This is a genomic window from Cupriavidus sp. FW305-26 (genome assembly GCF_058787975.1).
This window is the reverse complement of the sequence record NZ_JBYTAH010000028.1, coordinates 1-55,979: the sequence shown is the minus strand read 5'-3', so window position 1 is coordinate 55,979 and position 55,979 is coordinate 1. Positions and strand designations below refer to the sequence as shown.

Below are 55,979 nucleotides of genomic sequence, written 5' to 3'. Positions count from 1 at the left end.
TCACGGACCGCCGGCCCGGACGACGATCCGGGCGCTTTCCGCGGCGCTCCCCAGGGGGAGCGGGCGGAAGACCCGCGGCGGACCGGTACGGCCTCAGGCCTGCCGGCGGAACGGGCAGCGACGGCTGCAAACCTGCGGAAGGGAACGCCCGGTGGCGCTGCCTGACGCCGTTTTACTGCAATGACCATGCTATCAGCAGAAGCTCTCAAGGAAATCGATCGCGCGATCGCGAAGTATCCGGCCGACCAGAAGCAGTCGGCCGTGATGGCGGCGCTTGCCGTGGCGCAGGGCGAGGTGGGCTGGGTTTCCCCCGAAGTCATGCAGTTCGTCGCCAGCTATCTCGAGATGCCGCCCGTGTGGGTGGAAGAGGTGGCGACCTTCTACAACATGTATGACACCAAGCCGGTGGGCAAATTCAAGCTCGCCGTCTGCACCAACCTGCCGTGCGCCCTGTCGGGCGGCGAGCGGGCCGGCGAGTACCTGAAGCGCAAGCTCGGGATCGACTACAACGAGACCACCGCTGACGGCTGCTTCACCCTGAAAGAGGGCGAGTGCATGGGCGCTTGCGGCGACGCGCCGGTGATGATCGTCAACAACACCCGCATGTGCAGCTTCATGAGCGACGACAAGCTCGACGCGCTCGTCGACGAGCTGAAAGCCGAAGCTGCCAAGGGGGGCAAGTAACATGACCAGTCTGCACGACCGCCATATCCAGCCGCTGATCCTGGCCGGCCTGGACGGCAAGAATTGGCACCTGGAAGACTACGTCAAGCGTGGCGGCTACCAGCAACTGAAGCGCATTCTGACCGAGAAGATCCCGCCCGAGCAGGTGATCGCCGACGTCAAGGCCTCGGGCCTGCGGGGCCGCGGCGGTGCGGGCTTCCCGACCGGCCTGAAGTGGAGCTTCATGCCGCGCACGTTCCCGGGGCAGAAATACCTGGTCTGCAACACCGATGAAGGCGAGCCCGGCACGTTCAAGGACCGCGACATCATCCGCTACAACCCGCACTCGCTGATCGAAGGCATGGCCATCGGCGCATATGCGATGGGCATCACCGTGGGCTACAACTACATCCACGGCGAGATCTGGAACGAGTACAAGATCTTCGAGGAAGCGCTCGAAGAGGCGCGCGCTGCCGGCTTTCTGGGCGACAACATCCTGGGTTCGGGCTTCGATTTCCAGCTGCACGCGCACCACGGCTACGGCGCCTATATCTGCGGCGAGGAAACCGCGCTGCTCGAATCGCTGGAAGGCAAGAAGGGCCAGCCGCGTTTCAAGCCGCCTTTCCCGGCCAGCTTTGGCCTGTACGGCAAGCCGACCACCATCAACAACACGGAAACGTTTGCCGCGGTGCCGTTCCTGCTGGCCGTCGGCCCCGAGAACTACCTGAAGCTGGGCAAGCCGAACAACGGCGGCACCAAGATCTTCTCGATCTCGGGTGACGTCGAACGTCCCGGCAATTACGAGATCCCGCTGGGAACGCCGTTCGCCAAGCTGCTGGAGCTCGCCGGCGGCATGCGCGGCGGCAAGCGCATCAAGGCGGTGATCCCGGGCGGTTCGTCCGCGCCGGTGGTGCCGGGCGACCTGATGATGGCGTCCGACATGGACTACGACTCGATCGCCAAGGCCGGCTCGATGCTGGGCTCGGGCGCTGTGATCGTGATGGACGAGACGCGCTGCATGGTCCGCTCGCTGCTGCGCCTGTCGTACTTCTATTTTGAGGAATCGTGCGGCCAGTGCACGCCGTGCCGTGAAGGCACCGGCTGGCTCTACCGCATGGTCAATCGCATCGAACACGGAGAGGGGCGCCAGGAAGACCTGGACCTGCTCAACAACGTCGCGGAAAACATCATGGGCCGCACCATCTGCGCGCTCGGCGATGCCGCGGCGATGCCGGTCCGCGGCATGCTCAAGCACTACTGGAAAGAGTTCGAATATCACGTCGAACACAAGCAGTGCATGGTTCCGGCCTACATCTAAGCGTGGCAGAACATGGTTGAACTAGAGATCGACGGCAAGAAGGTTGAGGTTGCTGAAGGCAGCCTGGTGATGGAAGCAGCCCGCAAGCTGGGCACCTACATCCCGCACTTCTGCTACCACCGCAAACTGTCCATCGCGGCCAACTGCCGCATGTGCCTGGTCGAGGTCGAAAAGGCCCCGAAGGCGCTGCCTGCCTGCGCCACGCCGGTGACCCCCGGCATGAAGGTCTTCACCAATTCGGAGAAGGCGGTCAAGGCGCAGAAGTCCGTGATGGAATTCCTGCTGATCAACCACCCGCTCGACTGCCCGATCTGCGATCAGGGCGGCGAATGCCAGCTGCAGGACCTGGCCGTGGGCTACGGTGCCTCGGAGTCGCGCTACAAGGAAGAGAAGCGCGTGGTGTTCCACAAGAACGTGGGCCCGCTGATCTCCATGGAGGAGATGACCCGCTGCATCCACTGCACCCGCTGCGTGCGCTTCGGCCAGGAAGTGGCCGGCGTGATGGAGCTGGGCATGCTGGGCCGCGGCGAGCATTCGGAAATCACCACCTTCGTCGGCAAGACCGTCGACTCGGAACTGTCGGGCAACATGATCGACCTGTGCCCGGTCGGCGCGCTGACCAGCAAGCCGTTCCGCTACTCGGCCCGCACCTGGGAACTGGCACGCCGCAAGTCGGTGTCGCCGCACGACGGCCTGGGCGCTAACCTGGTGGTGCAGACCAAGAACCAGCGCGTGATGCGCGTGCTGCCGCTGGAAAACGAAGACATCAACGAGTGCTGGATCTCCGACAAGGACCGCTTCTCGTATGAAGGCCTGAACAGCGCCGACCGCCTGACCCGCCCGCTGCTGAAGCAGGGCGGCGAATGGATGGAAACCGACTGGCAGACCGCGCTCGAATATGTGGCCAACGGCCTCGCCAGCATCAAGCGCGATCATGGCGCCGACCAGATCGCCGCGCTGGCCAGCCCGCACAGCACGCTGGAAGAGCTGTTCCTGCTGGGCAAGCTGATGCGCGGCCTGGGCAGCGACAATGTCGACTTCCGCCTGCGCCAGACCGATTTCTCGGCGGCACTGAAGGGCGCGCCGTGGCTGGGCATGCCGGTGGCCGACGTGACCACCCTGCAACGCGTGCTGGTGATCGGCTCGTCGCTGCGCAAGGATCATCCGCTGCTGGCCTCGCGCCTGCGCCAGGCCACCAAGAAGGGTGCCCGCGTGGCGGTGCTGGGTGCCGGCGGTGAAGACCTGCTGATGCCGCTGGCCGCCCGCATCGACGTGGCGCCGTCCGGCTGGACCGCGGCGCTCGCCGGCGTGGCCCGTGCCGTGGCTGCCGCCAAGGGCGTCGCTGCCCCGGCCGGCACTGAAGGTTTCGACGGTGGCGAAGCCGCTGGCAAGGTGGCGGAAGCGCTGCTGTCGGGCGAGCGCCGTGCGGTGTTCCTCGGCAACGAGGCCGTGCGCCATCCGCAGTTCTCGGCGCTGCACGCGCTGGCACAGTGGATCGCCACCGAAACCGGTGCGACGCTGGGCTTCCTGATCGAAGCCGCCAATACCGTCGGCGGCTATGTCGCCGGCGCGCTGCCCAGGCAGGGCGGCGCCAATGCGCAGGCGATGCTGGACACGCCGCGCAAGGCCTACATCCTGCTGAACACCGAACCCGAGTTCGACGCCGCCGACCCGCGCAAGGCGCTGGCCGCGCTGGCCCAGGCCGGCACGGTGGTGGTGCTGTCGCCGTTCCGTTCGGAAGCGGCCATGCAGTACGCCGACGTGATCCTGCCGGTGACGCCGTTCACGGAAACCGCCGGCACCTTCGTCAACTGCGAAGGCAAGCCGCAGAGCTTCAACGGCGTGGTGCGCGCGCTGGGCGAATCGCGTCCGGGCTGGAAGGTGCTGCGCGTGCTGGGCAACCTGCTGGACGTGGCCGGCTTCGACTACGAAACCGCCGAATCGGTGCGTGCCGAAGTGCTGTCGGCCCCGGTCGATGCGCAGCTGGACAACGCCACCGACGCGCCGATCCGCGTGGCCGCCGCTGCCGCCAACGGCATCGAACGCATTGCCGATGTGCCGATCTACCACGCCGATCCGATCGTGCGCCGCGCCGAGTCGCTGCAGCTGAGCGCTGCCGCGCGCCGCGCCATGCAGATCGCGCTGCCGGCCGACCTGTTCGCCAGCCTTGGCATCCAGTCCGGCGATCCGGTGCGGGTCACGCAAGGGCAGGGCAGCGTGGTGCTGCCGGCCGTGCTCGAAGCCACGCTCCCGGCCAACACCGTGCGCGTGCCGGCGGCGACGCCGGCGGCCATGAGCCTGGGCGCGATGTACGGCACGGTCACCGTAGAGAAGGCCATTGACCTGGCGCCGGCCACCGGCACCGTGGCCACGGCGTAAGAACAAGAGCGAGAACAAGACATGATTGACTGGATTACCTCGCAAGGACAGGGCCTGCTGGGTGCCTACTGGACGCCGCTGTGGATCCTGATTCGCGCCGTGATCATCGTGGTGCCGCTGCTGCTGTGCGTGGCTTACCTGATCCTGTGGGAGCGCAAGCTGATCGGCTGGATGCACGTCCGTATCGGCCCGAACCGCGTGGGTCCGCTGGGCCTGCTGCAGCCGATTGCCGACGTGCTGAAGCTGCTGCTCAAGGAAGTCATGATGCCCACGCAGGTCAGCCGGGGCATGTACCTGATTGCCCCGCTGATGGTGCTGATGCCCGCCGTGGCGGTCTGGGCCGTGATTCCGTTCCAGGCTGAAGTGGTGCTGGCGGATGTGAACGCCGGTCTGCTGTACGTGATGGCGATCAGCTCGGTGGGCGTGTACGGCGTGATCCTGGCAGGCTGGGCCTCGAACTCCAAGTACGCCTTCATCGGCGCCATGCGTGCCGCGGCCCAGATGGTGTCGTATGAAATCGCCATGGGCTTTGCGCTGGTGACGGTGCTGATGGTTGCCGGCAGCCTGAACCTGTCGGCCATCGTCAACGGCCAGAACACCGGCTACTTTGCCGACATGGGCATCAACATCCTGTCGTGGAACTGGCTGCCGCTGCTGCCGATGTTCGGCGTCTACTTCATCTCGGGCGTGGCCGAAACCAACCGCCACCCGTTCGACGTGGTGGAAGGCGAGTCGGAAATCGTGGCCGGCCACATGATCGAGTATTCGGGCATGGGCTTCGCGCTGTTCTTCCTGGCCGAGTACATCAACATGATCATCATCTCGACGATGACCGCGCTGATGTTCCTGGGCGGCTGGGCGCCCCCGATCGACAGCGTGCTGACCAACGCGATCCCGGGCTTCTTCTGGCTGGTGATCAAGGTATTCCTGCTGCTGTCCGTCTTCATCTGGATCCGTGCCTCGTTCCCGCGCTACCGCTATGACCAGATCATGCGCCTGGGCTGGAAGGTGTTCATCCCCCTGACGGTGGCGTGGCTGATCATCGTGGCGATCTGGATCAAGTCGCCCTGGAACATCTGGCACTGAACGGCCAAACGACGGTGCGCGCCGGGGCGCGCGCCGTGTGGAAATACTAGGAAGCATCATGCTGCTCGCCATCAAGGACTTCTTCAACAGCCTGCTCCTGAAGGAACTCTTCAAGGGCATGGCCCTGACCGGCCGCTATCTCTTCGCGCGCAAGATCACCGTCCAGTTCCCGGAAGAGAAAACGCCGATCTCGCCGCGCTTCCGTGGTCTGCACGCGCTGCGCCGCTACCCCAACGGGGAAGAGCGCTGCATCGCCTGCAAGCTGTGCGAGGCGGTGTGCCCGGCGCTGGCCATCACGATCGAGTCCGACGCGCGCGCCGACGGCACGCGCCGCACGACCCGCTATGACATCGACCTGACCAAGTGCATCTTCTGCGGTTTCTGCGAAGAGGCCTGCCCGGTCGACGCCATCGTGGAAACGCAGATCCTGGAGTACCACGGCGAGAAGCGCGGCGACCTGTACTTCACCAAGGACATGCTGCTGGCAGTGGGCGACCGCTACGAGCCGCAGATCGCCGCAGCGAAGGCTGCCGACGCAAAGTATCGCTAAGCCGAAGCAGCGACAGAAGTAACGACCGGTTCGCGGCTGCCGCAAGCAGCAGACCTGGCAGCCGCCGCCACCGAATTGAATGCGGTCCCTGCAATGCAAGGGACCAATGCAAGGATGCCGCAGGAGCGGGCCACCCGAGGGGGTGGCTTGTGCCGGACGGCCCAGAGAGGATCCGATAGGGACCATGGAACTCACGACCACCATCTTCTACGTCTTTGCGCTGGTGCTGGTGCTCTCCGCACTGAAAGTCATCACTGCGAAGAACCCGGTGCATTCCGCACTGTTCCTCGTGCTGTCGTTCTTCACGGCGGCGGCGATCTGGATGCTGCTCAAGGCGGAATTCCTCGCCATCCTGCTGGTGCTGGTCTATGTCGGCGCGGTGATGGTGCTGTTCCTGTTCGTGGTGATGATGATCGACATCGACATCGAGCACCTGCGGCGGGACTTCTGGACCTACGTGCCGATGGCCTCGGTGGTGGGCGCGCTGATCATCGCCGAGATGGCGATCGTGCTGGTGCGCAACTTTATCGGCACCACCACGCCGGTGGCCACCAACGGTTCGCAGGACCCGGGCTACTCGAACACCGCCGCGCTCGGCAAGCTGATCTACACCGACTATATCTACGCCTTCGAAGTGGCCGGCATCATCCTGCTGGTGGCGATCATCGCCGCCGTGGCGCTGACCCTGCGCCGCCGCAAGGACGTCAAGGCCCAGGACGTGTCGGCGCAGCTGCGCACCCGCCGCGACGAGCGCGTGCGCCTGGTGCCGATGCAGTCCGAAGGCCAGACCCAGCAGACGGAAGCCGCGGCTGCCGCCAATAAGAACTAAAGCCCGGAGAAATCGCTGTGCTCTCTCTCGCTCATTTCCTCGTGCTCGGTGCGATCCTGTTTGCGATCAGCATCGTCGGCATCTTCCTGAACCGCAAGAACGTGATCGTGCTGCTGATGGCGATCGAACTGATGCTGCTTGCGGTGAACATCAACTTCGTCGCCTTCTCGCATTACCTGGGCGACCTGGCTGGTCAGGTTTTCGTTTTCTTCATCCTCACGGTGGCCGCCGCCGAGTCGGCAATCGGTCTCGCCATCCTGGTTGTGCTGTTCCGCAACCTGGATACGATCAACGTGGACGACATGGACACCCTCAAGGGCTGATCCGTGGCGCACTACGCAGATACCCAAGACTCACCGACCGCACACCACTAAGCGTCCTATGGCAACCACGCTCAACCCCAACCTGCTGCTTGCGATCCCGCTGGCGCCGCTAGTCGGCTCCGCGATCGCCGGCCTGTTCGGTACCAAGTTCTTTGACCTGTTTTCCTCGGAGTCGCGCGGCGGCCGGATGGTGGCCCACACCTCGACGATTCTGGGCGTGGCCATTGCCTGCGTGCTGTCGGTGATGGTGCTGCTCGACGTCATGAACGGCGCCGGCTACAACGGCACCGTCTATGAGTGGATGGCCATCGGCAGCCTGAAGATGGAGGTCGGCTTCCTGGTCGACTCGCTGACCGCGATGATGATGGTGGTGGTTACCTTTGTCTCGCTGATGGTGCACATCTACACCGTCGGCTACATGGACGGGGACCCCGGCTACAACCGCTTCTTCGCCTACATCTCGCTGTTCACCTTCTCGATGCTGATGCTGGTGATGAGCAACAACTTCCTGCAGCTGTTCTTCGGCTGGGAAGCGGTGGGCCTGGTGTCGTACCTGCTGATCGGCTTCTGGTACACCCGCCCGACGGCGATCTTCGCCAACCTGAAGGCGTTCCTGGTCAACCGCGTCGGCGACTTCGGCTTTATCCTGGGCATCGGCCTGCTGCTGGCCTATGCCGGCAGCATGAACTACACCGAAGTATTCGCCGCGCGCGACCAGCTGGCGACCGTGATCTTCCCGGGCACCGACTGGCTCATGATCACCGTGGCCTGCATCTGCCTGTTCATCGGCGCGATGGGCAAGTCGGCGCAGTTCCCGCTGCACGTCTGGCTGCCTGACTCGATGGAAGGCCCGACCCCGATCTCGGCGCTGATCCACGCGGCAACGATGGTGACCGCCGGCATCTTCATGGTGGCACGCATGTCGCCGCTGTTCGAGCTGTCGGATACGGCGCTGTCCTTCGTGCTGGTGATCGGTGCCATCACGGCGCTGTTCATGGGCTTCCTGGGCATCATCCAGAATGACATCAAGCGCGTGGTCGCTTACTCGACCCTGTCGCAGCTGGGCTACATGACCGTGGCGCTGGGCGCTTCGGCATACTCGGTGGCCGTGTTCCACCTGATGACGCACGCGTTCTTCAAGGCACTGCTGTTCCTGGGCGCGGGCTCGGTCATCATCGGCATGCACCACGACCAGGACATCCGCAACATGGGCGGCCTGCGCAAGTACATGCCGCTCACCTGGATCACCTCGCTGGTGGGTTCGCTGGCGCTGATTGGCACGCCGTTCTTCGCGGGCTTCTACTCCAAGGACTCGATCATCGAGGCCGTGGCCGAGTCGCATATCGCCGGTTCGGGCTTTGCCTACTTCGCCGTGCTGGCGGGCGTGTTCGTCACCGCGTTCTACTCGTTCCGCATGTACTTCCTGGTCTTCCATGGCAAGGAGCGCTGGGGCCAGAACCATGCCCACCAGCATCATGAAGGCGACCATGAGGACGAAGAGGTCTCGCACGACCACCACCATGGCCTGGCCGCCGGCGAGAAGCCGCACGAGTCGCCGTGGGTGGTGACGCTGCCGCTGGTGCTGCTGGCGATCCCGTCGGTGATCGTCGGTGCGATCGCGATCGAGCCGATGCTGTTCGGCAACTTCTTCAAGAACGGCATCGCGTTCAAGGATGTGATCTTCGTCGGCGAGAACCACCACGCCATGGCCGAGCTCAAGGAAGCGTTCCACGGCTGGGTGGCAATGGCGATCCACTCGCTGACCACGCCCGTGCTGTGGCTGGCCGTCGCCGGTGTGGTGCTGTCCTGGTTCTTCTATATGAAGCGCCCGGATATCCCTGAAGCCATCGCGAACCGCTTCTCGGGTCTCTACAAGCTGCTGGACAACAAGTACTACATGGACGCCATCAACCAGGCCGTGTTCGCCCGCGGCGCACGCCTGCTCGGTACCGGCCTGTGGAAGGGCGGCGACCAGAGCCTGATCGACGGCCTGTTCGTCAACGGCGCGGCGCGCCTGGTGGCTTCGTTTGCTTCGGCAAGCCGCTACCTGCAGTCGGGCTATATCTACCACTACGCGTTCGCGATGATCGTCGGCATGCTGGTGCTGCTGACGCTGACGGTCACGGGCGTGATCGGCACCAAGTGATAGGCACCAAGTAAGGAAAACATAGAAATGGTTCTGTCTTTCTCAATCTGGCTGCCTGTCTTTTTCGGCCTGCTGATCCTGGCCTTCGGCTCGGACCGCAGCCCTGGCTTTGTCCGGTGGATGTCGCTGTTCGGCTCGATCGCCAGCTTTGTCGTCACGCTGCCGCTGGTCTTCGGCTTCGACCGCGCCAGCGCGGCCATGCAGTTCGTCGAAAAGGCGAGCTGGATCGAACGCTTCAATATCAACTACCTGCTGGGTGTTGACGGCATCTCGATGTGGTTCGTGGTGCTGACCGCCTTCATCACGGTGATCGTGGTGATCTCGGCCTGGGAAGTGATCACCGAGCGTGTGGCCGAATACATGGCCTCGTTCCTGATCCTGTCGGGCCTGATGGTCGGCGTGTTCTGCACGCTGGACGGCATGCTGTTCTACGTGTTCTTCGAAGCCACGCTGATCCCGATGTACATCATCATCGGTGTCTGGGGCGGCCCGAACCGCGTCTATGCCGCGTTCAAGTTCTTCCTGTACACGCTGGCGGGCTCGCTGCTGACGCTGATCGCGCTGCTGTACCTGTACAACAAGACCGGTACCTTCGACATCCTGCAATGGCACCAGGCCAAGCTGTCGATGAACGAGCAGATCGCGCTGTTCATCGCCTTCTTCGTCGCCTTCGCGGTCAAGGTGCCGATGTGGCCGGTGCACACCTGGCTGCCGGACGCCCACGTGGAAGCGCCGACCGGCGGTTCGGTGGTGCTGGCCGCCATCATGCTGAAGCTGGGCGCCTACGGTTTCCTGCGGTTCTCGCTGCCGATCGCGCCTGACGCCAGCCACTACCTGGCCCCGTTCATCATCACCATCTCGCTGATCGCGGTGATCTACATCGGCCTGGTGGCCCTGGTGCAGGCCGACATGAAGAAGCTGGTGGCGTACTCGTCGATCGCCCACATGGGCTTCGTCACGCTGGGCTTCTTCATCTTCAGCGACATCGGCGTGGAAGGCGGCATCGTGCAGATGATCTCGCACGGCTTTATCTCCGGCGCGATGTTCCTTTGCATCGGCGTGCTGTACGACCGCGTGCACTCGCGCCAGATCGCCGACTACGGCGGCGTGGTCAACACCATGCCCAAGTTCGCCGCGCTGGCAGTGTTCTTCGCGATGGCCAACTGCGGCCTGCCGGCCACCTCGGGCTTCGTCGGCGAATTCATGGTGATCCTGGGCGCGGTCAAGTTCGACTTCTGGATCGGCCTGCTGGCCGCCACCGCCCTGATCTTCGGCGCCGCCTACTCGCTGTGGATGGTCAAGCGCGTGATCTTCGGCGACATCGTCCACCAGCACGTGCGCGAGCTGGTCGACCTGAACAAGCGTGAGTTCGTCATGCTCGGCCTGCTGGCCATCATGACGCTGTACATGGGCCTGCACCCGAAGCCCTTTACCGACGTGATGCACGCGTCCGTGGTGAACCTGCTGTCCCACGCGGCACAGTCCAAGCTGTAATCGGGGAGAGAAATCAACATGCAAACGTCCTCGACACTCGGCCCCGTGGCGCCGATCATCTTCCTGGCGATCGCCATCGGCGCGGTCAACTGGATCGACCTTGCACGTGGCAAGGGCAAGCAAAGCGTGGCATATCCGCTGTCGCTGCTGGCCACGCTGGCGCTGACCGTCTGGTTCGGCCTGAATGCCGCCGCCGGCGAGACGCACTACGCGTTCGCCAACCTGGTCGTGATCGATCCGATGGCAAACGTGCTGTCCGCGTTCTGCTCTGCCGGCCTGTTCGTGACACTGGTCTACACGCGCCGCTATCTGGCGGATCGCGACATGTTTGCCGGCGAGTTCTACCAGCTCGCGCTGTTCACGCTGGGCGGCCAGATCGTGATGATCACCGGCAACAACTTCCTGACCCTGTACCTGGGCCTGGAGCTGCTGTCGCTGTCGTCGTACGCACTGGTGGCACTGCGCCGCGAATCGCGCGTGACCTCGGAATCGGCGATGAAGTACTTCGTGCTGGGCGCGCTGGCTTCGGGCTTCCTGCTGTACGGCATCTCGATGATGTATGGCGCCACCGGTTCGCTGAACCTGGGCGAAGTGTTCCGCGTGGTCGAGTCGGGCCGCGTCAACACCACCATGCTGGCCTTTGGCGTGGTCTTTATCGTCGCCGGCCTGTCGTTCAAGCTGGGTGCCGCGCCGTTCCACATGTGGATTCCCGATATCTACCAGGGTTCGCCGACCGCGGTGACGCTGCTGATCGCCGGCGGCCCGAAGGTTGCTGCTTTTGCGCTGTTTATCCGCGTGCTGGTGGAAGGCCTGCTGCCGCTGGCCAATGACTGGCAGATGATGCTGGTGGTGCTGTCGATCATCTCGCTGGCCATCGGCAACCTGACCGCCATCGTGCAGAGCAACCTGAAGCGGATGCTGGCGTACTCGACCATCTCGCACATGGGCTTCGTGCTGCTGGGCCTGCTGTCGGGCGTGGTCGCCAACAAGGCTGACGGCGCCGCCGATGCGTACAGCTCGGCGATGTTCTACTCGGTGACCTACCTGCTGACCACGCTGGGCACTTTCGGCATCATCCTGCTGCGCACGAACAAGGGTTTCGAGGCCGAGACCCTGGAAGACCTGAGGGGCATGTCGCGCCGCAACCCGTGGTTCGCGTTCCTGATGCTGGTGATGATGTTCTCGCTGGCCGGCATTCCGCCGACCGTGGGCTTCTATGCCAAGCTGGCCGTGCTGGATGCGGTGGTCAAGTCGGGCATGACCTGGCTGGCCGTGGTGGCCGTGCTGTTCTCGCTGATCGGCGCGTTCTATTACCTGCGTATCGTCAAGCTGATGTACTTCGATGCGCCCGCTGCTGAAGAAGAGCTGGAAGCAACCTTTGGCCTGCGCTCGATGCTGAGCGTGAACGGCGCCGCGGTGATCCTGCTGGGTATTTTCCCGGCCGCGCTGATGAACCTGTGCTACCAGGCCATCCGCTCGACCCTGGGTTCCTGATCCGCCACACGCCATGAGCGCATCCGCAAGCGGCTGGTTTGTCATCCTGCTGGCACTGATCAGTGCGAACCTGCCGTTTGTGAACCAGCGCCTGTTCGTGCTGATCCCGCTGCGGCGGGCGCGCAAGCCGCTGTGGCTGCGCCTGCTGGAACTGATCGTATGGTTCGCGGTGGCGGGCGCCGCCGGCTTTGCGGTGGAGGCCAGCCTTGGCAACGCCTTCCCGCAGGGCTGGCAGTTTTATGCCATTACCGCGTGCATGATGCTGGTGTTTGCCTTCCCGGGCTTCACCTGGCAATACCTCGTCAAACACCGCACGGCCTGAAGCCGGTCTTGTCGGCGCCGGGCCCTGCCTGATCCGGAGCGTCCATGACCGACAAGATCCAACGCGGCACCCCGCCTACCGCTGAACCCGCCGGGAACGACGACGCACTGAAGGAAGTGTGCGTCGCCTCGGCCACGGTCCATCGCGGCAAGTTCCTCACCCTCAAGCAAGATATCGTCAGGCTGCCGGACGGCAAGCAGACCGGGCGCGAGTACGTGGTCCATCCGGGCGCGGTGATGATGATCCCGCTGTTCAGCGACGGCACCGTGCTGATGGAGCGCCAGTTCCGCTATCCGATCGGCGAAGTGATGCTGGAATTCCCCGCCGGCAAGCTTGATCCGGAAGAGGGCGCGCAGCGCTGCGGCGAACGCGAACTGCTGGAGGAGACCGGCTACAGCGCGGCGCGCTGGGACTACCTGACGCGCATCCACCCGGTTATCTCGTATTCCACCGAGTTCATCGACATCTTCCTGGCGCGCGACCTGACGCATGGCGAGGCGCAGCTCGACGACGGCGAGTTCATCGAGACCTTCATCACGCCGGTGGGGCAGGTGATCGATTGGGTCCGCAGCGGCCGCATCACCGACGTAAAGACCATCATCGGTGCATTCTGGCTGGAAAAAGTGATCTCGGGTGCCTGGCAACCGGGCGAACAGCCGCTGCCGCATTACGCCGTATAGTGAGTAGTGAGCCGCGTGGATTCTGCGCCATGCGGTTGTTCCCGAACGGTCGTTCTAAAAAATTTAGCACGACCGTTCACAAAATTTCGATTCGCGGATAATATAGCTTTTGACGGGCTGGAAAGATCATGAAGGTGCTCGACCTGCGCTGCGCGCATGACCATGGTTTCGAGGGCTGGTTTGCCTCGGAAGAAGATGCGCAGTCGCAAATCTCGCGTGACCTCGTCCAATGCCCGGTCTGTGGCGACCACGCCGTGACGCGGCTGCCCAGCGCGCCGCGCCTGAACCTGTCGGGCGCGACCGCGCGCGAAGGCAGCGCCAGGCCGGCGCAGCCGGCTGCCGCACCGGTGACACTGCAAGCGCTCTATATGAAGGCAGTGAAGCAGGTGCTGGCACAGACCGAGGATGTTGGCGATCGCTTTGCCGAAGAGGCAAGGCGCATGCACTATGACGAGGCGCCGGAACGCGGCATTCGCGGTTCGGCCTCGGCGGAGGAGGTGCAGGCGCTGGCCGAAGAGGGCATCGAGACTTTCCCGCTCGTGGTGCCGGATGCGCTGAAGCAGACGGCTCACTGAATTGCGTCTTGTGCCCGTTTGCTGTCGGCGCTTGACGTGCAGGCAGAACAAACCGCCGGCGGCCCCACGCCAAGCCGGCACCACTGGAGACGGGCATGGATCTCAACTACTCGGCGTCCGACAACGCCTTCCGCGAGGAAGTGCGTAGCTGGCTCGAAGCCAACTTGCCGGCGGACATCCGCAGCAAGATTCTCAACCACCGCCGTCCGAACCGCGACGACCTGGTGCGCTGGCACAAGACCCTGGCCGGCAAGGGCTGGTCGGCACCGCACTGGCCCGTCCAGTACGGCGGCACCGGCTGGAACGCCACCCAGCGCCATATCTGGGATGAAGAGAACGCTCGCGTCGGCGCGCCCGGCGTGCTGCCGTTCGGCGTGGCGATGGTCGCGCCGGTGATCATGAAGTACGGCAGCGAAGAGCAAAAGTCGTACTACCTGCCGCGCATCCTGGACTGCACCGACTGGTGGTGCCAGGGCTATTCGGAGCCGGGCTCGGGCTCGGACCTGGCCTCGCTGAAGACCCGTGCCGAGCTGACTTCGGACGGCAAGCACTACATCGTCAACGGCCAGAAGACCTGGACCACGCTCGGCCAGCACGCCGACATGATCTTCTGCCTGGTGCGCACCGACCCCGAAGCCAAGAAGCAGGAGGGCATCTCGTTCCTGCTGATCGACATGAAGACCCCGGGCATCACCGTGCGCCCGATCATCATGCTCGACGAAGAGCATGAGGTGAACGAAGTCTTCTTCGACAACGTCGAGGTGCCGGTCGAGAACCGCGTCGGCGAAGAGAACAAGGGCTGGACCTACGCCAAGTACCTGCTGGGCCACGAGCGCACCGGGATCGCCCGCGTGGGCAACTCCAAGCGCGAGCTGGGCTTCCTCAAGCGCGTGGCGCGCCAGCAGCAGAAGAACGGCAAGCCGCTGCTGGAAGACCCGGTGTTCGGCGCCAAGGTGGCCGCGCTGGAAATCGAGCTGATGGCGCTGGAAATCACCGTGCTGCGCGTGGTCTCGAGCGAAGCGGCAGGCAAGGGCCCCGGCCCCGAGGCCTCGATGCTCAAGATCAAGGGCACCGAGATCCAGCAGCTGCTGACCGAGCTGATGGTCGAGGCCGTCGGCCCGTACGCGCAGCCGTTCGACACCGCCTACCTGGAGTGCGAGACCGAGCACGCCGTGACCGGCTACGACGACGCCGCGCCGCTGGCCGCGTACTACTTCAACTATCGCAAGACCTCCATCTATGGCGGGTCCAACGAAATTCAGAAGAACATCATCAGCCAGATGATTCTGGGGCTGTGAGGAGACACGCAACATGAACTTCAATCTCAGCGACGAACAGAAGCAGCTGGCCGACGCCGTCCGCCGTTTCATCGACAAGGACTACGGCTTCGAGTCCCGCAAGCAGAACTACGAAAGCGCCGCCGGCTATGGCGACGCCGCCTGGGGCTCGCTGGTCGAGCTTGGCCTGACCGCGCTGCCGGTGCCGGAAGCGCAGGGCGGTTTCGCGGGCAAGGCCCTGGACATGATGGTGGTGCAGCAGGAGCTGGGCCGAGGCCTGATCGTGGAGCCGTACCTGGCCACGGTGGTGGGCGCCTACGCCCTGGGCCTGGCCGGTGGCCAGGATGCACTGCTGGAACAGGTCGCCGGCGGCGAACTGAAGCTGGCCGTGGCCTTCAACGAGCCGCAGGCGCGCTATGAACTGAACAACGTGCGCGTCACCGCCCGCGACGGCAAGCTCAACGGCCGCAAGACCGTGGTGCTGCACGGCGGCCAGGCCGACAAGCTGATCGTGTCGGCCCGCAGCAGCGGTGCCGAAGCCGACCAGGACGGCATCTCGCTGTTCCTGGTGGATGCCAGGGGCGCCGGCGTCAGCATCAAGGACTACCGCACCATCGACAACCTGCGCGCGGCCGACATCACCTTCCAGGATGCCCCCGCGCAACTGCTGGGCGAAGCCGGCAAGGCCTTCCCGGTGATCGAGCAAGTGGCCGACTACGCTGCCGTGCTGCTGTGCGCCGAGGCCGTGGGCGTGATGGATACGCTCAATGCCGCCACGCTGGAATACGCCAAGACGCGCCAGCAGTTCGGCGTGCCGATCGCGCGCTTCCAGGCGCTGCAGCACCGCATGGTGGAGATGTTCATCCACGCCGAGCAGTCGCGCTCGATCACGCTGCTGGCCGCGGCACGCTTCGAAGAAGTAACGCCGGAAGAGCGCCGCCGCTATGTCTCCGCCGCCAAGGCGCGCGTGGGGCAGGCAGCGCGCACGGTTGGCCAGGAGGCAGTGCAGATCCACGGCGGCATGGGCGTGACCAACGAACTGCCGGCCGCGCACATGTTCAAGCGGCTGACGCTGATCAACACCACCTTCGGCGACGTGGATCACCACCTGGGCAGGTTCGCCGCCCAGCCGGGGTTCCAGGAAGCTGCCTGATCCTGCCAGTCCAATCAAAACCGCGCTGTAGTCCAGGCGCGGTTTTTTTCTTTGGGGACCGTTAGGGGCGGGTTCGGCAAATACGGACGCCGGCCCCCGGCGGCCATGCGATCATTGCCTGAGCAAACTTGGTGCCATGGCGCCAATCACTACAGAGAGACAACCGATGCTGTATTTCGAGGACTTTGAAGTCGGCAGCCGCCGCGAACTGGGTTCGTACCTCGTCACCGAGGAAGAGATCCTGGCCTTTGCCCGCCAGTACGATCCGCAGCCGTTCCATATCGACAAGGAAGCCGCTGCCAGGAGCATCTATGGCGGCGTGATCTCGAGCGGCTGGATGACGTGCTCGATCATGATGCGGCTGCTGGTGCTGAGCACCACCGGCAAGTCGGCCAGCATGGGCTCGCCTGGCGTGGACGAGATCCGCTGGCTCAAGCCCGTCTACGCCGGCGACACGCTCACCGTCGTGCTGAATGTGCTCGATACCCGGCCGTCGCAGTCCAAGCCGGACCGCGGCGTGGTCCACACCCAGTGGGAAGCCACCAACCAGCGCGGCGAACTGGTCTGCACCGTCAAGGGCATGGGCATGTACGGCCGCCGCCCCGCTTAAGAACACTTTATCGTCAAGAGGAGACTATCGACATGCGTACCATCGCATCGCTGGAAGAACTGGAAGGCCTGCAGGGCCAGGAGGTCGCGGTCAGCGACTGGATCGAGGTGACCCAGCAGCAGGTCAACCAGTTTGCCGATGCCACCGGCGACCACCAGTGGATTCACATCGACGTGGAGCGCGCGAAGAAGGAGTCGCCCTATGGCGGCCCGATCGCGCACGGCTTCCTGACGCTGTCGCTGCTGCCCAAGTTCATGCACAACGCGCTGCACATGCCGTCGAAGATCGGCGTTAACTACGGCCTGAACCGCGTGCGCTTCACGGCACCCGTGCCGGTGGGCAGCAAGCTGCGCGCGCGCATCAAGCTGCTGAAGGTCGAGCGTCTCGATCCGCTGCCGAAGTCGCCCGAACTGGTTGGCGCACAGTCGACCTGGGAAGTCACGGTGGAGCGCGAAGGCAGCGACCGTCCGGTCTGTGTCGCCGAGTCGATCACGCGCCGCTACGGGTGACGGATACGCAGTTTTGACGCGGTGCGACAATATGCCACACAGGCATGTCGCACCCCTGGAGGCCGCCTGATGCGCGGCTTTCTGCATTTTTAGGAACCGATTTGTGACGTTGATGCCGGTCAAATGCTGCTTCGCGGATTTGTGCGTCGATTGTCCGTTCTGCTGAACAGTGTGTTCTGTGCCGTTGGGTTTACCCCTAATGTTGCGTTGCGGTACAGTCGCGCCCACGATGTTTTACGTGTTGCGCTCCCCGGCCGAAAACCGCGCTTGCCATGAAGGCAAGTCCGTCGGGAAGTGCAAAAACCTCGTATTCCAACGCTACCCGGCCGCCGTACTGAGCCGGGACCGTTCGCGGTTTCGGCCAGGTGCCGCAGCGCCGGCAAGGTCCTACAGGGCCTGCAGCGCACGCAGTCAGTTGTCCTTCCGTGTTCATGGCGTTGCAAGGCCGCATGGTCCCCCGGCGTTCGATCCGCCGCCCGACCGCAACGCCAGCTAAGGACACGTCCTTCCGGTTTTCCCTCAGCCCCACGCCTCTTGCGCGAGCATCAGGCGGTTTAGCCGCGCTTTTGCCCGAAGCGCGGTGTAACCAAACCAGTCGTGACATGAAGAAACCCATACTGCCGCGTTGGACGCGGTTCCTGCCTTGCCTTGGCCTGCTCCTGCTCGCCGGCTGCAACATGACGCTGCTCGACCCGAAAGGGCAGGTCGGCGTCGACATCAAGAACATCATCCTGATTGCAACCTGGCTCATGCTGCTGGTGGTGCTGCCGGTGATCGTGCTCACGCTGGTGTTCGCCTGGAAGTACCGCGCGTCCAATACCTCGGCGCGCTATGAGCCGGACTGGTCGCACTCCACGGCGATCGAAGTGGTGGTGTGGCTGATCCCCTGCCTGATCATCATTGCGCTGGGCATCATCACCTGGAAATCCTCGCACGACCTGGACCCGTACAAGCCGCTCGAATCCAGCAAGAAGCCCGTCACCGTCGAGGTGGTGGCGCTGAACTGGAAGTGGCTGTTCATCTATCCGGAACTGAAGATCGCCACGGTCAACCAGATCGCCTTCCCGGTCGACACCCCGGTGAACTTCAAGATCACCTCGGATTCGATCATGAATTCGTTCTTCATCCCGCAACTGGGCAGCCAGGTGTACGCCATGGCAGGGATGGAGACCAAGCTCCACCTGATCGCCAACGAAGCCGGCTCTTACGACGGCGTATCCGCCAACTACAGCGGCGGCGGCTTCTCGGGCATGAAGTTCAAGGCGGTCGCCATGTCGAACTACGAGTTCGACCAGTGGGTCGCCAAGGTTCGCGCCTCGTCCACCGAACTGGGGGTTGAAGGCTACAAGACGCTGGCACAACCCAGCGAGAAGGAGCCGGTCACGTACTACGGCAAGGTGGAAGACAAGCTCTTCCACAACATCCTGCACAAGTACATGGACCACAGCGGCACGGCGCTCGCCGCCGACGGGTTCAAGGGCGGCCCGATCTGCACGTCGCGCAACACCCTCGGTGAAGAGCAGCTGTCGATGACCACGCCTGTGAAGGCGCTGGGCGCGCAATCCTAGGAGCAATGATGTTTGGCAAGTTGAGTTTGTCGGCGATTCCGTTTCATGAGCCGATCATCATGGTCGTTCTGGCCGGCGTCGCCCTGGGCGGTGCCGCGCTGCTAGGCGCGATCACCTATTTCAAGAAGTGGGGCTACCTCTGGAACGAGTGGTTCACCTCGGTCGACCACAAGAAGATCGGCGTGATGTACTGCCTGGTCGCCCTGATCATGCTGCTGCGCGGCTTCGCCGACGCGGTCATGATGCGCACCCAGCTGGCGCTCGCCACCAATGGCGCGACCGGCGTGCTGCCGCCCGAGCATTACGACCAGATCTTCACCGCCCACGGCGTGATCATGATCTTCTTCGTGGCCATGCCGCTGATGACCGGCCTGATGAATCTGGTCGTGCCGCTGCAGATCGGCGCGCGCGACGTGGCCTTCCCGTTCCTGAACACGCTGTCGTTCTGGCTGTTCGTGTCGGGCGCCATGCTGGTCAATGTCTCGCTGGGCGTCGGTGAATTCGCCAAGACCGGCTGGCTGGCCTACCCGCCGCTGTCGGGACTGGACTTCAGCCCGGGCGTGGGGGTGGACTACTACCTCTGGAGCTTGCAGATCTCGGGCCTGGGCACCTTGCTGACCGGCGTGAACTTCCTGGTGACGATCCTGCGCATGCGCGCGCCGGGCATGACGCTGATGCGCATGCCGGTGTTCACCTGGACCGCGCTGTGCACCAACGTGCTGATCGTGGCCGCTTTCCCGGTGCTGACCGTGACCCTGGCGCTGCTGGGCCTGGACCGCTACGTCGGTACCCACTTCTTCACGAACGACGGTGGCGGCAACGCCATGATGTACGTGAACCTGATCTGGATCTGGGGCCACCCCGAGGTGTACATCCTGATCCTGCCGGCGTTCGGCATCTTCTCTGAAGTGATCGCCACGTTCTCGGGCAAGAAGCTGTTCGGCTACAAGGGCATGGTGTACGCGACCGCCGCGATCATGGTGCTGTCGTTCATCGTGTGGCTGCACCACTTCTTCACGATGGGCTCGGGCGCCAACGTCAACGCGTTCTTCGGCATCACCACCATGATCATCTCCATCCCGACCGGGGTGAAGATCTTCAACTGGCTGTTCACCATGTACCGCGGCCGGGTCCAGATGACCTCGCCGGTGCTGTGGACGCTGGGCTTCATGATCACCTTCGTGATCGGCGGCATGACCGGCGTGCTGATGGCCGTGCCGGCCGCTGACTTCGTGCTGCACAACAGCCTGTTCCTGATCGCCCACTTCCACAACGTGATCATCGGCGGCGTGCTGTTCGGCTACCTGGCCGGCATCACCTACTGGTGGCCGAAGGCGTTCGGCTTCACGCTGAACGAGCGCCTGGGCAAGTGCGCCTTCTGGTGCTGGCTGGTCGGCTTCTACTTCGCCTTCATGCCGCTGTACGTGCTGGGCCTGATGGGCATGACCCGCCGCCTGAACCACACCGACAACCCGGCCTGGACGCCGTGGCTGTACCTGGCCGTCGTGGGCGTGGTGTTCGTGGCGCTGGGCATCTTCTTCCAGGTGCTGCAGATCGTGGTGTCGATCCGCGACCGCAAGAAGCTGGCCGACGTGACCGGCGACCCGTGGGGCGGCCGTACCCTGGAGTGGGCCACCTCGTCGCCGCCGCCGTTCTACAACTTCGCGCACACCCCGGTGGTGCGTGACCTGGACGCGTTCTCCGACATGAAGGCCCGTGGCGAGACGCTGCCGACCGAAGGCTACGAGAAGATCCACATGCCCAAGAACACGGGCGCGGGCTTCATCATCGGCGCCTTCAGCCTGGTGTTCGGCTTTGCCCTGACCTGGCATATCTGGTGGATGGCCATCGTTGGCCTGGTGGGCATGGTGTGGGCGTTTATCCACCGCAGCAACGACGACCATATCGACTACTACGTGCCGGCCACCGAGGTCGAGCAGATCGAAACGCGCCATCTGCAGCGCATTGCTTCGCAAGCCTGAGAACCATGTCGACTCAAGTCCTAGACCGCATCCCCGCGCAGGCCGGCGCACCGGCCAAAGCCGACGCGCATGGCCATGACCATGCGCACCACGATACCAGTGCCAATACGGTGTATGGCTTCTGGATCTATCTGATGAGCGACTGCATCATCTTCGCCGGACTGTTCGCGGCCTTCGCCGTGCTGCGCGGCGAACTGGCAGGCGGCCCGTCGGCGAAGGAGCTGTTCGAGCTCAACTACGTGCTGGTGGAGACCTTCATCCTGCTGTTCTCCTCGATCACGTACGGCATGGCGATGATCTCGCTGCAGAACCGCAGCCTGAGCCGCGTGCAGGTGTGGCTCGGCGTCACGTTCCTGCTGGGCGCGGCGTTCATGGCGATGGAAATCAACGAATTCCATCACCTGATCGCCGAAGGCGCCGGCCCGGGCCGCAGCGCTTTCCTGTCGTCGTTCTTCACGCTGGTCGGCACCCACGGCCTGCACGTCGCCAGCGGCATGCTGTGGATGATCGTGCTGATGTGGCAACTGTCGAAGAAGGGCACCACCCCGACCCTGAGCAAGCGCCTGATGTGCCTGTCGCTGTTCTGGCACTTCCTGGACGTGGTCTGGATCGGCGTGTTTACCGTGGTCTACCTGATGGGACATCTGTGATGGCACAACACAACGCACCGGCGGCGCACGGCGCCCACGACTCGCACGACTCGCACGCGGGTCATGACACCCACGCCAGCTTCAAGTCGTACGCAATCGGCTTCATCCTGGCCGTGATCCTGACCGTGATCCCGTTCAAGCTCGTGATGGACGGCAGCATGGACAAGGGCACCATCCTCTGGATCATCCTCGGCATGGCCGCGGTCCAGATCCTGGTCCACCTGAAGTACTTCCTGCACCTGGACACGTCGTCCGAGCAGCGCAGCAACGTGATCGCGCTGCTGTTCACGGCGCTGATCCTGGTGATCGTGGTGGCGGGTTCGCTGTGGATCATGCACAACCTGAATGCCAACATGATGGTGATGTAAGGACCAACGTCCTGGCATCGAGAGCGGGGCCCTGCAAGGGGCCCCGTTTTTTTTGCCCGTCGCCTGCCTTGGGGCGTGGTGCCCGGCCTTGGTGCGGGGACGCGCATCGCCTGGTGCCTTGCGCATGCCGCCCGCACGGAATTGCGCAGATGCACGGGAGTGGTGCGTGCGCCGCCCGCACTGCTCTGGTGCGGATGCGCGATCGCGGGCGGCGGCAGCGCCTGCGCGCCGCGCCAGCACGCCATCTGCCGGGGGTGCGGTGGGTATCAGGCGGCCTGCCTCCATGGCACGCTAGTTGCAGAAGCATCACCCGGGGAGCGTAGTCCCTGACTAACACCATAAACGGGAGCTGCAAATGCAACGACGTGACATGCTGAAGCTGTCGGCGATAGCCGCCGCGGCAATGATCGGTACCAGCCCGCTGGCCATGGCGCAGTCCAAGGAACCGATCAAGGTCGGTATCCTGCACTCGCTGTCCGGCACCATGGCCATTTCGGAGACGTCGCTGAAGGACGTGGCGCTGATGACCATCGACGAGATCAACAAGAGCGGCGGCGTGCTGGGGCGCAAGCTGGAGCCGGTGGTGGTGGATCCCGCCTCGAACTGGCCGCTGTTCGCGGAAAAGGCGCGCCAGCTGATCACCAAGGACAAGGTCGCGGTGACCTTCGGCTGCTGGACCTCGGTGTCGCGCAAATCCGTGCTGCCGGTCTACGAAGAGCTGAACTCGCTGCTGTTCTACCCGGTGCAGTATGAAGGCGAAGAGATGTCGAAGAACGTCTTCTACACCGGTGCAGCGCCCAACCAGCAGGCCATTCCGGCGGTGGAATACCTGATGAGCAAGGAAGGCGGCGGCGCCAAGCGCTTCTTCCTGCTGGGCACGGACTACGTCTACCCGCGCACCACCAACAAGATCCTGCGCGCGTTCCTGAAGAGCAAGGGCGTGGCCGACAAGGACATCGAAGAGGTCTACACCCCGTTTGGCCACAGCGACTACCAGACCATCGTCGCCAATATCAAGAAGTTCTCGCAGGGCGGCAAGACCGCGGTGATCTCCACCATCAACGGCGACTCCAACGTGCCGTTCTACAAGGAACTTGGCAACGCCGGGCTGAAGGCCAAGGACGTGCCGGTGGTGGCGTTCTCGGTGGGTGAGGAGGAACTGCGCGGCATCGATACCAAGCCACTGGTGGGCCACCTGGCCGCATGGAACTACTTCATGTCGGTCAAGAACCCCGAGAACGACGCCTTTCGCAAGCAGTGGGCGGCATGGGTCAAGGCCAACAACCTGCCCGGCGGCGACAAGCGTGTGACCAACGACCCGATGGAAGCCACCTACGTGGGCATCCATATGTGGGCGCAGGCCGTGAAGAAGGCTGGCACCACCGATACCAACAAGGTGCGCGCCGCCATGTACGGCCAGACCTTCAAGGCACCGGACGGCTTCACGCTGACCATGGGCGAGAACCACCATTTGTACAAGCCGGTGATGATCGGCGAAGTGAAGGGCGACGGCCAGTTCTCGGTGGTGTGGAAGACGCCGAAGGCGGTGCGCGCGCAGCCGTGGAGCCCGTTCATCGCGGGTAACGAAGGCAAGCCGGACAAGGTGATGTAAGCCGGGCCACCCGCTGCCGGTTGGCTCCCCTCTCCCGCTTGCGGGAGAGGGGCTGGGGGAGAGGGCTGGCGCTTGCCAGCCAGATGGCACTCGCTTCGTCATGGACACCTGCCTTCTCCCCAAACACTTATTCCGCAACTCGCCAGCACCTATGCGCAATCCCTTATCCGTTTCCATCCTGCCATGGCTGCGCGCCCTGCTGGCGGCGCTGCTGCTGGCGGCTGCGCCGTGGGCCGCGGCGCTGACGCAGGCCGACCTGAAGCCGCTGGCCGAAGACGATTTCGATGCCAAGACCGCGGCGCTGACCGCGCTGGCCAAGGCCCCGCCGGAACAGGCCGGCCCGATCCTGAAGGCCTTGCAGGACGACGCGCTGCAATATGCGCCGTCGGTCGGCATGGTGCGCCAGGATGGCGACAAGACCGTCGATGCTGTCACGGGCAAGCCGGTCGCGGTGAAAGCCGACGAGCTCGAATCCCTGACCCTGAACAACAGCCTGCGCGCGCTGGTCGACAGCGCCGCCAGCAGCCTGCTGCTGCAGTCGCCCGATATCGCGGTGCGCGCGCAGGCCATCGCCACGCTGCGCGACCAGCCCGAGAGCGCCTCGCGCGCCGCGGTCGAAGCCGCCCGCAAGAACGAGGCCGATGCCGGACTGCGCACCAGCCTGGACGTGATCTGGGCCAACCTGGTGCTGGCCGAGCCGGCCGATCCCGCAGCGCATGACGCGAGGCTTGAAGCCATCCGCATCCTCGGCAGCGACAGCAACCCGCAGAGCCGCCAGAAGCTGGCGCCGCTGGTGGAGCGCGACAGCGCCGGCAACTACCGCGAGCCCGATGCCGACGTGCGCCTGGCCGCGCAGCAGGCGCTGGACACGCTGCGCAGCGACCAGCGCCGCGCCGAGCTGATCGGCAACCTGTTCGCCGGCCTGAGCCTGGGCAGCGTGCTGCTGCTGGCCGCGCTCGGGCTGGCCATCACCTATGGCCTGATCGGCGTCATCAACATGGCGCACGGTGAATTCCTGATGATCGGCGCCTATGCCACCTACGTGGTGCAGTCGCTGTTCCGCGCCTACGCGCCGGGTGCGTTCGACTGGTACCTGCCGGCGGCGCTGCCGGCCTCGTTCCTGGCCGCCGCGCTGGTGGGCTTCGTGCTCGAGCGGCTGGTGCTGCGCCACCTGTACGGCCGCCCGCTGGAAACGCTGCTGGCCACCTTCGGCGTGAGCCTGCTGCTGATGCAGGCGGTGCGCACGCTGTTCGGCGCGCAGAACGTGGAAGTGGCCAACCCGGCGTGGATGAGCGGCGGCATCGAATGGATGCCGGGCCTGGTGATCCCGTACAACCGCATCGTCATCATCCTGTTCGCGCTGGCGGTGGTGGCGGTGGCGTGGGCGGTGCTGAACCGCACGCGGCTGGGGCTGTTCGTGCGCGCCACCACGCAGAACCGCACCATGGCGGCCTGCGTCGGCGTGCGCACCTGGAAGGTCGACAGCTACGCCTTTGCCTTCGGCGCCGGCATTGCCGGGCTGGGCGGCTGCGCGCTGTCGCAGATCGGCAATGTCGGCCCCGACCTGGGCCAGGCCTACATCATCGATTCGTTCATGGTGGTGGTGCTGGGCGGCGTCGGGCAGCTGGCCGGCACCATCGTCGGCGCCTTCGGGCTGGGCATCATCAACAAGTTCATCGAGCCCTTCTACGGCGCGGTGCTGGCCAAGATCTTTGTCCTGGTGCTGATCGTGCTGTTTATCCAGAAGCGGCCGCAGGGACTTTTCGCGCTCAAGGGGCGCAGCGCGGAGGCATGATGCAGCGAGTCCAATCGAATTCTTCCGCCACCGCGTTCCGGCTAGCGGTGCCGGAGCGGCAGGCACTGTTCTCGCCGCGCGGCTGGCTGGTGCTTGCGGCGCTGGTGGTGATCGTCGGCATCGGCGTGCCGGTGTGCGCGCTGGTGTTGCCGGAGGGGCATCCGCTGCACCTGTCGGCTTATGCGCTGACGCTGGTCGGCAAGATCATGTGCTTTGCGCTGGCGGCGATCGCGCTGGACCTGGTGTGGGGCTACTGCGGCATCCTGAGCCTGGGCCACGGGCTGTTCTTCGCGCTGGGCGGCTATGCCATGGGCATGTACCTGATGCGATCGATCGGGCGCGAGGGCGTGTACAAGAGCGAACTGCCGGACTTCATGGTGTTCCTCGACTGGAAGGAGCTGCCATGGTTCTGGCACGGCACCGAGCACCTCGGCTATGCGCTGCTGCTGGTGGTGCTGGTGCCAGGCGTGCTGGCGTGGCTGTTCGGCTTCTTCGCCTTCCGCTCGCGCATCAAGGGCGTGTACCTGTCGATCATCACGCAGGCGATGACGTATGCGGCGATGCTGCTGTTCTTCCGCAACGAGACCGGTTTCGGCGGCAACAACGGCTTCACGGACTTCAAGCGCATTGCCGGCTTTGCGATTGCGGCGCCGCAGACGCGCACGGCGCTGTTCGTGCTGACCTTCCTGGCGCTGCTGGCGGGCTTCATCGCCTGCCGCTACATCGTCACGTCCAAGCTCGGGCGCGTGGTCACCGCGGTGCGCGATGCCGAGATGCGGGTGATGTTCTCCGGCTACAACCCGCTGGGCTACAAGCTCTTCGTGTGGACCTTTTCGGCGGTGCTGTGCGGCATCGCGGGGGCGCTGTACGTGCCGCAGGTGGGCATCATCAACCCCGGCGAGATGTCGCCCGGCAATTCGATCGAGATGGCGGTGTGGGTCGCCGTGGGCGGGCGCGGCACGCTGATCGGACCGGTGATCGGCGCGTTCCTGGTCAATGGTGCCAAGACCCTGTTCACAGCCCACTTTGCCGAATACTGGCTGTTCCTGCTGGGCGCGATGTTCGTGCTGGTGACCTTGTACCTGCCCGATGGCGTGACCGGGCTGTGGAACCGGCTGCGCGAGCGGCGCGCGGCCGCACCATCAGCCGCTGCAGACCCTGTTTCCGCGCCTGCCGTGGCAGGCCGCACGGGAGGTGAAGCATGAACGCCGCACTCCAGCACGGCCAGGCCGAAAGCGGCGATGCCACCGGCCTGGGCCGCATCGTCGAGCCCGGCACCATCGATGTCTCGCATGGGCCGATCCTGTACCTGGAAGACCTGACGGTGCAGTTCGACGGCTTCCGCGCGCTGAACAAGCTGACCTTGTCGATCGACCATGGCGAGTTGCGCTGCGTGATCGGTCCCAACGGTGCCGGCAAGACCACGATGATGGATGTCATCACCGGCAAGACCGGGCCGCGCAATGCCAATGTCAGCGGGCGCGTGTTCCTGGGCCAGACCATCGACCTGATGCGGATGACCGAGCCGCGCATCGCGCAGGTCGGCATCGGCCGCAAGTTCCAGAAGCCCACGGTGTTCGAGCAGCACGCGGTGTGGGAGAACCTGGAACTGGCGATGAAGGCCGACAAGCGCTGGTGGTCGTCGCTGCGCGCGCGGCTGACGGCGGAGGGGCATCGCCGCATCGAGGAAACGCTGGCGCTGACCGGACTGGAGGCAGAGGCCTACCGGCCCGCCGGGCTGCTGTCGCACGGGCAGAAGCAGCGCCTGGAGATCGGCATGCTGTTGATGCAGCAGCCGCAGCTGCTGTTGCTGGACGAGCCGGTGGCCGGCATGACCGATGAAGAGACCATGCAGCTGGCGGCGCTGCTCAACGGCCTGCGCGGCAGCTGCTCGATGATGGTGGTCGAGCACGACATGGAGTTCGTCGCCGCGCTCGCGGGCGATGCCGGCCAGGTCACGGTGCTGGCCGAGGGCAGCGTGCTGGCCGAAGGCACGCTCGACAGCGTCAAGCGCGATGAGCGCGTGATCGAATCCTACCTGGGAAGATAAGCATGCTGCAGGTCAATGCACTGAACCAGTTCTATGGCGGCAGCCATATCCTGCGCAATGTCAGCTTCGACGTGCCCGCCGGCAAGCTGACCACGCTGCTGGGCCGCAACGGCGTGGGCAAGAGTACGCTGCTCAAGTGCCTGATGGGCGTGGTGCCCACGCGCAGCGGCAGCATCCAATGGCAAGGGCAGGCGCTGGAGAAGAAGGCTCCGTATGAGCGCGTGTCCGCCGGGCTGGCCTATGTGCCGCAGGGCCGGGAGATCTTCCCGCGGCTGACGGTGGAAGAAAACCTGCTGATCGGCGCAGCCAGCCGGGCGCGGCCGTCCGGCGTGCCGGACCGGATCTACCAGTTGTTCCCGGTGCTGCGCACCATGCGCCTGCGCCGCGGCGGCGACCTGTCCGGCGGCCAGCAGCAGCAACTGGCGATCGGGCGCGCGCTGATGAGCGAGCCGGGCCTGCTGATCCTGGACGAGCCCACCGAGGGCATCCAGCCTTCCATCATCCAGGACATCGGCCGGGCGCTGCGCCTGCTGGTCGACGAGTTCGGCATGACGGTGCTGCTGGTCGAGCAGTACTACGAGTTCGCGCGGCATATTGCCGACCACTATGTCGTGATGAGCCGCGGCGAAGTGGTGGCGCGGGGTGCCGGCGCCAGCATGGAGCAGGACGGCGTGCGGGAGCTGATCGCCGTGTAGGGCGGCTGCGCGGCAGCGCCAGGATTTGTGGGTCATACGCTGCTTACGCGAAGCCAGGCAGCGCGCTATGATTGCTTGCAACTCCCGCCATTGCGCGCGCGCCTCCGCCGGCTGTCCTTGCCATGCGCCATCCCGATCTTCCTTCATCGCTCACCGTGCCCGCCGCATGGCAGGCCACCCTGCGGCTGCGCTTTGCGCAGCGCGGCGAACGCACCGCGCTGACCGAGCGGCGCCACCAGGGGCCGCTGCTGGTACAGAAGCCGCTGTACCCGGAAGGCGGCATCTGCCACGCGGTGATCCTGCATCCGCCGGCTGGCGTGGCAGGCGGCGACAGCCTGGATATCGACGTGACGGTCGAGGATGGCGCGCACGCCGTGCTGGCCACGCCGGGTGCCACCAAGTGGTACAAGTCGCTCGGCCGCGAGGCGGCGCAGCATGTGCGCCTGACGGTGGGCGCAGGCGCGCGGCTGGACTGGCTGCCGCAGGAGAACATCGTCTTCGACGACGCCCGTGCGCGGATTTCGACCGTGCTCGACGTCGCGCCCGGCGGCAGCGCGATCGGCTGGGATGCTGTGGTGCTGGGCCGGCAGGCATCCGGCGAGCAGTGGACCCGCGGCGCGCTGTGGCTGGATACCCGCGTCGGCACGGGCGAGCGTGCGTTGTGGATCGAGCAATCGCATCTTGAAGCCGAGTCGCCGCTGCGCACCGCGGTGGCCGGCCTCGATGGACTCAATGTGCTGGGCACGCTGTGGGCGGTAGGCGAGGGCGCGACGCAGGAACTGGCCGAAGCCCTGGCCGAACAGCTGCCTTATACGCCGGAGCTGCGCGCCGGCGTGACCTGCCTGGCCGCCAGCGGCCAGTCGATGCTGCTGCTGCGCGTGCTGGGCCGGCAGATGGAAGCCGTGCGCCACGTCATGGTCGACAGCTGGCAGGCGCTGCGCATGCCGATCCACGGTGTCGCGGCGCGGCCGCTGCGACTGTGGGCCACGTAGGCCGCCAACAGAGACAACCGAACACAAGAAACCAGGAACAAGAGATGGAACTGACGCCGCGAGAGAAAGACAAGCTGCTGATCTTCACCGCCGCGCTGCTGGCCGAGCGGCGCAAGGCACGCGGGCTGAAGCTGAACTACCCGGAAGCGGTGGCGCTGATCACCGCCGCCATCATGGAAGGCGCGCGCGATGGCCGCACCGTGGCCGAGCTGATGCATGAGGGCACCACCGTGCTGGGCCGCGAGGACGTGATGGATGGCGTGGCCGAGATGATCCCCGAGATCCAGGTGGAGGCCACCTTTCCGGATGGCACCAAGCTGGTGACCGTCCACCATCCCATTGTCTGAACATGACCGATTCCGATTCTGGACCGCGATAACAAGACCAACCCGAGAGCCGACATGAACCGTACCGCCTGCCTGCGCCTTGCCCTGGGCACTTCCCTGACCGTTGCCGCCGGCGCCGCGCTGGCGCATCCCGGCCACGATGCCGCCACCGTCAGCGCCAGCCTGTGGGCCGGCCTGGCGCACCCCTTCACCGGCGCCGACCATTTGCTGGCGATGGCGGCGGTGGGCGTGTGGAGCGCATTGATTGCCCGCTCGGCCGCCGACACCCTGCGCCTGCCGCTGGCCTTCGTGGCGCTGATGCTGGTGGGGGCTGCAATCGGCTTGTCCGGTGTGGCGCTGCCCGCAGTCGAACCGATGATCGCGGCCTCGTTGCTGGTGATCGGGTTGCTGCTGGCGCTGCGCGCGAAGCTGCCGGCGTGGGCCGGTACGCTGCTGGTCGGCGGCTTTGCCATCTTCCACGGCTACGCCCACGGGGCCGAACTGCCCGCCACTGCGGGCGCGCTGCCTGCGGTACTCGCATACGTAGGCGGGTTTGCGGCCGCCACCATGGCGCTGCACCTGCTGGGCATCGGCGCCGGCACGTTGCTGCGCCGCCATGCCGGCTGGCTGGCCCGCGCGGCAGGTGCCGGCGTGGCGCTGTATGGCGCCAGCCTGCTGGTGGCCTGAGGAGAATCGCCATGATCCCCGGTGAACTGATGCCCGCCGACGGCGAGATCGAACTGAATGCCGGCCGCGCCACGGTCAGCGTGACGGTGGCCAATACCGGCGACCGGCCGATCCAGGTCGGCTCGCACTTCCATTTCTACGAGACCAATGCGGCGCTGGCCTTTGACCGCGAAACCGCGCGCGGCTTCCGGCTGAATATTGCTGCCGGCACCGCGGTGCGCTTCGAGCCCGGTCAGACGCGCACGGTGGAACTGGTGGCGCTGGACGGCGACCGCATCGTCTATGGCTTCAACGGCAAGATCATGGGAGCGCTGTGATGGCAAAGATCTCCAGGCAGGCCTATGCCGAGATGTTCGGCCCGACCACCGGCGACCGCCTGCGGCTGGCCGATACCGGGCTCATCATCGAAGTCGAGAAAGACTTCACCATCTATGGCGAGGAAGTGAAGTTCGGCGGCGGCAAAGTGATCCGTGACGGCATGGGGCAGAGCCAGCGCATGGCCAGCGATTGCGTCGACACCGTCATCACCAATGCGCTGATCGTTGACCACTGGGGCATCGTCAAGGCCGATATCGGCCTGAAGGGCGGGCGCATCGCGGCGATCGGCAAGGCCGGCAATCCGGATATCCAGCCGGGCGTCACCATCGTGGTCGGGCCGGGCACCGAGGTGATCGCGGGCGAGGGCATGATCGTCACCGCAGGCGGCATCGACAGCCATATCCACTTCATTTGCCCGCAGCAGATCGAAGAGGCGCTGATGAGCGGCGTCACCACCATGATCGGCGGCGGCACCGGGCCGGCCACCGGCACCTTTGCCACCACCGTGACGCCGGGGCCGTGGTACATGGAGCGCATGCTGCAGGCAGCCGATGCCTACCCGATGAATATCGGCCTGCTGGGCAAGGGCAACGCCAGCCAGCAGGGGCCGCTCCTGGAGCAGGTGGAAGCGGGCGCCATCGGCCTGAAGCTGCACGAGGACTGGGGCACCACGCCGGCGGCGATCGACACCTGCCTGTCGGTGGCGGACGCGACCGATACCCAGGTGGCGATCCATACCGACACGCTCAACGAAGCCGGCTTCGTTGAAGCGACCATCGCCGCGTTCAAGGGCCGCACCATCCATACGTACCACACCGAAGGCGCGGGCGGCGGCCATGCGCCCGATATCATCAAGGTGTGCGGCGAGGCCAACGTGCTGCCGTCGTCGACCAACCCGACGCGCCCGTACACGGTCAACACGCTGGACGAGCACCTCGACATGCTGATGGTGTGCCACCACCTGGACCCGTCGATTGCCGAGGACATCGCCTTTGCCGAAAGCCGCATCCGCCGCGAGACCATCGCCGCCGAAGACATCCTGCACGACCTGGGCGCGTTCTCGATGATCTCCAGCGACTCGCAGGCGATGGGGCGCGTCGGCGAGGTCATCATCCGCACCTGGCAGACCGCGCACAAGATGGCGCTGCAGCGCGGCAAGCTGCCGGGCGATCCCAACGATGCGCGCGGCGGGCACGACAACTTCCGCGTCAAGCGCTATGTCGCCAAGTACACCATCAACCCGGCGCTGACGCATGGCATCGCTCATGAGGTGGGCTCGGTTGAAGTCGGCAAGTGGGCCGACCTGGTGTTGTGGCGTCCGGCGTTCTTCGGCGTCAAGCCCAGCCTGATCCTGAAGGGCGGCATGATTGCCGCGGCCGCGATGGGCGATCCCAATGCGTCGATCCCGACGCCGCAGCCGGTGCACTACCGGCCGATGTTTGCTTCGGCCGGCGGGGCGCTGCACCGTTCGTCGCTGACCTTTGTGTCGCAGGCGGCGCTGGCGGCCGGCATCGGCGAGCGCTACGGACTGGCCAAGACGCTGTCGGCGGTGCGCGGCACGCGCACGGTAAGCAAGCGCGACATGGTGCACAATGACTGGCAACCGCATGTCACGGTCGATCCGGAGACCTACCAGGTCGTTGCCGACGGCCAGTTGCTGACCTGCGAGCCCGCCACCGAGCTGCCCATGGCGCAGCGCTATTTCCTGTTCTGACTGGCCGGGGCCCGCGCCCCGCATCGCCCATGCTGAAGATCGACAAACTCCTGAGCGCCCCGCACGGCATCGCGCCCGTGCTGGTGCGCCGCGCGCCCAAGCTGGTCCTGCCCTTCGCCGAACGCAGCAGGAGCCGCCTGCGCGCGGTGCTCGACAACGGCGACGAAGCCGCGCTGTTCCTGGCGCGCGGCACCGTGCTGCGCGGCGGCGACCTGTTGGTGGCCGAAGACGGCAGCTTCGTGGAAGTGCAGGCCGCTGCCGAGGCGGTGCTGGAAGTGCGCGCGGAAGACCCGCATGCGCTGATGCGCGCGGCCTATCACCTCGGCAACCGCCATACGCCGGTGGAGATCGGGCGCGACTACCTGCGGCTGGAATATGACGCGGTGCTGGCGGACATGCTGCAACGGCTGGGCGTGCGCGCCGAACGTGCCGAGCTGCCGTTCGAGCCGGAGGCCGGGGCTTATGGCGGCGGGCACAAGCATGGGCACGATGCGACGTTTGCGGAGGACTATGCGGCGGCGCAGGCGGTGTTTCATGAGCATCATGGGCACTCGCACTCGCACTCGCACGATCACGTGCATGACGAGAAGTGTGGACATAAGCACTGAATTTTGCCCTGCAAGGTGGGTGCCGGACCATGCCAACCGATGAAGAACTGAACTCGCCGATACTCCCCTCTCCCGCTTGCGGGAGAGGGGAGCAAGCCATCGCTGAACCGGAGTCCGCGCCATGACGCAACTCCACCAGTTGATCTCACTGCTGCACCTCGCATCGCCATCGCTGCCAATCGGCGGCTTCAGCTATTCGCAAGGCCTGGAAGCTGCGATCGATTGTGGCAGCGTGCACGATGCGGCAAGCGCAGAACGATGGATCCGCGACAACCTGCTGCATGTGCAGGCGCAATGCGAAGCGCCGCTGTGGCTGCTGCTGCATCGCTGCTGGAAAGCGGGCGATGCCGCGCAGGTGCGGACATGGAACGACTGGTTCCGCGCCACGCGCGAGACTTCCGAGTTGCGGCTTGAGACCGAGCAGATGGGCTGGTCGCTGTCCAGGCTGATTGCGCAGATGGAGTGGGGCGCGCCCGTGCTGCGCGAGACGCTGGCGGCGCTGTCGCCGGTGTGCCTGCCGACTGCGTTCACTGCGGCATGCGTGGCGCTGCAGGTCGAGGCGCGCGACGGCCTCGCTGCCTATTGCTTCAACTGGGCCGAGAACCAGGTCGCCGCGGCGATCAAGGCGGTGCCGCTGGGCCAGGTGGCGGGGCAGCACATGCTGCGGCGCCTGCACTGCGCGGTGCTCGACACAGTCGATGAAGCCACGCGCCGCGCCGACACCACGCCGCCGCAACTTTCCACCTTTTCCCCGATGCTGGGCCTGCTTTCCGCGCGCCACGAAACGCAGTACTCCCGGCTGTTCCGATCCTGAACCCATATCGCACCATGACCCAGGCCCGTACCAAGAAGAACCCTCCGCTGCGCGTCGGCGTCGGCGGCCCGGTTGGCTCCGGCAAGACCACGCTGCTGGAAATGCTGTGCAAGGCGATGCGCGACCGCTACGACCTGGTTGCCATCACCAACGACATCTACACGAAGGAAGACCAGCGTCTCCTGACGGTCTCCGGCGCGTTGCCGGCGGAACGCATCATGGGCGTGGAAACGGGCGGATGTCCGCACACCGCGATCCGCGAGGACGCCTCGATCAACCTGGAGGCGGTGGACCGCATGCTGGCGCGCTTCCCGGATGCTGACGTGGTCTTCATCGAGTCCGGCGGCGACAACCTCGCTGCCACCTTCAGCCCAGAACTTTCTGATTTGACGATCTACGTCATCGACGTAGCCGGCGGTGAGAAGATTCCGAGAAAGGGTGGGCCGGGCATTACCAAGTCCGACTTGCTGGTGATCAACAAGACGGACCTGGCGCCATACGTCGGGGCATCGCTGGAAGTGATGGAGAGCGATGCGCGCAAGATGCGCGGCGCCCGGCCGTTCGTGATGGGCAGCGTCAAGTCCGGGCAGGGCCTGGACGAGGTGATCCGCTTTATCGAACGGCAGGGCATGCTGGGCGTCTAGTCTGCGCTGTCGCCCTTGGCATCGGATGCGGCGTTGGTGGCGTGAGTCAGCGACGGGCGGAAGCTGCCCTTGCCCGCCAGCGCCCGCGCCACCGCGGCCACCAGGTTCAGCTCGGGCTCGGTCAGCTCCGCCATATGGCGCACGGTGGCCTCGATCGCCGCGCGCTGGCGGTTGCCGAAGGGCGCGCGCGATTGTTCCACCTGCAGCTGGCTGGCGTCATGGCGGCTGAAGTCGAGCATCTCCGGGGTTGGCACGGCGAGCGTCTCGGCCAGCCTGCAGATGTTGGCGAGCGCCAGGTTGCGCTTGCCGCTTTCGATGCCGCTCAGGTATGAGCGCGACAGCCCGCTCTCAAGCGACAGGGTTTCCTGGGACCAGCCCCGCTGCTTGCGTAGCCAGGCAAGATGCAATCCGAATAGTCTGAGATTTCGAGAAGTCATGGGGTCGTGAAAGGTTCGGAGTGGTCTGAGGCTAAGGGTTTGACCTTGAGGCCACGACAACTTATCCTCTTCCTCACTATCGGTGTCCGACCCGCAAATTGAGGGGTGCGCCAGGCAAAATGGCGCGACACGATGGCATCAACCGGACGGCCTGCATGGCCGAGCCAAACGGGCCACTGCGCAATGCTGCGCGCAACGCTGTCATGCGTGCGCCGCACTGCGCGGACAGCCGCCTTGCGGCCTGTCGCCCTGCAGGGGGATTGCCATGCAGATCTTCACGCTGTTCGAGGCGCGGATGCGCGCCCTCCATGCCGACCGCCACGCGCCGTCGGACTTCATTCCCGGGTTCCAGTCACGCTTGCTTGCCGCTGCAGCCGGCCTCGGCAGCACCTGCGACTACGTCTTTCTCTGCGCCGGCGAGACCCAGGCTGAATTTGCCGCGGACCGCCATGAATGGTGGGGCTGCCTGCGCGGGGGCCTGCGGCTGTGGTCGCCCGGGCGCGGCTGCCTGCTGATGGGCGGCGGCGAGCTGTTTGCGCCGGCGCCAGGCGTACCGATGCAGGTGCAGGCGATGGTCGACACCATCCTGGTGCGCACCGTGCCGCAAGGGCCGGCCGATGCATCGCGGCCGGTGGTGCTGCCTGCGGGGTGGCACTGCGCGCTGGGCGGCATTGCCGCGGTCGGGGCCAATGGCGCCGAGGGGGTGGCGGGCATGCACGTGTTGCCGGCAGAGGTGGTGCGGGCCGAGGGCCCGCAGCCGGAGCAGGGCATGCGGCCGGAGTTCATCCAGCTGGACCAGTCGGGCGATGACTGGGCGCAGCGGCTGCAGGCGCGCGGGCTGCGCTGGGCGCTGTGCTACCGCGGCGCCATCGGCCTGCACTGGCATGGCGCGCTGGTGCGGGCCGGTGGGGACATGGCCTTCCTGCAGCCCGGCACGCTCTACGCGCCGGACCCGCACGAGTCATGCCGGCTCGACGTGCTGTTGCCGGGCACCGGCCTGCTGTGCTGCTTCGGGCCGGGCGATGACGTCGAGATTGGTGTTGCGGCGCGCGGCGGACGGCGCGCGGACGGGTATGCGATTGCGTGCCACGCGCTGGCGCCGACCTGATGCCAGGCGGGTCAGCCGGGGCCAGCGCCCCGGCCGCGGCAGTGCCGTGCTCAGTGCCGCTTGTATTGCGTGGCGCCGAACAGGACCTCGCGCGCCTTGTCGTCCTGCAGCGCCTTGCGCGCGCTGGCCAGCACTTCCACGCCGCGCTTGACCGCGGGGCGCTCGGCGATCTCGTTGAACCAGCGCTTCAGGTTCGGGTAGTCGTCCAGGTCCACGCCCTGGTTCTGCCAGCTGCGCAGCCACGGGAAGGTGGCGATGTCGGCGATGGTGTACTGCTCGCCGGCCAGGCAGGCGTGCTTTGACAACTGCGTGTCGATCACGCCGTACAGGCGCCTGGCCTCGTTGGTGTAGCGGTTGACCGCGTACTCGATCTTCTCGGGCGCGTACATGCGGAAGTGGTGCGCCTGGCCCAGCATCGGGCCCACGCCGCCCATCTGGAACATCAGCCACTGCAGCGCCTCGTACTTGCCGCGCACGTCCTCGGGCAGGAACTTGCCGGTCTTGCCGGCCAGGTAGAGCAGGATGGCGCCCGATTCGAACAGCGAGATCGGCTTGCCGTCCGGGCCGTCGGGGTCGACGATGGCCGGGATCTTGTTGTTGGGGCTGATCTTCAGGAAGTCCTCGCCGAACTGGTCGCCGGCGCCGATGTTGATCGGATGGACCTTGTACTCCAGGCCGCATTCTTCCAGCATGATGTGGACTTTGTGGCCGTTGGGCGTGGCCCAGGTGTAGACGTCGATCATCGCAAAAGATCTCCTGGATGCGATCGTTGGGGATGGCCACATCAACCACCGACGTGGCGAACCGGGCGATTTAAGCACAGAAGAAAAAAACGCGCAGACTGGCTGCGCGTTTTCCATACTGCCGGCAGGGCCGAAGCCCCGCGGCGTTGCCAGGCGGTCAGAACCCGCGTGCCACCGGCATCCTGATGTCGTCCGGGTTCAGGTTCATGTGCTTGGCCAGCTCCAGCTTGGCGATGGCGTTGCGGTGCACCTCGTCCGGGCCGTCGGCCAGGCGCAGCGTGCGCTGGTGCGCCCACCAGTTGGCCAGCGGGAAGTCGCTGGAGACGCCGGCGGCGCCATGGACCTGGATGGCCCAGTCGATCACCTTCAGCGCCACGTTGGGGGCGATCACCTTGATCATGGCGATCTCGGCCTTGGCCACCTTGTTGCCCACGGTGTCCATCATGTACGCGGCCTTGAGCGTCAGCAGGCGCGCCATCTCGATCTCGCAGCGGGCTTCGGCGATGCGTTCCTGCGTCACGCCCTGGCTGGACACCGGCTTGCCGAAGGCTACGCGCGACAGCGCGCGCTTGCACATCAGTTCCAGCGCGCGCTCGGCCACGCCGATGCTGCGCATGCAGTGGTGGATGCGGCCCGGGCCCAGGCGGCCCTGCGCGATCTCGAAGCCGCGGCCTTCGCCCAGCAGGATGTTCGAGGCCGGCACGCGCACGTTCTTCAGCTCGATCTCCATATGGCCGTGCGGCGCGTCGTCGTAGCCGAACACCGGCAGGAAGCGCTTGATGGTGATGCCCGGGGTATCGGCCGGCACCACGATCATCGACTGCTGCTCATGGCGGCCGGCGTCGGGATTGGTCTTGCCCATCACGATGTAGACCTTGCAGCGGGGGTCGCCCGCGCCCGACGACCACCACTTGGTGCCGTTGATCACATAGTGGTCGCCGTCGCGCTCGATGCGGCATTCGATATTGGTCGCGTCCGACGAGGCCACGGCCGGCTCGGTCATCAGGAAGGCCGAGCGGATCTCGCCGGCCAGCAGCGGCTCGAGCCACTTGTCCTTCAGTTCCTCGGAGGCATAGCGCTCCAGCGTCTCCATGTTGCCGGTGTCGGGGGCCGCGCAGTTGAAGACCTCGGCCGACCAGGGCACCCGGCCCATGATTTCGCACAGCGTGGCGTATTCCAGGTTCGACAGGCCCTGCGGGGCGCGCGGCGAGCGCGGCAGGAACAGGTTCCACAGGCCGGCCGCGCGTGCCAGCGGCTTCAGCTCCTCGATCACCTTGGTCGGCACCCAGGCGTTGCCGGCGCGGCGGTTGGCGTCGATCTCCGCGGCGAAACGCTTTTCGTTCGGGTAGATGTGCTGGTCGAAGAAGGCCAGCAGCTTGGCCTGCATTTCCTTGACCTTCGGGCTGTATTCGAAATCCATGTGGTCTCCTCGCTACGGAATCAGTGGATGCCGGGGTGGGCGGCGGCGCCTCGTTGGCCTCGGCAGGCCTCGGCATCAGTGCGGCATGGGCCGATGGAATGCACTCTATCTGAAAGCTGGTAATAAGAAAAATGAATTTTCTGGATTTGCCAGTATCAATTCCCTGCATTCCGTGACAGAATCCCCGGCATGCAGCTCTCCCGCATCGACCTGAATCTCTTCGTGGTGTTCGACGCCATCTACAGCGAAGGCAGCATCACCGCGGCCGCGCGCCAGCTCAACCTGACGCAGCCCGCGGTCAGCCATGCGCTGGGCCGGCTGCGCACGCTGTTCGACGACCCGCTGTTCGAGCGGCGCGGGCAGGGCATGGCGCCCACGCCGCTGGCGCGCTCGCTGGCCGCCGAGGTGCGCAGCGCGCTGCAATCGTTCGCGCGCACGCTGCAGGATACGCCGCACTTCGATCCCACCAATACCGTGCGGCGTTTCACTATCGGCATGCGCGACGCGCTGGAATCCACGCTGCTGCCGCCGCTGATGGCGCGTGTCACGGCAATGGCGCCGCAGGTGGAGATTGCCGCGATCCGCTTCGACCGCCGCGAGATGGAATCCGAGCTGCTGGCCGGCACGCTGGACGCCGCGCTGGACATCCTGCTGCCGGTCTCGCCCGCCATCCACCACGCGCCGTTCATGGCCGATCCGATGGTGGTGCTGGCGCGGCGCGACCATCCGCTGGTGAAGAAGGAACTGACGCTTGAGCGCTACCTCGCGGCCGAGCATGTGCACGTGTCGTCGCGCCGCCGCGGCGCCGGGCTGGAAGACCAGGCCCTGCATCGCATGGGCCTGACGCGGCGCGTGCGCCTGCGTTGCCAGCACTACGCGGCCGCGTGCCGCGTGGTCAGCTGCACCGACCTGCTGGCCACGCTGCCGCTGCGCTATGCGCGCATCGCCAATGAGCCCTATGCCAACCGCCTGCTGTCGCTGCCGTTCAAGGTGCCGTCGCTGGAACTGCACCTGTACTGGCATGCGGGCGGCGAAAACGACGGTGCCAACCGCTGGCTGCGCGAGCAGCTGATGGCGGTGATGGCCGCGCTCGGCACCGGCATGGCCGACGTGGCCGCCGCCAGCTAAGTGCCCTCGCGCCCGCACGGCGGGCACCGCAAGCGATCCCCGCGGCGCCCCGGTGCGGCGCGCGCGGGTCACACGTAAGGAATTGTTCATGGGCTAGACCCTGCCGGTCCGCGCCCATACCATCGTCCGGTCTTTCTGCCCCCGGCGCCGCCGCCGCGAGCCCGTGTCCACACGGTGCTGGCGATGGTTGCCGCGCCGGCTGTCCGCGCCTGCGGATCCCCCGGGGCAGGTTCCTTCCTCCGATGACCACGACGATTCAGAACGATGACCGGGAAACGCTTGCTTGCTGATCACCAACCCATGCCGCCGCGACGCGCGCGGCGCACCACGCTCGCCCTGACCACCCTTTGCGCTGCTGCGGCGCTGGCACTGTCCGCATGTGGCGGCGGTGGTGGCGATGGCGGCGGCGGTACTTCGTCGAACGCATCGCAAGCGAACGGGCAGGCCAGCGCGCCGTCCGGCTCTGGCTCGACCACGCCATCCACCGCAGGTGCCTGCTATACCGTCAGCGGCACGGCGCCGGCACCCGCGGCGGGCGGCGGCGTCTCGCTGCTGCCGGCGCGCGGCAGTGCAGTCAGCAATTACCGCGTGCTGGAAGAGCCGCGCACCGCCGGCCTGTGCTACGCCAACTATCGGCGCGAGCAGGTGGGCCTGCCGCCGCTGGCGGCACGCGATCCGCTCAATACCGTGGCGCAGAACCACACTGCCTACATGCTGGCCAACGCCACGCTGACGCACGACGAGACCAGCGGCAAGCCGGGCTATACCGGCGCCACGCCCAACGAGCGCATCCAGGCCGCCTATCCGACCAATGCCACCGCGGAAGTCGTGGCCGGTGCCAACCGCTGGACTTCGGTTGCCAATGCGCAGCTGTCGATGTCGCCCAAGGACGCGCTGGTGTCGGACCTGGTCAACGCGCCGTTCCACCGCGCCGCGCTGCTGGGCAGCTACGGCTCGGCCGGCAGCGGCTTTGCCGAGCGCGTGGGCCCTGATGGCAGCGGCACCTCGGCCAGCTACTACCAGACCATCGACCTGGCCGATGCATCGAAGGGCGGCAGCGACAGCCAGATGGTGGCCTACCCGTACAACGGCCAGGCCGACGTGCCGGCCAGCTGGGTCAACACCGAAAGCCCCAACCCCGCCCCAGGCTATGAGGGCAAGACCGTGGGCTATCCGGTTTCGCTGCAGGCCATCAACACCTCGCTGCAGTTCGATGCCGACAACTTCGTCATCACCGACGCGCAAGGCAACAATGTGAGCTGCCTCAAGGTCGACAGCCGTTCGTCGGGCCTCTCCAGCGCCGCACGCGGCCTGGCGATCTGCACGCCGGTGGCGCCGCTGGCCAGCCAGCAGCGCTACAGCGTGAGGGTTACCGGCCGGCTGGGTTCGCAGCCGGTGGACCTGAGCTGGTCGTTCACCACACGCTGACCCGCACTCGCCAGAACACCGGCGCGCTCATTGCGGCGCGCCGTGCCGCAGTTCGATGCGCACCTGGCCTGGGGCCAGCGTGCGGTCGGCCTGCACGGCAAATGGCACCGGCGGGCGTTGCGCCGCCGGCATCGACTGCCAGAGCCGTCCTGCCCATTCCCTGATTGCCTCACTGTCCGGTTCGGCCGCCAGCAGCGTGACCGATGCCGCCGCCGGCATGCGCGCAGCCGTGGCGGCGGGGTCGTCCTGGATCGACACGACCATGCTGGATGCGGTGTGCGCCGCAGGGGCGCGCGCGGCCGACATCGGTGGCCCTGCCTTGCGTGCAAAATCTGCCCGCGGCGCGGCCGCCGGCGGTGCCGCGGGTGCCGGCATTGCCGGCTGCGGGACTGCTTCTGCCATGGCCGGATACGCGGGAGCGGCCGGTGCGGCGGCCACGGCCGGCGCCTGGGCGGACAAGCTTTCGGTCGCTTGCGGCGGTGCTTGCGTGGCGGCCTCGCGTGGCGCCGTGCCCCCGGCCGTTGCCGACGCGCGGCTGCGCTGCCCGGCGTGCGCCGGGGCAGGCCGCTCTTCCCGCTGCGGGGCCGGGGCAGCCTTCGCGGCTGGCGGCGGATTTGCCGGCGTGGCCGTCCCGGGCTCCGCCGCAGCTTGCGGTGCGGGCGCTGCCGCCATCTCTGCGGCGGGTGCAGCGGCCGGGGCGGACACCTGTTCAGGCGCCGACGCCGGCAGCAGTGCGCCATCATCGATCTGCCGCAGCACGATGCTGGTGGTCAGCCCGGCCACTGCCGCGGCGCTGGCCACTAGCCCGAGCGAGCGCCACCACCGCCGCGCGCGCGCGGCGCGCGCTGCCATGGATTGCGTTGCGGTCCCTGTGGCCCGTGGTGTTGCCGCCTCAGCTGCCTGTGCCTGCAGCCACGCGCTGGCAGCGGCACCGACCGGGGCACCCAGGATCTCCGCTGCGGGCTCGCCTGACGCCACGCGTGCAAGCAGCGCATCGCGTCGCGCGGCCTGCGCCGCCTGCAGGCGCGCGGCTTCTTCCTGCACCGCCATGGCCAGCGTTGGCGGCGCGGCGAAGGGCAGGACCGCCGCGCCGGCCCGCTGGCGATCCTCCTCCTGTTGTGCCGCACGTGCGGCCGCGTGCACCGACTCTGCCAGCGCAGCGGACGGCGCGTAAGCGGGCAGCTCCCGCAGCAGCGCCGAAAGCCGGTCCTTGCCGTCGATAAAGCGGTCGGCCGCGTTCACGACGGCGTCTCCTGCGAGCCCGGCACGTTGCCGGCCAGGTCTGCGCGCAGGCGCGCGAACGCATAGCGCAGCCGGCTCTTCACCGTCTCGAACTTCTCGCCGAGCATCTGCGCAATCTCTTCGACGCTCATGTCGCTGAAGAAGCGCAGCACCACCACCTCGCGCTGGGCGACGGGCAGCTGCAGCAGCGCGCGATGCACGTGGTGCGCGTGCTGGCGCAACTGCAGCTCCGCTTCCGGCGACAGGTCGTCGGCCGGCATCTCCGCTGGCTGGTCGTCCAGCGCTTCGCGCTGGCGCGCATCGGCGCTGCGCACCTGGTCGAGCCAGGTATTGCGCGCAATCTGGAACAGGAAGGTGCGGAACGCCGCGTCCGGCTGGTAGTCGCCGCAGCGGGTCATCAGCTTGACCCAGGTCTTCTGCGCGATGTCTTCCGCTTCGCCGCGGTTGCCCTGGCACAGCCAGGCCACGTAGTTGTAGAGGCCGGCGTTATGGCGGCGGAACAGCTCGGTGACGGGCTGCTCGATGATGCCGCCCGCCACCAGCAGCATCAGGTCATGGTCGGGCAGCGCGGACAACGCGGCGCCGGGCGCGGCGGAAGGGACGGGGTCGGGTGCCTGCATGCGCCGGAGTATAGGAGAGCGCAAGGCGGCGCGACAGTCCGCCGCGCCGCCTTGCGCCGGCTCGCGGCCCGGGCTGGTGTCAGCGTGCCGCACGCTCGGCCGGCCCGCCGCTGGTAGCGCCGGCCGGACTGGCCGTGGCCAGGCTCTGTGCCAGGTCCACCAGCTTGAGGAACTCGCCCCGATAGCCAAAGCGGTCGGTCCCGCGGGCGCCCTGGGCCAGCGCGTGGGCATCGGCGTAGCGCCAGTCGCCGGTGAACTTGCCGCCGCGCAGCACCTGACCGAAACCGGCCACCGCCGCGGCAAAGCGGAAGTCGTCATCGCCTTGCGCCAGCGGACGGATGGCCTGCCGCACGACGGTGATGTCCATCAACTGGCTGGTGCTGGCGGCAGGCAGCTTGTAGCGCAGCTTGATGTGCGCGAGCTCGCCGTCGCGCCCCGGCGCGGGTGCGGCCGGCTGGTAGCGCAGCGGATCGACCAGCCCGGCCTGGCCGGCCAGCGTCAGCTCATACAGCGCCGTCACGTTGTGGCCCGCGCCGATATCGCCGGCATCGACCTTGTCGTTGTTGAAGTCCTCGCGCGCCAGCATGCGGTTCTCATAGCCGATCAGGCGATACTCCTTCACCGTGGCCGGATTGAATTCCACCTGGATCTTCACGTCGCGCGCGATGGTGGCCAGGGTCGAGCTGATCTCGCTGACCAGCACCTTGTTGCCTTCCATCAGGTTGTCGATATACGAATAGGCGCCGTCGCCGGCATCGGCCAGCTGCTCCATCAGCTGCTCGTTGTAGTTGCCGGTGCCGAAACCGAGCGTGGACAGCGATACGCCCGACTTGCGTTTCTCTTCCACCATGCTCTTGAGTTGCCGGAAGTCGGTCACGCCCACATTGAAGTCGCCGTCGGTGGCCAGCAGCACGCGGTTGATGCCGCCGGCGATAAAGCTCTGCTGCGCGGCCTGATAGGCCAGCGCGATGCCGCTGGCGCCGGCGGTGCTGCCCCCGGCCACGAGCTGGTCGATGGCGGCGCTGATGGCGGTCTTGTCGCTGCCCGGCGTGGGTGGCAGCGCCACGCGCGTGCCGCTGGCATAGGTGACCAGCGTGATGCGGTCCTGCGGCCGCAGCTTGTTCACCAGCAGCTTGAGCGAGGACTTCAGCAGCAGCAGCTTGTCCGGCGAATTCATCGAACCCGACACATCCACCAGGAATACCAGGTTGGCGGGCGGCAGCGCGCCGCTGGCCATGTCCTTGCCCTTGATGCCGATGCGCAGCAGCACATTGGCCGGGTGCCAGGGCGCGGGCGCCAGCGCGGCATGCACGGCGAACGGGCGGCCGTCGGCGGGCTGGGCATAGTCATAGGGGAAGTAGTTCAGCAACTCCTCCACGCGCACCGCATCCGCCGGCGGCATGCGTCCGGCATTGAGCATGCGGCGCATATTGCTGTAGCTGCCGGTATCGACATCGATGCTGAAGGTGGATACCGGCGCCTGCGCCACCAGCCTGACGCCGTTTTCCTCGATGGCGCCGTAGCGTTCGCGCTCGGCTGGTACCGGCGGTGGAAGGTGGTAGGGCATCGCCAGCGGGGCGCGCGGGGCGATGGCGTGCATTTCCATGGCGGGTGCCACCTGGCCAGCCTTGGCGGCGTGGTCGTGCGTGGGCGCCGGGGCCGCGGGCGGCGGCACAGGCTGGGCCACTTCCGGGGGAAGCGACGGCGAATGCCCGCCGCAAGCCGACAACACCAGAGCGGCGGCAAAACTGGAAATGATGGCCGGTGCGCGAAGTTGCATATTGTTCTCCTGAGCGGCCGCGGGGCGGGTTCTCGGTCATGACGGCCTGTCGATGAAACGGTGCTGGCGAGAGGTCGGGGTTAAGCCGGGAGAATTTTTTTGCACCTGCATGTGGCTCCCTCATGTGGCGGCAGTCAGACTTTCTTGCCCCAGGATGCTCCGATCGCCACTACAATCGTTTGATCCTTCCCCAGGAGATATCGCATGGCTCACCCTGACCTCTCTTCGATGGCGTGGCGCGGCGCGCTGGCCCTTGCCCTGACTGCGCTGCTCGGTGCTTGTGGTACCCAGGGCGGAGGGACCGCCGCGCCCGCCGCGCCCGCAGCGCCGGCCGCGCCGTCGGCCACGACACCGCCTGCCGCGATGCCGCCGGCCCCGGAAGTTGCCTCCGGGTATCGCCCGGGCATGTCCACCGTCTACGCGCAGCGCCACATGGCTGCCGCGGCCAACCCGTTGGCGAGCGAGGCCGGGCGCGCCATCCTGCGCCAGGGCGGCTCGGCCATCGACGCCGCCATCGCGATGCAGGCCGTGCTGACGCTGGTCGAGCCGCAGGCCACCGGCATCGGCGGCGGTGCCTTCATCATGTACTGGGACGGCAAGAACGTTCAGGCCTTCGACGGCCGCGAGACCGCCCCTGCCGGCGCCACCGAAAACCTGTTCCTGCGCCCCGACGGCAAGCCCATGGAGTTCAGCGAGGCCCAGATCGGGGGACGCTCCGTCGGCACGCCCGGCGTGATGCGCGCGCTGGAAATGGCACACCAGAAGCACGGCCGCCTGCCGTGGGCCAAGCTGTTCCAGCCCGCCATCGACCTGGCCGAGAAGGGCTTCCCGATCTCGCAGCGGCTGTACACGCAGGTGGCTGCCGACAAGTTCCTGGCCAATTCGCCGGAGATGGCCGCGTACTTCCTGGATGCACAGGGCAAGCCCAAGCCGGCCGGCACGGTGCTGAAGAACCCGAAGCTGGCGCAGACCCTGCGCGATGTCGCCCGGCGCGGTGCCGGCGTGCTCTACAACGGGCCGATCGCGCGCGATATCGTCGCCAAGGTCAACGGCGGCAGCAATGCCGGCTCGCTGTCGCTGGCTGACCTGGGCAGCTACCGGGCCAAGCAGCGCGTGCCGGTCTGTACCGACTACAAGCGCTGGAAGATCTGCGGCATGCCGCCGCCGTCGTCGGGCGGCATCGCCATCGCGCAGATCCTGGGCACGTTGCAGGCGCTCGAGACCAAGAATCCCAAGTACGCGCTGGCCGCGCTCAAGCCGCAGGGCGTGAATACGCCGGCGGTGATGGAGGCCAATCCCGACGCGGTCCACGCGATCTCCGAAGCCGACCGCCTGGCCTACGCCGACCGTGGCCTGTACGTGGCCGATGCCGACTTCGTGCCAGTCAACGTGACCGGCCTGGTCAGCCCGTCCTACCTTGCCACGCGCGCGGAGCTGATCGGCGACAAGAGCATGGGCAAGGCCCAGCCGGGGGTGCCGCCGGGCACGGCGATGGCCTACGCGCCCGACCGTTCACCGCCGCGCGTCTCCACCTCGCAGATCGTTGCGGTCGATGGCCGCGGCGGGGCGATTTCAATGACCACCACGATCGAGTCGTACTTCGGCTCCCATCTGATGGTGCGCGGCTTCATGCTGAACAACCAGCTGACCGATTTCTCCTTCGTGCCGAGCGAGAACGGCAAGCCGGTGGCCAACCGCGTGCAGCCGGGCAAGCGCCCGCGCTCGTCGATGGCGCCGACGCTGGTGTTCGACCGCGAGAGCGGCCAGCTGGTCGCCACGGTCGGTTCGCCGGGCGGCTCGCAGATCATCGAGTATGTGTCCAAGACCCTGGTCGGCATGCTGGACTGGAACATGGACGTGCAGGCCGCCATCGGCATGGGCAACTTCGGCAGCCGCAACGGCCCGACCGAGGTGGAGAAGGGGCTGGTCTCGCCGGGCCTGGTGCAGGCACTGCAGCAGCGCGGCCACCAGGTGGCCGAGATCGAGATGACCAGCGGCACGCAGGCGATCATGCGCAAGCAGGGGCCTGACGGCAAGGTGGTGTGGGCCGGTGGTGCGGACCCGCGGCGGGAAGGGGTGGCGCTGGGGGATTGAGCGTCGCGCGATGCAGATGAAAAACGGGCGCCTCGGCGCCCGTCTTCTTTTGCTGCAGCAGTTGCCGCGTCAGCCCTTCGCCTTCTGTGCGTACTGCCACCCCATCTCCGCCATCGGCCGCGCGCGCTTGCCTGCGTCCAGCGCCTGCGCCGACGACGCGGTGCCGTCCACCACGCGCTTCATGATCCCCTGCAGGATGCCGGCGATGCGGAACATGCTGAAGGCCAGATAGAAGTTCCAGTCGCCCGTGATCGGGCGGCCGGTGCGCTGCTCGTACAGGCGGCGGTAGCTGGCTTCGTCGGGGATGCCCAGCGCGGCGAAGTCAACGCCGGCAATGCCGCGGAACTGGCCCGGGGCGATATGCCAGCTCATGCAGTGATAGCTGAAGTCGGCCATCGGGTGGCCCAGCGTGGACAGTTCCCAGTCCAGCACCGCCAGCACGCGCGGCTCGGTCGGGTGGAACATCAGGTTGTCCAGCCGGTAGTCGCCGTGCACGATCGAGGTCAGGTCGGCGTCTTCCTGCGGGATATGCTGCGGCAGCCAGTCCATCAGCGCGTCCATCGACGGGATCGATTCGGTCTCGGACAGCTTGTACTGCTTGGTCCAGCGCTCGATCTGGCGCTGGAAGTAGTTGCCGGGCTTGCCGTAGTCGCCCAGGCCGATGGCGTTGTAGTCGACCGTGTGCAGCGCGGCGATGACGCGGTTCATCTCGTCGTAGATGGCGCTGCGCTCGGCGGTGCTCATGCCCGGCAGCGACTGGTCCCACAGCACGCGGCCGGCGACGAACTCCATGATGTAGAAGGCGCGGCCGATCACGGACTCGTCCTCGCACAGCGCGTACATGCGCGCCACCGGCACGTCGCTGCCGGCCAGCGCGGCCATCACGCGGTATTCGCGCTCGATCGCGTGCGCCGAAGGCAGCAGCTTGCTCTTGGGGCCGGGCTTGGCGCGCATCACGTAGGTCTGGCCCGGCGTGACCAGCTTGAAGGTCGGGTTGGACTGGCCGCCCTTGAACTGCTCCACGGTCAGCGGGCCGGCAAAGCCCTCCACGTGCTGGCGCATCCAGGCTTCCAGCGCGTCGGTGTCGAAGCGCTGCTGGTCCGCTACCGGGCGCGTGCCCTCGAAGTGCGATACGTTGCTGGTCATGCTGTCTCCGTTGGTTTTCTGTTCGGTATCGGTTGGGATTCGATCAAGTCCGCGGCGCGCTCAGCCCTGCGGCTGGCGTCCGCGCAAATACTGGTGCAGCAGCACTTCCATGGTGGTGTGGCGCGTGCCGCTGTGCACGGGCGTGGGCGGCGAGTAGTTGGTCATGCGCACCACCCAGTCGAGCGGGCCGTCGCCCATGTCGAGCACATTGATGCAGCCCGCGGTCTGCAGCAGCGAGCTGAAGAACACGCGCCGCCCGCAGGTGATGGCCTGCGACAGGATGGCGCGGTTGGTGCCGCCGTGCAGCACCATCAGCGCGGTGTCCCAGTCGGGATCGGCGCGTAGGCGCTCCAGCGCGGGCAGCACGCGGTCGAGGAACTGGCCGATGGTCTCGCCGTTGAGGAAGCGCTTGTCTTCCGGGACTTCGCCTTCGAAGGCGCCGACGAAGGCGTCGCGCAGGTCCTGGTCGGCAATCGCGGACAGGTCGCCGCCGCGGATCTCCTGCAGCGCGGGCCAGACTTCAGGCACGATGCCGTCCATCTCCGGCAGCTCGGCCAGCACGCGCTCCGCGGTCTCCACCGTGCGCGGCAGTCCGCTGACGATGACGCGGTCGAAGCGGATCTGTTCGGCGGCAAAGGCGCGGCCGGCGGCGGTCGCCTGCATGCGACCGGTCTCGTTCAGCGGCACCATCTCGGGCAGGGCAGGGCGCCCGGCCTCGTCGAAATATGAAACGGCACCATGCCGCATCAGGTAGATGCGGCGACGCGAGGGCGGCGGCAGTTCCATGCGTTGTCTCCTTGCATTGTGCGGCATGCCCGTCTGTCGCGGGCTGGCCGTTCGGGTAAAGCCAGGCGTCCGGCGCCCGGCTTCAGAGGTACTGCGGCTTGCGCTTTTCCAGGAAGGCGCTGATGCCTTCGCCGCCGTCGGGGTGGTGCAGCGCGGCGACGAAGCTGTCGCGCTCGGCCAGCAGGTGTTCGGCGCGCGATGCGGTGGCTGCGTGGTTGATCAGGGCCTTGATGCGGCCCACGGCGTGCGGCGACTGGCGGGCAAGGCCAGCGGCCAGGCGCAGGGCCTCGTCCAGGGCCTGGCCCGGCTCGGTGACGCGGTTGACCAGCCCGAACTGCGCCAGCCGCGCCGCGTCCACCGGTTTGCCTTCCATCATCAGCTCGCTGGCCAGCGGGCGCGGCAGCGCGCGTGCGATCTCATACGAGCCGCCGCCGTCGGGCGTGAGCCCCACGGAGACATAGGCCATCACGAACTTGGCATTGCTGGCCGCCACCACGAAATCGCACGCCAGCACCACCGAAAAGCCCGCGCCCGCGGCCGCGCCTTCCACTGCCGCGATGATCGGCTTGGGAAAGGCGTGCAGCGACTCGACCCAGCCGTTCAGCAGGGCGATGCTGGCGGCCTGCACCTCCTGCGGCTGGCTGCGGTTGCCGAGCAGCCGGTTCAGGTTGCCGCCGGCGCAGAAAATGCCGTCGGCGCCGGTGATGATGACCGCGCGCACCGAGTCATCGGCGGCGGCCTGATCCAGCGCCTGCTGCGAGGCCGCGTAGATGTCCGGGTGCAGCGCATTGCGTGCCTCGGGGTTCGAGATGGTCAGCACCAGGGTCGAATCGACGCGGTGGGAAAGCAACTGTGCGGGCATGGGCGTGGCTCGGTCGGTGGGGCGGTGGCGGGCTTACTGCTCTTCGGCCAGCAGCGACAGGCCCAGGCCGGCACGGCGCCACAGCCACGGGCTCGGGCGGTAGCGCATGTCGCCGGTCAGCGCTTCCATGTTGCGCAGCGTCTCCAGCACCAGTTGCGGGCCGACCGCATCGCCCAGCGCCAGCGGGCCCTTGGGATAACCCAGGCCCAGGTTGACGGCGAGGTCGATGTCCGACGGCGTGGCGATGCGCTGCTGCGCGATATCGCTGGCGATATTGATGATGCAGCAGAGCACGCGCTGCGCGACGAAGCCGGCCGAATCACGGATCACCGTGACCGGCACGCCGTCGCTGGCGAACAGGCCGTGCGCGGCATCGCGGGCGGCGGCGCTGGTGGCCGGCGTGGTCATCAGCGTGCGGCGCTTGGTGGCCTCGAACGGCAGCAGCGTGTCGATGGCAACCGTGCGGGCCGGGTCCAGGCCCTGTTGCAGCGCGCTGGTGGTGGCGTCCAGGCCCAGCGGGGTGACGATGATCAGCGCGTCGGCCGACGGCTTGTTGCCGCCTTCCGGGGTCACGCCCAGCGCGCCCAGCAGCTTGGTCACCATGGCGTGGCCGCGCTCGCTGGCGTGGCTGACCCACACGCTCGACGGACGTGCGCCCGGCACCGCGGCGGCTGCCGGCACCTGCTTCTGGCCATCGGCATACGAATAGAAACCAGCACCCGCCTTGCGGCCGATCAGCCCGCCGACCGCGCGGATCGCGGTGATCGGCGAGGGGCGGTAGCGCGGTTCCTGGTAGAACTGGTTGTAGATCGATTCCATCACCGGGTGCGACACGTCCAGCCCGGTCAGGTCCATCAGCTCGAACGGGCCCATGCGGAAGCCGGCCTGCTCGCGCATGATGTTGTCGATGTCGGCAAATCCGGCCACGCCTTCCTGCGCGACCTTCAGGCCTTCGATATTCATGCCGCGGCCGGCATGGTTGACGATAAAGCCTGGCATGTCCTTGCAGCGCACCGGCGTATGGCCCATGCGGCGCGACAGCGCCATCAGCGCGTCGCCCACCGCGGGGTTGCCCGACAGGCCGTCGATGACCTCGACCACCTTCATCAGCGGCACCGGGTTGAAGAAGTGGTAGCCGGCGATGCGGCCCGGGTGCCTTGAACCCACGGCGATCGCGGTGATCGACAGCGACGACGTGTTGGAGGCAATGACGGCGTCTTCACGCAGGACCGCTTCGAGCTTGGCGATCAGGTCGCGCTTGACCTCCAGCTTCTCGACGATGGCTTCCAGCACCATGTCGCAGCCGGCCAGGTCTTCCAGCGTGCCGCAGGGCTTGACGCGGGCCAGCGTGGCCTCTGCGTCGGCGGCGCTGATCTTGCCCTTGTCGGCGAGCTTGGCCAGCGTGTCCTGCAGGTACTGGCGCGCGGCGGCCACGGCTTGCGGGTTGGCGTCGTACAGGTTGACGGTCAGGCCCGCCTGCGCGGCGATCTGCGCGATGCCCCGGCCCATGGCGCCGGTGCCGACGATACCCAGCGTATCGATGGTGAAAGTGCTCATCAGTTGCCCCAAAAGTTGTGGTTAAATTAGCACGATCGTACGTTTTTTGCACCTTCCGCAACAGTCCGGCGGGGCAGGCGGCGTGCGCTGATCGGCCAGCCGGTACACTGCAGACCCCGGATGGTCCACAATCACCCGACATCCGCACCGTGCGATGCGGGGATCATTCCAATAACGGAGAGAGACGACATGCTGAAGCTCTGCGGTTTTGCCGCCAGCAACTACTACAACAAAGTGAAGCTGGCGCTGCTGGAAAAGAACGTGCCGTTCGAAGAGGTGCTGGCCTGGATCGGCCAGACCGACCTGGCGGCCACGCCCGCGGGCAAGGTGCCCTACATCATCACCGAATCCGGCCCGCTGTGCGAGTCCGAAGCCATCGTCGACTACGTCGAGGCGGCCTATCCGCAGACGCCGCTGCTGCCGCTCGACCCGTACCAGGCCGCCAAGGTGCGCGAGATCGTCGTCTTCATGGAACTGTACCTGGAGCTGACCGCGCGCGAGCTGTACCCCGAGGCATTCTTCGGCGGCAAGGTCAGCGATGGCGTCAAGGACCGCCAGCACAAGCTGCTGACGCGCTATGTCCCCGCCTTCGCCAAGCTGGCGAAGTTCTCGCCGTATATCGCCGGCGACACCTTCACGCTGGCCGACTGCGCCGCCGCGGCGCACCTGCCGCTGGTGTCGTCGTGCACCAAGATCATCTACGGCACCGACCTGCTGGCCGACCTGCCGGTCAAGGACTACCTGAAGACGCTGTCGGCGCGTGAATCGGTGCAGAAGGTCAATGCCGACCGCAAGGCCAATCTTGAGCTGATGGCGAGCCGCAGCAAGTAGTAAGCGAAGCGGCGTGAACTGCCGCATGTGTGAAAAACGCCCGCGAATTCATCGCGGGCGTTTTTGTTTTCATCACAGCCTGGCCAGCCGCTCCAGCGCCAGCGCCAGCGTCTCTTCCTTCTTGGCAAAGCAGAAACGCACCACGCCCGATTCACGCGGCTGCGTGTAGAAGGCCGAGACCGGGATCGCGGCCACGCCGATCTCGCGCGTCAGCCACATGGCGAAGTCGGCCTCGCTCAGGTCGGAAATGGCCGAGTAGTCGACGCACTGGAAGTAGGTGCCGTCCGACGGCAGCAGCTTGAAGCGGCTGTTGGCCAGCCCGGCGCGGAAGAAGTCGCGCTTGGCCTGGTAGAACGCCGACAGCTGCAGGTAGGGCGCGGGATCGGCCATGTAGTCGGCCAGGCCATGCTGCACCGGCGTGTTCACGGTGAACACATTGAACTGGTGCACCTTGCGGAACTCGGCCATCAGCGCGGCCGGCGCGGCCACGTAGCCGACCTTCCAGCCGGTCACGTGATAGGTCTTGCCGAAGCTGGAGATCACGAAGCTGCGGCGCGCAAGCTCAGGATGGCGCGAGACCGAGGCGTGCTGCTGGCCGTCGTAGACCATGTGCTCGTAGACCTCGTCCGAGAGCAGCAGGATGTCGGTGCCGGCCAGGATCTGCGCCAGCTGGTCCATGTCGGCCGCGCGCAGGATCGTGCCGGTGGGGTTGTGCGGCGTGTTGATCAGGATCATGCGCGTGCGCGGCGTGATCGCGGCGGCCAGCTTGTCGAAGGGCACGCGGAATTCCGGCGCTTCCAGCGTGACCGGCACGGCGGTGGCGCCGGCCAGCTCGATCGCGGGCAGGTAGCTGTCGTAGCACGGCTCCAGCACGATCACCTCGTCGCCCGGATGCACCGCGCACAGGATCGCGGTCAGGATGCCCTGGGTGGCCCCGGCGGTGACGGTGATCTCGGTGTCCCAGCTGTACTGGTGGCCATAGAGGCTGGCGATCTTGGCGGCGATGGCCTGGCGCAGGCGCGGCACGCCCGCCATCGGCGGGTACTGGTTATGGCCGGCGCGCATGGCGGCGGTCACGGCATCGACGATCCTGGGGTCGCAGTCGAAGTCCGGGAAGCCCTGGCCCAGGTTGACGGCGTTCTTCTCGGTGGCCAGCGCGGACATCACGGTGAAGATGGTGGTGCCGACTGCGGGCAGGCGCGAGGGCGGCGGGGTCAGCGGCGTCAACTGGGTGTGGGTGGTGTCTGCGGACATGATGCGAACGTGTCGATGCGGTGGGGACGGGATGCGATCAGGCGTGCGGCGCCACCACGTAGGCGGCGCCGGGAGCCGACATTCTAAAGCGGATCGGCGGCGCTGGCGGCGCCAAGCGTGGCCAGCCAGGCGCCGAAGGCCGGCGGCGTCATCACTTCCACGCCGCTGCTGCGGCGCAGGCGGGTGCGCAGCTTGAGCACGGCCTTGTCCTTCGATACCAGGCAGGCGGCGCCGGCAAAGTGCGCCAGCTCAACGAACTTCTGGTCGTCGGTGTCCTTGCAGCGGGGCAGGCGGATGGCGTCGTAGTCGGCCTGCGGCGGCGCGGCTTCCAGGCTGGCGAGGCGGTCGACGGTGGCCAGCGCGGCATCGATATCGATGTCAAAGCGGGCAAATTGCGGATAGGCCAGCACCCGCCGCAGTTCCTCGCGGCAGTCGGCGCGGATCACCGGGGCGATGGTGCCGGCCTCAAGCGCGGTGCGGATCGGCTCCACATGCGGGTCGCGGAAGACCAGCAGGTCCACCCAGATGTTGGAGTCCAGCACCACGCGCGGCGCAGATGTGACGCCGGCGGGGCTGGCGAAGAGGGTGGTTGCGGTGGTGTCGAGGCGCATTCGCTACAATCTTGGCTTGTTTGTCCTTGGCTACTGCCGCGATTTTGCCATGCTCATCGTTTTGTCTCCCGCCAAGTCGCTGGACTACGAGACTCCGCCGCGCCTCAAGACCCATACGCTGCCGCGCTTTATCGACCGTTCCGCCACGCTGATCGAGCGCCTGCGCAAGCTGGCGCCGCAGGATGTGGGCGCGCTGATGGACATCTCCGACAAGCTCGCGGTGCTCAATGTGACGCGCTACGGAGACTGGTCGCCGGAGTTCACCGCGGCCAACAGCAAGCAGGCGGTGCTGGCCTTCAATGGCGACGTCTACGACGGCCTCGACGCGAAAACGCTGTCGGCCGACGACCTCGGCTTTGCGCAGAAGCACCTGCGCATCCTGTCCGGCCTGTACGGCGTGCTGCGCCCGCTGGACTGGATGCAGCCCTACCGGCTGGAGATGGGCACGCGCCTCGACAACGTTGCCGGCAAGGACCTGTACGCGTTCTGGGGCGACGATGTCACGCAGATGATCAACGCCGACATGGCCGCGCTTAGGCAGGAAGGCGCGCCGGTGCTGGTCAACCTGGCCTCGGAAGAATATTTCAAGGTGGTGCGGCCCAAGGTGCTGCAGGCCAGGATCGTCACGCCGGTGTTCGAGGACTGGAAGGGCGGCCGCTACAAGATCATTTCGTTCCACGCCAAGCGCGCGCGCGGCACCATGGCGCGCTACGCCGTGACGCAGCGCGTGACCGAGCCGGAAAAGCTCAAGCGCTTTGCCGAAGACGGCTACGCCTTCGACGCCGCGGCCTCGGATACCACCCGCTGGGTGTTCCGCCGCCGCCTGGAAGACTGAAACCCATCGCCACGAGACTGCCAGCCATGCCTGCCGCCTTGCACATCTCTTCGCAATTCGACTCCGGCGCCATCGAGGTCGAGGCGCTCGACCGCGCCGACGATATCCGCCTGCGCATCCGCGCCGATTCGCACGCCGACTTCCGCCAATGGTTCCATTTCCGCCTGCAGGGCGCGGCGGGGCAGGCGTGCCGGATGCACTTCCTGAACGCCGGCGACTGCACCTACCCGGACGGATGGCGCGACTACCGCGCGGTGGCTTCGTACGACCGCGCCAACTGGTTCCGCGTGCCGACGCGCTTTGACGGCCAGGTGATGACGGTGGAATTCACGCCCGAGCACGACAGCATCTGGTTTGCGTATTTCGAGCCGTATCCGGATGAGCGCCACCTGTCGCTGCTCGCCAGCTGCCAGCGCTCGCCGCTGGCGCGGCTGTCGCACCTGGGCAGCACCGTGGACGGGCGCGACATGACCCGCGTCACGCTGGGCCAGCCCGGCCCCGGCAAGAAGACCATCTGGATGATCGCGCGCCAGCACCCGGGCGAGAGCATGGCCGAATGGTTTGTCGAAGGCGTGCTGCAGCGCCTGACCGGCACCGGCATGTGGGCGGGCGACCCGGTTGCGCGCAAGCTGCTGGAGCGCGCGGTGTTCCATATCGTGCCGAACATGAACCCGGACGGCTCGGCGCGCGGCAACCTGCGCACCAACGCCGCCGGCGCCAACCTGAACCGCGAGTGGATGGCGCCGAGCCCGGATACCAGCCCCGAGGTCTACCACGTGCGCCGCGCCATCGAGGCCAGCGGCTGCGACATGTTCTTCGACATCCATGGCGACGAGGGACTGCCGTACAACTTCGTCGCCGGCAGCGAGATGCTGCCGGGCTTTACCGAGGCGCGCCGGCGCGAGCAGCAGCGCTTTATCGAGGCCTTCAAGCGGGTCTCGCCGGATTTCCAGGATGTGCACGGCTACGCGGCCAGCAAGTACAACGCGGATGCGCTCAAGCTGGCGTCCAAGTACATCGGGCATACCTTCGGCTGCCTGGCGCTGACGCTGGAGATGCCGTTCAAGGACAATGCCGACCTGCCGGATCCGGCGGTCGGCTGGAACGGCGCGCGCAGCGCGCTGCTGGGGACGGCGATGCTGCAGGCGATCCTGGACTACCTGGGCTGAGCCAACGCAAACGGCCCAACCGGACGAAACCGGGTGGGCCGGAACGGCGTTGGCGCGGACGCGGTGCGCCCGCTTTGCGCCTATTGCTTCTTCCTGGCCTTGCTGGTCGTCTTGGCCGAGCCGGAGGTGGACTTGGCGCTCGTTGACTTCGACGACCTGGACGCCGTCGCCTTGCTTGACTTCGATGCCGTGCTCTTGCCCTTGGCCCCCTTGCGGCTCTTGCTTGCCGAAGCTTGCGTAGCAGCAGGCACGGCCGGCGCGGCAGCCGGTTCGCTGATGGTGGCGCCGCCGCTGTCCAGCAGCTCATACGCCAGCATCATCCCGTCGTCATAACCGCAGCGCACCTTCACCGGCTGCCAGTCGTCGCTGCCGCGGCGCTTGTGCGCGGTGGCGGCGAAGGTGACCACCGAGCTGACCGGTACGGCCTGCTTGCCGGGCGAGAAGCGTCCGCTCCATGGCTCGGTCGTGGCCTGTCCCGCGGCGAGCGCGCCGGTGGGGATCTTCAATGCATCGTAGCTGGCCGAGCGCGGCACCACCCAGCTGGCGTGGGCGGCGCAGTCCGCCACGTCGCTGGTGGCGTTCTCGGTCTTCATCAGTTGTTCGCGCATGCGGGTCCGGTACTCGGACAGGCTGACGCGGCCGCGGTCGGGCAGGGTGACGGTCTTGGTGGGTGGCGTGGGAGTGGCGGGTGCCGGGG

The 55,979-nt window shown here is 66.5% G+C and carries 54 protein-coding genes; 41 read left to right on the top strand and 13 right to left on the bottom strand.

Features of this window, described 5'->3' with window-relative positions; all coding sequences use genetic code 11:
• Positions 1–186: 186 nt before the first annotated feature.
• The 34 genes from nuoE (at position 187) to ureG (ending at position 34,231) form a co-directional block, all read left to right on the top strand.
• Positions 187–684, top strand: coding sequence for an NADH-quinone oxidoreductase subunit NuoE (gene nuoE / locus AC3WQZ_RS16920; RefSeq protein ID WP_010809128.1), 498 nt, complete (start codon positions 187–189; stop codon positions 682–684).
• Position 685: 1 nt separating this feature from the next.
• A complete protein-coding gene (nuoF, locus tag AC3WQZ_RS16915) occupies positions 686–1,981 on the top strand; it encodes an NADH-quinone oxidoreductase subunit NuoF (protein WP_010809127.1) in 1,296 nt (431 codons plus the stop codon).
• A gap of 12 nt (positions 1,982–1,993) precedes the next feature.
• Positions 1,994–4,360, top strand: coding sequence for an NADH-quinone oxidoreductase subunit NuoG (nuoG, locus tag AC3WQZ_RS16910; RefSeq protein WP_492300908.1), 2,367 nt, complete (start codon positions 1,994–1,996; stop codon positions 4,358–4,360).
• A 21-nt stretch (positions 4,361–4,381) separates the two neighbouring features.
• Positions 4,382–5,446, top strand: coding sequence for an NADH-quinone oxidoreductase subunit NuoH (gene nuoH, locus AC3WQZ_RS16905; RefSeq protein ID WP_010809125.1), 1,065 nt, complete (start codon positions 4,382–4,384; stop codon positions 5,444–5,446).
• Positions 5,447–5,504: 58 nt separating this feature from the next.
• Positions 5,505–5,996: an NADH-quinone oxidoreductase subunit NuoI gene (gene nuoI, locus AC3WQZ_RS16900; protein ID WP_010809124.1), complete on the top strand. Its 492-nt coding sequence runs from the start codon at positions 5,505–5,507 to the stop codon at positions 5,994–5,996.
• A 184-nt stretch (positions 5,997–6,180) separates the two neighbouring features.
• A complete protein-coding gene (locus AC3WQZ_RS16895; RefSeq protein WP_010809123.1) occupies positions 6,181–6,825 on the top strand; it encodes an NADH-quinone oxidoreductase subunit J in 645 nt (214 codons plus the stop codon).
• A 17-nt stretch (positions 6,826–6,842) separates the two neighbouring features.
• The gene (nuoK, locus tag AC3WQZ_RS16890) at positions 6,843–7,148 is read left to right on the top strand and encodes an NADH-quinone oxidoreductase subunit NuoK (RefSeq protein WP_010809122.1); all 306 of its coding nucleotides are present in this window, start codon (positions 6,843–6,845) and stop codon (positions 7,146–7,148) included.
• Between the two features lie 58 nt (positions 7,149–7,206).
• A complete protein-coding gene (nuoL, locus tag AC3WQZ_RS16885; protein WP_011614858.1) occupies positions 7,207–9,294 on the top strand; it encodes an NADH-quinone oxidoreductase subunit L in 2,088 nt (695 codons plus the stop codon).
• 27 nt (positions 9,295–9,321) lie between these two features.
• Positions 9,322–10,788 carry an NADH-quinone oxidoreductase subunit M gene (locus AC3WQZ_RS16880; RefSeq protein WP_010809120.1) on the top strand — a complete coding sequence of 489 codons (1,467 nt, stop codon included), beginning with the start codon at positions 9,322–9,324 and terminating at the stop codon, positions 10,786–10,788.
• 18 nt (positions 10,789–10,806) lie between these two features.
• Positions 10,807–12,282, top strand: coding sequence for an NADH-quinone oxidoreductase subunit NuoN (gene nuoN, locus AC3WQZ_RS16875; protein ID WP_010809119.1), 1,476 nt, complete (start codon positions 10,807–10,809; stop codon positions 12,280–12,282).
• 13 nt (positions 12,283–12,295) lie between these two features.
• On the top strand, positions 12,296–12,604 hold the full coding sequence (locus AC3WQZ_RS16870) for a DUF2818 family protein (RefSeq protein ID WP_010809118.1): 309 nt from the start codon (positions 12,296–12,298) through the stop codon (positions 12,602–12,604).
• Between the two features lie 44 nt (positions 12,605–12,648).
• A complete protein-coding gene (locus tag AC3WQZ_RS16865; RefSeq protein ID WP_010809117.1) occupies positions 12,649–13,284 on the top strand; it encodes an NUDIX domain-containing protein in 636 nt (211 codons plus the stop codon).
• Between the two features lie 128 nt (positions 13,285–13,412).
• Positions 13,413–13,859, top strand: a complete 447-nt coding sequence (locus tag AC3WQZ_RS16860) for a DUF1178 family protein (protein ID WP_010809116.1) — start codon at positions 13,413–13,415, stop codon at positions 13,857–13,859.
• 95 nt (positions 13,860–13,954) lie between these two features.
• The gene (locus tag AC3WQZ_RS16855; RefSeq protein ID WP_010809115.1) at positions 13,955–15,157 is read left to right on the top strand and encodes an acyl-CoA dehydrogenase family protein; all 1,203 of its coding nucleotides are present in this window, start codon (positions 13,955–13,957) and stop codon (positions 15,155–15,157) included.
• A gap of 13 nt (positions 15,158–15,170) precedes the next feature.
• On the top strand, positions 15,171–16,289 hold the full coding sequence (locus AC3WQZ_RS16850; RefSeq protein ID WP_010809114.1) for an acyl-CoA dehydrogenase family protein: 1,119 nt from the start codon (positions 15,171–15,173) through the stop codon (positions 16,287–16,289).
• 166 nt (positions 16,290–16,455) lie between these two features.
• Complete coding sequence (locus AC3WQZ_RS16845; protein ID WP_011614861.1) at positions 16,456–16,899, top strand: MaoC family dehydratase; 444 nt, start codon at positions 16,456–16,458, stop codon at positions 16,897–16,899.
• A gap of 32 nt (positions 16,900–16,931) precedes the next feature.
• A complete protein-coding gene (locus AC3WQZ_RS16840; RefSeq protein WP_010809112.1) occupies positions 16,932–17,408 on the top strand; it encodes a MaoC family dehydratase in 477 nt (158 codons plus the stop codon).
• Positions 17,409–18,010: 602 nt separating this feature from the next.
• The gene (cyoA, locus tag AC3WQZ_RS16835; RefSeq protein WP_010809111.1) at positions 18,011–18,976 is read left to right on the top strand and encodes a ubiquinol oxidase subunit II; all 966 of its coding nucleotides are present in this window, start codon (positions 18,011–18,013) and stop codon (positions 18,974–18,976) included.
• Positions 18,977–18,984: 8 nt separating this feature from the next.
• Complete coding sequence (gene cyoB / locus AC3WQZ_RS16830; protein WP_010809110.1) at positions 18,985–20,958, top strand: cytochrome o ubiquinol oxidase subunit I; 1,974 nt, start codon at positions 18,985–18,987, stop codon at positions 20,956–20,958.
• Between the two features lie 5 nt (positions 20,959–20,963).
• Entirely contained in the window at positions 20,964–21,608 is a 645-nt protein-coding gene (gene cyoC / locus AC3WQZ_RS16825; protein ID WP_492300906.1) for a cytochrome o ubiquinol oxidase subunit III, read from the top strand.
• A complete protein-coding gene (cyoD, locus tag AC3WQZ_RS16820; RefSeq protein WP_010809108.1) occupies positions 21,608–21,976 on the top strand; it encodes a cytochrome o ubiquinol oxidase subunit IV in 369 nt (122 codons plus the stop codon). Before cyoC ends, cyoD begins: the two co-directional genes overlap by 1 nt.
• A gap of 355 nt (positions 21,977–22,331) precedes the next feature.
• On the top strand, positions 22,332–23,588 hold the full coding sequence (gene urtA, locus AC3WQZ_RS16815; protein WP_010809107.1) for an urea ABC transporter substrate-binding protein: 1,257 nt from the start codon (positions 22,332–22,334) through the stop codon (positions 23,586–23,588).
• 151 nt (positions 23,589–23,739) lie between these two features.
• Entirely contained in the window at positions 23,740–25,383 is a 1,644-nt protein-coding gene (urtB, locus tag AC3WQZ_RS16810) for an urea ABC transporter permease subunit UrtB (protein WP_011614863.1), read from the top strand.
• Positions 25,383–26,588 (top strand): urea ABC transporter permease subunit UrtC, encoded by a 1,206-nt coding sequence (urtC, locus tag AC3WQZ_RS16805; RefSeq protein WP_011614864.1) that lies wholly within the window; start codon positions 25,383–25,385, stop codon positions 26,586–26,588. Before urtB ends, urtC begins: the two co-directional genes overlap by 1 nt.
• Complete coding sequence (gene urtD / locus AC3WQZ_RS16800; protein WP_010809104.1) at positions 26,585–27,433, top strand: urea ABC transporter ATP-binding protein UrtD; 849 nt, start codon at positions 26,585–26,587, stop codon at positions 27,431–27,433. Before urtC ends, urtD begins: the two co-directional genes overlap by 4 nt.
• Positions 27,434–27,435: 2 nt before the next feature.
• Positions 27,436–28,128 carry an urea ABC transporter ATP-binding subunit UrtE gene (urtE, locus tag AC3WQZ_RS16795; RefSeq protein WP_010809103.1) on the top strand — a complete coding sequence of 231 codons (693 nt, stop codon included), beginning with the start codon at positions 27,436–27,438 and terminating at the stop codon, positions 28,126–28,128.
• Between the two features lie 122 nt (positions 28,129–28,250).
• Positions 28,251–29,120 carry an urease accessory protein UreD gene (locus AC3WQZ_RS16790; RefSeq protein WP_439671479.1) on the top strand — a complete coding sequence of 290 codons (870 nt, stop codon included), beginning with the start codon at positions 28,251–28,253 and terminating at the stop codon, positions 29,118–29,120.
• A 44-nt stretch (positions 29,121–29,164) separates the two neighbouring features.
• Positions 29,165–29,467: an urease subunit gamma gene (locus tag AC3WQZ_RS16785; RefSeq protein WP_010809101.1), complete on the top strand. Its 303-nt coding sequence runs from the start codon at positions 29,165–29,167 to the stop codon at positions 29,465–29,467.
• Between the two features lie 54 nt (positions 29,468–29,521).
• Positions 29,522–30,133 (top strand): HupE/UreJ family protein, encoded by a 612-nt coding sequence (locus AC3WQZ_RS16780; protein ID WP_010809100.1) that lies wholly within the window; start codon positions 29,522–29,524, stop codon positions 30,131–30,133.
• An 11-nt stretch (positions 30,134–30,144) separates the two neighbouring features.
• Positions 30,145–30,450, top strand: coding sequence for an urease subunit beta (locus AC3WQZ_RS16775; protein WP_011614866.1), 306 nt, complete (start codon positions 30,145–30,147; stop codon positions 30,448–30,450).
• Complete coding sequence (gene ureC, locus AC3WQZ_RS16770; RefSeq protein WP_305367557.1) at positions 30,447–32,165, top strand: urease subunit alpha; 1,719 nt, start codon at positions 30,447–30,449, stop codon at positions 32,163–32,165. The genes AC3WQZ_RS16775 and ureC overlap by 4 nt, the downstream gene beginning before the upstream one ends.
• A 29-nt stretch (positions 32,166–32,194) precedes the next feature.
• Positions 32,195–32,773: an urease accessory protein UreE gene (gene ureE, locus AC3WQZ_RS16765; protein ID WP_492300904.1), complete on the top strand. Its 579-nt coding sequence runs from the start codon at positions 32,195–32,197 to the stop codon at positions 32,771–32,773.
• A gap of 121 nt (positions 32,774–32,894) precedes the next feature.
• Positions 32,895–33,587 (top strand): urease accessory protein UreF, encoded by a 693-nt coding sequence (locus AC3WQZ_RS16760; protein ID WP_010809096.1) that lies wholly within the window; start codon positions 32,895–32,897, stop codon positions 33,585–33,587.
• 14 nt (positions 33,588–33,601) lie between these two features.
• Entirely contained in the window at positions 33,602–34,231 is a 630-nt protein-coding gene (gene ureG / locus AC3WQZ_RS16755) for an urease accessory protein UreG (protein ID WP_010809095.1), read from the top strand.
• On the opposite strand, the gene AC3WQZ_RS16750 is transcribed toward ureG, so the two are convergent.
• Positions 34,228–34,668: a helix-turn-helix domain-containing protein gene (locus AC3WQZ_RS16750; protein WP_011614870.1), complete on the bottom strand. Its 441-nt coding sequence runs from the start codon at positions 34,666–34,668 to the stop codon at positions 34,228–34,230. The two genes, ureG and AC3WQZ_RS16750, sit on opposite strands and share 4 nt — an antisense overlap.
• Positions 34,669–34,933: 265 nt before the next feature.
• On the opposite strand from AC3WQZ_RS16750, the gene AC3WQZ_RS16745 reads away from it, so the two are divergent.
• Complete coding sequence (locus AC3WQZ_RS16745) at positions 34,934–35,776, top strand: hypothetical protein (RefSeq protein WP_454749339.1); 843 nt, start codon at positions 34,934–34,936, stop codon at positions 35,774–35,776.
• Between the two features lie 50 nt (positions 35,777–35,826).
• On the opposite strand, the gene AC3WQZ_RS16740 is transcribed toward AC3WQZ_RS16745, so the two are convergent.
• Both AC3WQZ_RS16740 and AC3WQZ_RS16735 read right to left on the bottom strand, forming a co-directional pair.
• Positions 35,827–36,519, bottom strand: coding sequence for a glutathione binding-like protein (locus tag AC3WQZ_RS16740; RefSeq protein ID WP_010809092.1), 693 nt, complete (start codon positions 36,517–36,519; stop codon positions 35,827–35,829).
• A 157-nt stretch (positions 36,520–36,676) separates the two neighbouring features.
• Complete coding sequence (locus AC3WQZ_RS16735; RefSeq protein ID WP_010809091.1) at positions 36,677–37,939, bottom strand: acyl-CoA dehydrogenase family protein; 1,263 nt, start codon at positions 37,937–37,939, stop codon at positions 36,677–36,679.
• Between the two features lie 189 nt (positions 37,940–38,128).
• Here AC3WQZ_RS16735 and AC3WQZ_RS16730 point away from each other — a divergent pair, with 189 nt between their 5' ends.
• Together AC3WQZ_RS16730 and AC3WQZ_RS16725 are read left to right on the top strand one after the other, a co-directional pair.
• Positions 38,129–39,067, top strand: a complete 939-nt coding sequence (locus AC3WQZ_RS16730) for a LysR family transcriptional regulator (RefSeq protein ID WP_010809090.1) — start codon at positions 38,129–38,131, stop codon at positions 39,065–39,067.
• Positions 39,068–39,331: 264 nt separating this feature from the next.
• Positions 39,332–40,495, top strand: coding sequence for a CAP domain-containing protein (locus AC3WQZ_RS16725; protein ID WP_492300902.1), 1,164 nt, complete (start codon positions 39,332–39,334; stop codon positions 40,493–40,495).
• A gap of 27 nt (positions 40,496–40,522) precedes the next feature.
• On the opposite strand, the gene AC3WQZ_RS16720 is transcribed toward AC3WQZ_RS16725, so the two are convergent.
• From AC3WQZ_RS16720 to AC3WQZ_RS16710, 3 genes are all read right to left on the bottom strand, one after another.
• Positions 40,523–41,737: a hypothetical protein gene (locus tag AC3WQZ_RS16720; RefSeq protein ID WP_492300900.1), complete on the bottom strand. Its 1,215-nt coding sequence runs from the start codon at positions 41,735–41,737 to the stop codon at positions 40,523–40,525.
• Complete coding sequence (locus tag AC3WQZ_RS16715; RefSeq protein WP_492298373.1) at positions 41,734–42,357, bottom strand: RNA polymerase sigma factor; 624 nt, start codon at positions 42,355–42,357, stop codon at positions 41,734–41,736. Before AC3WQZ_RS16715 ends, AC3WQZ_RS16720 begins: the two co-directional genes overlap by 4 nt.
• Before the next feature lie 79 nt (positions 42,358–42,436).
• Positions 42,437–44,137 carry a vWA domain-containing protein gene (locus AC3WQZ_RS16710; protein WP_492300899.1) on the bottom strand — a complete coding sequence of 567 codons (1,701 nt, stop codon included), beginning with the start codon at positions 44,135–44,137 and terminating at the stop codon, positions 42,437–42,439.
• Between the two features lie 204 nt (positions 44,138–44,341).
• Between AC3WQZ_RS16710 and ggt the strand changes: the two genes are divergently transcribed.
• Positions 44,342–46,231, top strand: coding sequence for a gamma-glutamyltransferase (ggt, locus tag AC3WQZ_RS16705; RefSeq protein WP_492300898.1), 1,890 nt, complete (start codon positions 44,342–44,344; stop codon positions 46,229–46,231).
• 69 nt (positions 46,232–46,300) lie between these two features.
• Here the strand turns inward: ggt and AC3WQZ_RS16700 are convergent, their stop codons facing one another.
• From AC3WQZ_RS16700 to AC3WQZ_RS16685, 4 genes are all read right to left on the bottom strand, one after another.
• Positions 46,301–47,377: a phosphotransferase gene (locus AC3WQZ_RS16700; protein ID WP_010809084.1), complete on the bottom strand. Its 1,077-nt coding sequence runs from the start codon at positions 47,375–47,377 to the stop codon at positions 46,301–46,303.
• Positions 47,378–47,437: 60 nt separating this feature from the next.
• Positions 47,438–48,163, bottom strand: a complete 726-nt coding sequence (locus AC3WQZ_RS16695; RefSeq protein ID WP_492300897.1) for a histidine phosphatase family protein — start codon at positions 48,161–48,163, stop codon at positions 47,438–47,440.
• An 82-nt stretch (positions 48,164–48,245) separates the two neighbouring features.
• Complete coding sequence (locus AC3WQZ_RS16690; protein WP_010809082.1) at positions 48,246–49,025, bottom strand: oxepin-CoA hydrolase, alternative type; 780 nt, start codon at positions 49,023–49,025, stop codon at positions 48,246–48,248.
• Positions 49,026–49,058: 33 nt separating this feature from the next.
• Entirely contained in the window at positions 49,059–50,582 is a 1,524-nt protein-coding gene (locus AC3WQZ_RS16685; RefSeq protein WP_011614878.1) for a 3-hydroxyacyl-CoA dehydrogenase, read from the bottom strand.
• Between the two features lie 189 nt (positions 50,583–50,771).
• Between AC3WQZ_RS16685 and AC3WQZ_RS16680 the strand changes: the two genes are divergently transcribed.
• Positions 50,772–51,413, top strand: a complete 642-nt coding sequence (locus AC3WQZ_RS16680) for a glutathione S-transferase (RefSeq protein ID WP_010809080.1) — start codon at positions 50,772–50,774, stop codon at positions 51,411–51,413.
• Positions 51,414–51,485: 72 nt separating this feature from the next.
• Here AC3WQZ_RS16680 and AC3WQZ_RS16675 read toward each other — a convergent pair whose 3' ends face one another.
• Positions 51,486–52,667 carry a pyridoxal phosphate-dependent aminotransferase gene (locus tag AC3WQZ_RS16675; RefSeq protein ID WP_011614879.1) on the bottom strand — a complete coding sequence of 394 codons (1,182 nt, stop codon included), beginning with the start codon at positions 52,665–52,667 and terminating at the stop codon, positions 51,486–51,488.
• An 83-nt stretch (positions 52,668–52,750) separates the two neighbouring features.
• Positions 52,751–53,278 carry a PIN domain-containing protein gene (locus tag AC3WQZ_RS16670; RefSeq protein ID WP_010809078.1) on the bottom strand — a complete coding sequence of 176 codons (528 nt, stop codon included), beginning with the start codon at positions 53,276–53,278 and terminating at the stop codon, positions 52,751–52,753.
• A gap of 49 nt (positions 53,279–53,327) precedes the next feature.
• Between AC3WQZ_RS16670 and yaaA the strand changes: the two genes are divergently transcribed.
• A complete protein-coding gene (gene yaaA, locus AC3WQZ_RS16665) occupies positions 53,328–54,113 on the top strand; it encodes a peroxide stress protein YaaA (RefSeq protein ID WP_010809077.1) in 786 nt (261 codons plus the stop codon).
• Between the two features lie 26 nt (positions 54,114–54,139).
• The gene (locus AC3WQZ_RS16660) at positions 54,140–55,282 is read left to right on the top strand and encodes a M14 family metallopeptidase (protein ID WP_010809076.1); all 1,143 of its coding nucleotides are present in this window, start codon (positions 54,140–54,142) and stop codon (positions 55,280–55,282) included.
• An 80-nt stretch (positions 55,283–55,362) separates the two neighbouring features.
• Here AC3WQZ_RS16660 and AC3WQZ_RS16655 read toward each other — a convergent pair.
• The coding region (locus tag AC3WQZ_RS16655) for a BspC domain-containing protein (RefSeq protein ID WP_492300895.1) at positions 55,363–55,979 on the bottom strand (617 nt) is incomplete at its 5' end.

What these genes read in the sequence shown, in the direction of transcription:
- nuoE (WP_010809128.1), top strand. Translation starts at nt 187, where the DNA reads ATGCTATCAGCAGAAGCTCTCAAGGAAATCGATCGCGCGATCGCGAAG.
- nuoF (WP_010809127.1), top strand. Translation starts at nt 686, where the DNA reads ATGACCAGTCTGCACGACCGCCATATCCAGCCGCTGATCCTGGCCGGC.
- nuoG (WP_492300908.1), top strand. Translation starts at nt 1,994, where the DNA reads ATGGTTGAACTAGAGATCGACGGCAAGAAGGTTGAGGTTGCTGAAGGC.
- nuoH (WP_010809125.1), top strand. Translation starts at nt 4,382, where the DNA reads ATGATTGACTGGATTACCTCGCAAGGACAGGGCCTGCTGGGTGCCTAC.
- nuoI (WP_010809124.1), top strand. Translation starts at nt 5,505, where the DNA reads ATGCTGCTCGCCATCAAGGACTTCTTCAACAGCCTGCTCCTGAAGGAA.
- AC3WQZ_RS16895 (WP_010809123.1), top strand. Translation starts at nt 6,181, where the DNA reads ATGGAACTCACGACCACCATCTTCTACGTCTTTGCGCTGGTGCTGGTG.
- nuoL (WP_011614858.1), top strand. Translation starts at nt 7,207, where the DNA reads ATGGCAACCACGCTCAACCCCAACCTGCTGCTTGCGATCCCGCTGGCG.
- AC3WQZ_RS16880 (WP_010809120.1), top strand. Translation starts at nt 9,322, where the DNA reads ATGGTTCTGTCTTTCTCAATCTGGCTGCCTGTCTTTTTCGGCCTGCTG.
- nuoN (WP_010809119.1), top strand. Translation starts at nt 10,807, where the DNA reads ATGCAAACGTCCTCGACACTCGGCCCCGTGGCGCCGATCATCTTCCTG.
- AC3WQZ_RS16870 (WP_010809118.1), top strand. Translation starts at nt 12,296, where the DNA reads ATGAGCGCATCCGCAAGCGGCTGGTTTGTCATCCTGCTGGCACTGATC.
- AC3WQZ_RS16865 (WP_010809117.1), top strand. Translation starts at nt 12,649, where the DNA reads ATGACCGACAAGATCCAACGCGGCACCCCGCCTACCGCTGAACCCGCC.
- AC3WQZ_RS16860 (WP_010809116.1), top strand. Translation starts at nt 13,413, where the DNA reads ATGAAGGTGCTCGACCTGCGCTGCGCGCATGACCATGGTTTCGAGGGC.
- AC3WQZ_RS16855 (WP_010809115.1), top strand. Translation starts at nt 13,955, where the DNA reads ATGGATCTCAACTACTCGGCGTCCGACAACGCCTTCCGCGAGGAAGTG.
- AC3WQZ_RS16850 (WP_010809114.1), top strand. Translation starts at nt 15,171, where the DNA reads ATGAACTTCAATCTCAGCGACGAACAGAAGCAGCTGGCCGACGCCGTC.
- AC3WQZ_RS16845 (WP_011614861.1), top strand. Translation starts at nt 16,456, where the DNA reads ATGCTGTATTTCGAGGACTTTGAAGTCGGCAGCCGCCGCGAACTGGGT.
- AC3WQZ_RS16840 (WP_010809112.1), top strand. Translation starts at nt 16,932, where the DNA reads ATGCGTACCATCGCATCGCTGGAAGAACTGGAAGGCCTGCAGGGCCAG.
- cyoA (WP_010809111.1), top strand. Translation starts at nt 18,011, where the DNA reads ATGAAGAAACCCATACTGCCGCGTTGGACGCGGTTCCTGCCTTGCCTT.
- cyoB (WP_010809110.1), top strand. Translation starts at nt 18,985, where the DNA reads ATGTTTGGCAAGTTGAGTTTGTCGGCGATTCCGTTTCATGAGCCGATC.
- cyoC (WP_492300906.1), top strand. Translation starts at nt 20,964, where the DNA reads ATGTCGACTCAAGTCCTAGACCGCATCCCCGCGCAGGCCGGCGCACCG.
- cyoD (WP_010809108.1), top strand. Translation starts at nt 21,608, where the DNA reads ATGGCACAACACAACGCACCGGCGGCGCACGGCGCCCACGACTCGCAC.
- urtA (WP_010809107.1), top strand. Translation starts at nt 22,332, where the DNA reads ATGCAACGACGTGACATGCTGAAGCTGTCGGCGATAGCCGCCGCGGCA.
- urtB (WP_011614863.1), top strand. Translation starts at nt 23,740, where the DNA reads ATGCGCAATCCCTTATCCGTTTCCATCCTGCCATGGCTGCGCGCCCTG.
- urtC (WP_011614864.1), top strand. Translation starts at nt 25,383, where the DNA reads ATGCAGCGAGTCCAATCGAATTCTTCCGCCACCGCGTTCCGGCTAGCG.
- urtD (WP_010809104.1), top strand. Translation starts at nt 26,585, where the DNA reads ATGAACGCCGCACTCCAGCACGGCCAGGCCGAAAGCGGCGATGCCACC.
- urtE (WP_010809103.1), top strand. Translation starts at nt 27,436, where the DNA reads ATGCTGCAGGTCAATGCACTGAACCAGTTCTATGGCGGCAGCCATATC.
- AC3WQZ_RS16790 (WP_439671479.1), top strand. Translation starts at nt 28,251, where the DNA reads ATGCGCCATCCCGATCTTCCTTCATCGCTCACCGTGCCCGCCGCATGG.
- AC3WQZ_RS16785 (WP_010809101.1), top strand. Translation starts at nt 29,165, where the DNA reads ATGGAACTGACGCCGCGAGAGAAAGACAAGCTGCTGATCTTCACCGCC.
- AC3WQZ_RS16780 (WP_010809100.1), top strand. Translation starts at nt 29,522, where the DNA reads ATGAACCGTACCGCCTGCCTGCGCCTTGCCCTGGGCACTTCCCTGACC.
- AC3WQZ_RS16775 (WP_011614866.1), top strand. Translation starts at nt 30,145, where the DNA reads ATGATCCCCGGTGAACTGATGCCCGCCGACGGCGAGATCGAACTGAAT.
- ureE (WP_492300904.1), top strand. Translation starts at nt 32,195, where the DNA reads ATGCTGAAGATCGACAAACTCCTGAGCGCCCCGCACGGCATCGCGCCC.
- AC3WQZ_RS16760 (WP_010809096.1), top strand. Translation starts at nt 32,895, where the DNA reads ATGACGCAACTCCACCAGTTGATCTCACTGCTGCACCTCGCATCGCCA.
- ureG (WP_010809095.1), top strand. Translation starts at nt 33,602, where the DNA reads ATGACCCAGGCCCGTACCAAGAAGAACCCTCCGCTGCGCGTCGGCGTC.
- AC3WQZ_RS16750 (WP_011614870.1), bottom strand. Translation starts at nt 34,668, where the DNA reads ATGACTTCTCGAAATCTCAGACTATTCGGATTGCATCTTGCCTGGCTA.
- AC3WQZ_RS16745 (WP_454749339.1), top strand. Translation starts at nt 34,934, where the DNA reads ATGCAGATCTTCACGCTGTTCGAGGCGCGGATGCGCGCCCTCCATGCC.
- AC3WQZ_RS16740 (WP_010809092.1), bottom strand. Translation starts at nt 36,519, where the DNA reads ATGATCGACGTCTACACCTGGGCCACGCCCAACGGCCACAAAGTCCAC.
- AC3WQZ_RS16735 (WP_010809091.1), bottom strand. Translation starts at nt 37,939, where the DNA reads ATGGATTTCGAATACAGCCCGAAGGTCAAGGAAATGCAGGCCAAGCTG.
- AC3WQZ_RS16730 (WP_010809090.1), top strand. Translation starts at nt 38,129, where the DNA reads ATGCAGCTCTCCCGCATCGACCTGAATCTCTTCGTGGTGTTCGACGCC.
- AC3WQZ_RS16725 (WP_492300902.1), top strand. Translation starts at nt 39,332, where the DNA reads ATGACCGGGAAACGCTTGCTTGCTGATCACCAACCCATGCCGCCGCGA.
- AC3WQZ_RS16715 (WP_492298373.1), bottom strand. Translation starts at nt 42,357, where the DNA reads ATGCAGGCACCCGACCCCGTCCCTTCCGCCGCGCCCGGCGCCGCGTTG.
- AC3WQZ_RS16710 (WP_492300899.1), bottom strand. Translation starts at nt 44,137, where the DNA reads ATGCAACTTCGCGCACCGGCCATCATTTCCAGTTTTGCCGCCGCTCTG.
- ggt (WP_492300898.1), top strand. Translation starts at nt 44,342, where the DNA reads ATGGCTCACCCTGACCTCTCTTCGATGGCGTGGCGCGGCGCGCTGGCC.
- AC3WQZ_RS16700 (WP_010809084.1), bottom strand. Translation starts at nt 47,377, where the DNA reads ATGACCAGCAACGTATCGCACTTCGAGGGCACGCGCCCGGTAGCGGAC.
- AC3WQZ_RS16695 (WP_492300897.1), bottom strand. Translation starts at nt 48,163, where the DNA reads ATGGAACTGCCGCCGCCCTCGCGTCGCCGCATCTACCTGATGCGGCAT.
- AC3WQZ_RS16690 (WP_010809082.1), bottom strand. Translation starts at nt 49,025, where the DNA reads ATGCCCGCACAGTTGCTTTCCCACCGCGTCGATTCGACCCTGGTGCTG.
- AC3WQZ_RS16685 (WP_011614878.1), bottom strand. Translation starts at nt 50,582, where the DNA reads ATGAGCACTTTCACCATCGATACGCTGGGTATCGTCGGCACCGGCGCC.
- AC3WQZ_RS16680 (WP_010809080.1), top strand. Translation starts at nt 50,772, where the DNA reads ATGCTGAAGCTCTGCGGTTTTGCCGCCAGCAACTACTACAACAAAGTG.
- AC3WQZ_RS16675 (WP_011614879.1), bottom strand. Translation starts at nt 52,667, where the DNA reads ATGTCCGCAGACACCACCCACACCCAGTTGACGCCGCTGACCCCGCCG.
- AC3WQZ_RS16670 (WP_010809078.1), bottom strand. Translation starts at nt 53,278, where the DNA reads ATGCGCCTCGACACCACCGCAACCACCCTCTTCGCCAGCCCCGCCGGC.
- yaaA (WP_010809077.1), top strand. Translation starts at nt 53,328, where the DNA reads ATGCTCATCGTTTTGTCTCCCGCCAAGTCGCTGGACTACGAGACTCCG.
- AC3WQZ_RS16660 (WP_010809076.1), top strand. Translation starts at nt 54,140, where the DNA reads ATGCCTGCCGCCTTGCACATCTCTTCGCAATTCGACTCCGGCGCCATC.